The following is a 56863-nucleotide window of genomic DNA, read 5'->3' as shown; positions in this document are numbered from 1 at the left end:
TGCCCACCGGTCCCCCTCTCATCGTTTACTCGCATTCTGTGCGCGCGGAAGGGGCTCGTGCCGGGGCGGCCACTGGGTGGGAATCTCGGCCGCCGGGGGAATATTTTTCGGGCTTGCGGATTGCGAGGAGTTGGTGTCACGATCTTCCGCATGACGACTCGAAAGGGCGTGCGCGCCCTCGCGCTGTGAGCGCACCGAGCGGGCTTGAGACCCGCTCCCCCGATCGTTCCCCGCTCCGCGAAGACTGGCTCGCCCACGCGCTGAGCACCGCACCCGCTGATCGTCCGGCGGCCGAAGAGGCCGTGGGCCTGCTCTACGCGGCCACCGGCAGGCCACCACCGGAGTTCGTCTGGGTGCGTTCCCCCACCGAAGCGGCGACTGTGTTGCCCGCCAAGGACATCTTCCGCTATCGCGACGACTGGCAGACCGTCGAGGCGCAGATCGCCGCGCTGGTCTCGGACCTGCGGCACCGCGGCGACTGGCAGGGCGCCCCGAGCCGCCGGGGCGGAGAGCTGCGCCGAATCGTCCGCGACAGCCTCATCCCGGCGGTCAACTCCACGATGCCGGGCTCGCTCGGCATCGGCTGGGCCGGTCAGCACGAAGCCGACTGGCTGGCGGACCTCCGCCCGCGTGACCGGGCACTGCTCGGCGAGTGGGTGACCCTCACCCGGTCGACCGGGTGGTGGTGGCCGCGCGAGGAAGTCTGCGTGATGTCCGATCGCCCGACGGCGGTGCACGTGGACGCGAACTCGTTGCTGCACAACGAAAAGGGCCCTGCCATCGCGTTCGCCGACGGTACGCACGCCTACGCGTGGCACGGCACGACCGTGCCGAGGTGGGTGATCGAGGAGCCGGACGTCGTCCGGATCATGACCGAACGCCGCCTGGAGCTGCGTTTCGCCGCCGCCGAACGCCTCGGCTGGGAGACCTACGTCGACCAGGCCACGCCGCCGTTGATCGCCACCGCGCCCGACCCCGGCAACCCCGGCCACGACCTGCGCCTCTACGACCTGTGGGGCCAGGTCAACCTGCTGCTCGTCGTCAACGGCTCGGTCGAGCGCGACGGCACCCGGCGCCGTTACGGCCTGCGGACGCACCGCTGGCAGCGCGACCCGCTCGACGCCGCGGCCACGACCTACGGGTTGCGGGCCGACCAGTACGCCCAACTCCTACGACGCACCTAAAACACACATGAATCTCGCAGAACTCGTCGACCGCACCAGCGTCGACGCGCTCGACCACCTCGAGCGACAGTCCACCATCCCCGTCGTCGACGGCCTGCAGGCCCAGGGCGACCTGATCGTCATCCCGTTCTCGATGCTCGACGCGCTGCCGGACGACGTCGCCGACCGCGACGTGCCCCCGGAGGGCGTCCACCTCATCGCCGGCTTCCACGGCGCCAACCCGCACGTCCTGGTCGCGGATCCCGGCACCTGCCGCTGGTCCACCGGCCGGGACCTGGCCGTCGTCGAGAACACCGCTCCCGTCTACCTCCTGCACCCCGAACACGGCGGAACCGGCATCGCCGCGGGCCGGTGGCTGATCCGCCGGCAGTGGACGGCCGCCGGTCTGGTCGCCGACTGAGAAAGGGTTGCCTTGACGTGCGCGTCAAGGTTTAGCGTTCCGTTCATGAGGATCGGCGAACTGGCCAAGCGAGCCGGCACCACCACCCGTGCGCTGCGCTTCTACGAGTCCGAGGGGCTCCTCGAAGCGCAGCGCACGCCCAACGGCTACCGCGAGTACGGCGAGCACGACCTGCGGCTGGTTCGCGAGATCCAGTCGCTGCAGGCGGTCGGACTGTCCCTGGAGGACACCCGGCCGTTCGTCGCCTGCCTGCGCGCGGGGCACGAGTCGGGTGACTCGTGCCCGGACTCGCGGGAGGTCTACCGGCGCAAGCTCGCCGAGGTGGACGCCTGCCTGGACCGACTCAACACCGTCCGGGAGTTCCTGCTGGCCAGACTCGCCTTCCAGGACCCGTGTCTCGTACCCGAGGAGATCCAGTGCAGCTGACCGACGCCACGTTCGAGGAGAAGACCCGGACCGGCACCGTTCTCGTGGAGTTCTGGGCGCAGTGGTGCGGACCGTGCCACATGCTCTCCCCCGTGCTGGACGAGATCGACCGCGAGCGCGACGACCTGACCGTGCTCAAGATCAACGCCGACGAGAACACCGCCACCGCCCGCGACTACCAGGTCATGTCGCTGCCGACGATGCTGCTGTTCCGCGACGGCGTGCCGATCCGCCAGATCGTGGGAGCGCGCCCCAAGGGCCGTCTGCTGGCCGAATTGGATGACGCGCTCAGCGCCTGAGCCGCCTATCTTTTAGCGCATGCTCGGTCTCGAACTCGTAGTGGTGCTGGGCGTGTGCATCCTGGCGAGCAGTGTCGTGTCGGGACGGTTGCGCGTCGCCGCCCCCGTTCTACTGGTCGTCTGCGGTGCCGTGCTCGGCTTCGTGCCCGCGCTGGAGAAGGTCAGCCTGCCGCCCGAGGCGATGCTGCTGATCTTCCTGCCGGCGTTGCTGTACTGGGAGAGCCTCAACACGTCGTTGCGGGAGATCCGCAACAACCTGCGCGTGGTCGTGCTGCTCAGCACGCTGCTCGTTCTCGCCACCGCCGCCGCGGTGGCCGCCGTCGCCCACGCGCTCGGCCTCGACTGGGGTCCCGCGTGGGTGCTCGGCGCCGCCCTGGCCCCCACCGACGCGACCGCCGTCTCGGCCATCGCGCGGGGAATGCCCCGCCGCACCACGACGGTCCTGCGCGCGGAGTCGTTGATCAACGACGGCACCGCCCTCGTGATCTACGCGATCGCGGTCGCCATCACGACCGGCGAGCAGCAGTTCAGCACCGGGATGGTCGGGCTTCAGCTGGTGCTGTCGTACGCGGGCGGTGCGGCGGCCGGGTTGCTGGTGGCGTGGCTGGCGGTGCAGGTGCGCAAGCGGCTCGACAGTCCGTTGCACGAGAGCGTGGTCAGCATCCTGACGCCGTTCGCGGCGTTCCTGGCCGCCGAGACCGTACACGGCTCCGGTGTCATCGCCGTGGTGACGTGCGGCCTGACGTTGGCGCGGGTCGGTCCACGGATCGTGCGTGCCGACACCCGCCAGGTGAGCTACGCGTTCTGGGGCATCGCGACGTTCTTGCTGAACGGTGCCCTGTTCGTCCTGATCGGACTCCAGGCGCACAGCGCCATCCGCTCGCTGGACGGTTCGGAGACCCTCGCGACGTTCGGCGCCATCGGGCTGGTCTCGCTGACCGTGGCCGGGACGCGCCTGTTGTGGAGCTACACGACTCCGTACGTGATTCGCGCTTTGGATCGCCGGCCCCAGCAACGGTTGCGGCGCGTGGGAGCCCGGCAAAGGCTGGTGTCGTCGGCCGCGGGGTTCCGCGGCGCGGTGTCGCTGGCCGCCGCCCTGGCCGTGCCCGAGACGGTGGTGGGTGGCGGGCCGTTCCCGTTCCGGGACGAGATCATCCTCATCACGTCCGGCGTCGTCGTGCTGACCCTGATCGTGCAGGCGGTGATGTTGCCCTCGATCATCCGGTTCTCGCAGCTGCCCGAGGACACGGCGCTGGACGAGGAGCTGCGGCTCGCCCAGTCGACGGCGTCCGAGGAGGCCTACGAGGCGCTGCCGCGGCTGGCCGACGAGGTGGGCGTCTCCGACGTCGTCTACAAGCGGGTGCTGGCCGAGTACGAGCACCACTTGGAGGTCGTGCGGGCGAAGGAGGCCGGTGACGAGGAGGTGGCGCAGTCCGAGGTCGAGTACGCGGCGCTGCGGCTGGAGCTGATCGCGCACAAGCGGGCGACCGTGGTGCGGTTGCGCGACGAGGCCGCGATCGACGACATCGTGTTGCGCACGATCCAGCGGAAGCTCGACGTGGAGGAAGTGCGGTTGTCTCGGCGCGAGGTCGACGAGGACTGATTTTGTAGGGTTGAGCGCATGATCACTCTGCGGGAGCGCGTGCTGGGCCGGATCGCCGATCACCTGTGCGGCCGGCTTCCGGGGCATCCGTTGCGGGTGGCGGTGGACGGGATCACGGCGTCCGGCAAGACGACTCTCGCCCGTGAGCTGACGGCTGCTGTTGCGGCTCGCGGGCGTTCGGCGGCGCACCTGTCGATGGACGGGTTCCACAACCCGCGTGCGGTGAGGCATCGGCTGGGGCGGGACTCGGCTGACGGGTACTACCTGGACGCGTACGACTTCGGGAGCTTTTCCCGGCTGGTGCTGGAGCCGCTCGGGCCCGGCGGGGATCGGCGGTATCGCTCGCGGATCATCGACCTGCGCTCGGACACTCCTCTGGACGAGCCACCGGTGACCGCGCCTGAGGACCTGGTGCTCGTGGTGGACGGGAGCTTCCTGCAGCGGGAACTGGAGTGGGACGAGGTGGTCTTCGTCGACACTCCGTTCGCCGTCGCGCGGGAACGCGGGACTCGCCGGGACACCGAGTTGCTGGGTGGGCTGGAGCACGCCGAACGTGCCTTTGACCAGCGATATCACGCTGCCAGCCGCCGGTATCTGGACGAGGTCGGGCCGGCTGGGCGGGCTTCCGTCGTGGTGGGGAACTCCGACGTCGCGAACCCCGTGCTGCAGCGGATCGGTGGTCCGGCCGACGCCGTGGTGAACCTGTTCTCGTACGGGACGTTGCAGACGCCGCCGGTGCAGATCGAGCACTTCGGGCGGACGCTGGCCGGCAAGGAGGACGTGCTGCCCGGTTATCGGCAGGACTGGGTGACGATCACCGATCCGGCCGTGATCGAGACGAGCGGGAGCGATCGGCACCCGATCGTCTCCTACACCGGCTCGCCGGCGGACGTGACCGCCGGAACGATGCTCGAGGTGACGACCGCGGAGCTCGCGGCGGCCGACATCTACGAGGTCGACGACTACCGGCGAGCGCTCGTGCGGCTCGGATCGGGCGCGGACGCCTGGGTGTACCTGGCTAGCTGAACCTGTTGCGCGCGAAACCCGACCTGGTCTGGCCGAACTTGTTCAGCGCGTACTCGGTGAACGCCTGGTTCCCGCTGTCGCTCCACGCCTGGAACAGGCCGAGGTTCTTGGTGAGGCTGATCAGCTTCAGGAACGTGACCCGGTCGTCGCTGAACTGCGCGGACGGTGCCCGGGAGTGGGCGTGCAGCAACGTGTTCACGTGCCCCTCCAGCCGGCTGCTCGCCGTCTCCCGGTCGTTCTGGTAGAGGTCGTCGAGCGCGTAGAAGGTGATCTCGCTCGTCCACAGCCCGACCGCGTGCGCGAACACGGTCTCGGGGGCGATCGACGTGTCCGCGCCCAGTTCCAGGACGTGCCGGCGGTTGTCCCTTGCCAGCGCGTCGACGTACTGGACGGTCGCCGTGCCGAAACCCGTCCAGTTCGCGGGCGCCTGCACCTCCAGGACGACCCAGTACGTCTCGTCGTAGGCCAGGTCCGGGGCGAAGATGCGGATGCCGTCCTCATCGGTGACCAGGTCGGGCAACGACTCGACGCCGTACTCCTCGCGCGCCCGGTGCTTGGCGACGGCGACGTCCCGCTCGACACGGGCCCGCGTCGGCGCGTCGGTGATCAGGTCGTGGCCGTAGAGGTGCCAGGCGGTCACGGTGGCGTCGAGCTTGATCTGCAGCTGGATGTTGATCGCGGCCAGGTGCTCGCGCCTCGCCAGGTCCTCCGCGAGGTTGAGCCGGAGGTCCTCCGAATCGGTGACCAGGGCGCAGGACCCGCCGGTGATGCCCGCCAGCGCTTCGAGCTCACGCATGCGCGCGTCGGCGCCGAACCCGAAGCACGACAACGTCAGCTCGCCGCGCGTCTTCTCGGCGATGTTGCGGCGAATGGTGATCCAGTCGCGCACACCCGACGTCGGATCGCCGTCGGAGAACAGGTAGAGGCAGTTGACGATGTCCGTCTGGACGTGCGCGTACCTGGCGATCTCGTCGATGCCGTACTGCACGCCCATGTTGATGTCGGTGGCGCCGTGCGCCCAGAGTTCCGCCACGACGGCAGCGAGTTGCGTCTCCGAGAGGTCCTTCTTCGGCGTGGCCTTGAGCAGCGTTCTGACGTTCGTGTCGAACGACACGATGCCCAAGATGTCCGTATCCCGAAGTTGCGCGTAGAGCTCGCGAATCGCCGTCTTCACCGTGTTGAGCTTGGCGCCCTTCATCGACGAACTCGTGTCGACCACGAACACGAAGTTCACCGGCATCGCCTGCCTCGACGACGATTCATCGGCGGTTTTCGCGGATCGCAGTGCGACTTCCACGAAGTGCGTCGTGTTTTCGTTGGCGCGCAAGTTCGCCTCTGCGGGACATGCGCCGTAGCTCACCGCGATGGCGTTACCGGCGGAGGGCGTGGGAATGCCGGAGGAGTTCGAGGTGACGAAGTCGTCGAACCTGATCTGGGTCTGGTCGATCAGGACGCCCTGCTCGATCAGGTCCTTGATGCCCAGTGTCGCCTTGGTGCCGAAGGCGTTGTTGCGGCGCACGAACAGGCCGCTGCGGGGAAGCGGGTGCTGCCGGTCGGCGAGCGGGAGGTCTGCCGAGGGCCAGTTGCCGATCTTGCCGACGACCCCGGACACGCGGCTCCCTGGTCTGGCACTGACCGGCGTCGCGTCGGAAGCGAGCGGCTCCGCTCGCAGCCTGTTGGACAGCGGCAGGTGCAACTCGGACCGGTCTCTGTGAGGGATCGCCTCACGTGCCTCACGGTGTGCGCTGGCCGGGGCCTGTGCCTCGGTCTGAGGAGAAAAGGCGGTCGTGGGCGCGTCCGTCCTGTGCAGTCGCCTGGCCTTCTCCATTTCATAGCGGCGGTTCAGCGCCGGTCGCTCTGCGGACCGCCGCTCCTTCCAGAGCGGGTCGGCCGGCGGCGAGTCCGGGTCGGGCCGATCCAATGACCCTCGCTCCAGCGACGGCCTCTCCGGCTCGGGTTCCGGATCAGGATCCCTCGCGGGCTTGGCCTGACGCTCTGCGCAACGGGTGTCCTCAAGAACCTCCGGCGTCGGCGGCGCCTCCGCGCGCCTCAACTTGCGCCAGCGCGCACGCCGGATTCCCACACCTCCCACAACCAGAATTACCGCCACGACCAGAATCAAAAGCCAGACGAGATTCATGAGATTGTCCCCTGCACACGATCACGAGGAGGTGACAAAGTATCAGGCTCGTCCGTCTGGCGGTAGCGGGAAATTTTGCGCCGGGCACACCAATTCTAATCGACCAGGAATTGTCCACTAAATGGCATCGAACACCCTCTATGAAACGAGAGAAAGGCGCCTGGCCGGTTCGGGAGCCTTGACCTCGGCCGACGGGATCTCGACCTCCTCGCCGCCGATCTCGCGGGTGATCCACGCGCCCGACTCCACCATGACCTTCAACGTCCGGGTGTCGAGGGCGTTGACGCGGCCGTAGTACCACTCGTCGGTGGCGAGCGGGCCCATGCGGTCGCCCATGCGCTTCTTGATGTCGAGGACGCGCTCGAACAGCGTCTTCACCAGGGCGGCGCGGTCGTAGGGGCCCTGGAGGCCCTCGCGGATTCGGTCTTCGATGCCGCGCGGGGTGCCTTCGGAGTCCGGCATGAGCATGGTGGTCCAGGCGCGGGACTTCTCGCGGTACTGGAGCTGCTGCATGATGCCCTCGTGCTGGGCGAAGTCGGCGGCGCGGAAAGCCTTGCCGCGCCAGCGCTTCTGGAGGTTCACGGCCAACGACAGCGCGCTCTTCAGGCCCGTGTTGAGGCCTCGGCCCGGCCAGAAGTGCAGGGAGTTCGCGGCGTCGCCGAGCAGGAAGCCGAACGTGTCGGGTGCCAGTTGGGCGGTGAACTTCGACATCTGCTGCATGCCGAGCGTGAACGAGTTGATGCCGACGACGTCCGCGACGCCGACTCCGAAGAAGCGCAGGCCGTCGAGGATTCGGGGCCACAGGTAGGAAAGCTTGTCGACGGACGGCTTGAACACGGCGCGGTGGCGGTCGCAGACGAAGCGGCCGTTCGCGGAAGGGCGCATGGTGCAGCCGAACTTGCCGATGCACGAGACCGGGCCGCTCTCCCCCAAAGCGACGATCTCGGAGGCCTCCTCGGCGGTCAGGCGCATGTTGATGAAGCCGCCGCCGAGCGAGTTGAAGAGGAACCTGTTCTGCGCCACGGTGAGCGGGACGGTGTGCTCGTCGGGCGACTTCGCGGTGACGCGGATGCCCAGGACGCGCTCGTCGAGCGGCGAACCGTCCACAGAGAACAGTTCGCGGCTCGGGGTGCCGAACTGCGCCGAGAACGCGTCGCGGGTCGCGGAACGGGCGCCGTCCGCGATGGCCAGGACGTGCAGGCCGTCGAACTTGGTGGGCGCGGTGTAGGCGGCGGGGACGACCTCGATGCCGTAGACGTCCTGCGCCATGTCCAGCAGGCAGTCCTCGATCCAGCGGATCTTGATGTTGCGCGGACGGCCCTTGGACGCCGGCGAGTCCGGGCCGAGCGGCCACATCTCCGAGAACTTGCCCGGCGTGAAGAGGCGCTGCTGCACGGCGGACGGCAGGGCGGCCCAGACATTGCTCTGCAGCGTCACGACCTGCTCGCGCCGGTTGTTGCCCTCGGACGCACCCTTCCACACGACGCGATTGCCCTGGCGCATCCAGCGGCGGTCGTGGACGCGGACCGAGACCTGGTCGCCCAGCAACGACTTGACGGTGCACGCGAAGGCGAGACCGACAGGGCCGCCACCCGCCACGTCCACCCGCAGCGGGGTGGACCTGCGCAGCGGAACGATCTTGCTGCCCTGCTTGGGCAGCATCACCGTCGGGCCGCAGCGGCCGATCAACACCGTCTTCTCGTCAGCCATGGCCCATCCCCCTCGTTCCCGTTGTACGGCGGGAACACGTAGCGAGACGGGAGGCGGTTCAACGAGTTTCGAGGAAATTTTTCCCGGCTAGCCGAACCGGTTGCGCGCGAAGCCCGACCTGCTCTGACCGAACGCGTTCAGCGCGTGCACGGCGACGGCGTCACCGCTGTCGGAGAACGCCCGGACCGTGCCCAGGTTCGCCGTCAGGCTCATCAGCTTGCGAAATGTCACCTGGTCGTCGCGGAACTGCGGTGCCGGGGTGTGCGCGTGGGCCTGGCGCAACGTCTCGACGTGCTCGGAGAGCCGGGAGTTCGCCGTCTCCCGGTCGTTCTGGTAGAGGTCGTCGAGCGCGTAGAAGGTGATCTCGCTCGTCCACAGGCCCACGGCGTGCGCGAAGACGGTTTCCGGGGCGATCGTGCCGTCGGCGCCGAGTTGTAGCTCCTGCCGGCGGTTCTCACCGGCGACCACGTCCACGTACTGCACGGTGGCGGTGCCGAAGCCCGCGTCGGCCGGGGCCTGCACCTCCAGGACCACCCAGTAGGTCTCGCCGTGGGCGAGGTCCGGGGCGAAGATCCGGATGCCCTCGTCCTGGGTGACGAGATCCGGCAGCGACTCGACGCCGAACTCGTCCCGTGCGCGCTCGCGAGCCGCGGCGACGTCTCGCTCCACACGGGCACGCGTCGGGGCGTCGGTGATGAGGTCGTGGCCGTACAGGTGCCAGGCGGTGACGGTCGAGTCGAGGCTGATCTGGAGCTGGATGTTCAGCGCGGCGAGGTGTTCGCGCCGCGCGAGGTCCTCGGCGAGGGTGACCCGCACGTCCTCGGGATCGGTGACGAACGTGCAGAACCCACCGGTCGTGCCCGCCAGTGCCTCCAACTCCCGCATACGGGCGTCACGGCCGAACCCGAAGCACGACAGCGTCAGTTCGCCCCGCGCTTTGGCGGCGATGTTGCGCCGGATGGCGATCCAGTCGCGTTCACCCGAGTTCGGCTCCCCGTCCGAGAACAGGTAGACGCAGTTCACGACATTCGGCTGGGCGTGCCGGGAGAGCTCGTCGATGCCGTAGAGGACGCCCAGGTTGATGTCGGTGCCGCCGTCCGCGCGCAGTGCCGCGACGATGGCGTCCAGCCTCTCCTTCTTGAGCGACGCTTTCGGCGTGGCCTTGAGCAACGTCCTGGCCGTGGTGTCGAACGCGACGACGCCGAGGACGTCCGTGTCGCGCAGTTGGGCGTAGAGCTCGCGGATCGCCGTCCTGACCGTCTCGATCTTCCCGCCGGCCATGGAACCGCTGGTGTCCACGACGAACACGAAGTTCACCGGCACGGACTGCGCGGCGGACCTGCCCGCTTCCCCGGCCCGCAACGCGATCTCGACGAAGTGGGTGGTGTTCTCGTTGGCGCGCAGACCTGTCCGGGCGGGACAGGAGCCGCTGCTCACCGCGAGCGCGTGGCCGGGCGGCGGCAACGGGATGCCGGACGGGTCCGACGCGATGAAGTCGTCGAACCTGATCTGCGCCTGGTCGATCAGGACCCCCTCGTCGATCAGGTCCTTGATGCCGAGCACCGCCCTGGTGCCGAACGCGTTGTTGCGGCGCACGAACAGGCCGTCCCGAGGCAGTGAAGACTTCCTGCCGCCGAGCGGGACGTCCTCCGAGAGCCAGCGCCCGACCTCGCCGGCGATCGTGAAGTCGAACCTCGAGGCGGCCGACTCGACGTCGTCGTAGTCCGTGTCGTCGAGGTAGTCCGTGTCGTCGTTGTTGAGAACCCGACGCCGGCGGAAACGAGGTCCGGGATCAGATCCGCCGCCAACACCTCCGATCCGGCGTCCTCGAGAACTCGCGGAGCACCGCCACCGCATGAAGAACCCAGCCGCCACGGCGAGCAACACCAGCACGGCGACAGCTAGGGCCCACCAGAGGTTCATGTGATCGTCCTAGCAGGCAGTGCTGCCGGACGGAGCCGCTGTCAACTAACTGGCAACCTCTGGACGAAGTTCGCCCAGGCGGCGGAGCCGAACGTCAGAACTCCCCCGGCCGGATTCTTCGAGTCACGGACGAGCGCGTCGAAGGACAGCGACACCTCAACGCAGTCGCCGTCCTCAGCTCCGCCGCTGTAGCTGCTCTTACGCCAAACGCGTTCCTGCGTCATAGAGGTCCTCTCGCGGTCCGCCGACGTATTCCGCCAGCTTGCTCCGCGATTGTTCCTCATCCAAGGCGACCTCAGCCAAACGGTCGAACAGCAGTCGAGTGCGCACGATGGCGCCGGGGTCCTGTACGAACACGTTCGCAAGATCGGTCTCGAGGAACGCCACCGACATGGCTTTCTCGTACTCCCACAACGCGCAACTGGACGCGATCACCGGGGTGTCTGCGGGGATGATCCGGATCAGGTGTGCGCTGAACAGCAGCCGTGCGTACTGGTCCTCCATGATTCGGTCGTCGCCGATATGCGTCCGCAGCGCGTTCTCATGGATGTAGAACAGGCAGGCGGGCCGATCGTGCCGTCGCAGGATCGCCTGACGCTCCATCCGCCACTGGACGAGTGTGGGGATCCGGTCCTCGGTGACCAGTCCGGCCACCCGGTACACGCCGTCCGCGTACTCCGGCGTCTGCACGAGGCCGGTGATCGTCTGCGAGTCGTAGCGCATGATCTTCGTCGCGGTCGCCTCCGCCATCGCGAGCGTGCGGAGGTTGTCCGGCACCAGGACGATGTACTCCTCGAACGCGTTCTTGAACCGGCGCTTGAAGTCCTCGAAGAAGTCGATGTCCTTGCCACACATGGACAAGTACTGCACGAGGTCGATCTCACTCGGGCTGTACTTACCGCGTTCCAGAGTCGAGACCTTGCTCGGGTCCCAGCCCAACCGCAGGGCGAACGCGGCACCGGTGAAGTTGGTGGAGGATTCGCGCACTTTGCGGAGTTCTTCGCCGAGATCCCGGCTGTACGCGGTAGATGATGTGCTGGTGGCCATGGTTCGACCGTAGGGCTTGCTCTCAAAGCAACAAGGTGCTCATTCGGGTGAAAACGGTCGAACTGATCTTCAGCTCGTTGCCAGGAAACTCGCAGCCCTGACACAGCTTGCCGGACGACGATCCCGAGCCATGACTCGACGTCGCAGATCCTTGTTGATCAACGGACTGCTGGTGGTGGTGCTCCTCGGTGCCGGTGTGGCCGGCTACCTGGTGTTCTTCGGTTCCTCCGGCAATGCCCAGTCCACCACCACCGCTCGCACGGCCGCCGCCGCGAACCGGGACGTCAGCGAGGTGGTGACGGCTTCCGGGACGGTGCAGAGCTCGTTCAGCGCCGCCGCGTCGTTCGGGGCGAGCGGCACGGTCACCGAGATCAACGTCAAGGTCGGCGACGCGGTGACGAAGGGGCAGCAGCTCGCGAAGCTCGATCCCACGCAGGCGCAGCTGCAGGTGGACATCGCGCAGGGCAACCTGAACGCGGCACTGGAGAAGGGCACGGGCACGAACGCGCTGCTGACGGCGTACCGGCAGACGCAGCTCGCGCTCCAGCAGGCCAAGGACAACCTCGCCGCCACCGTGCTGACGGCTCCTGGCGACGGCACGATCACGTCGGTCACGGGTGCGATCGGGCAGAAGGTCGGCAGTGGCAGCACTTCCAGCAGCACGGGTTCCACCTCCAGCACGACGACCACCACGACGGCGTCCGGGTTCGTGGTCGTCACCGACCTGAAGAACCTCGTGGTGAAGGCGAACGTCTCCGAGTCCGACGTCAGCAAGCTCAAGGCCGACCAGGCGGCGACCGTGACGGTCAACGCGATGGCAGGAACCCCGGTGCAGGCCAAGGTCACCACAGTCGACCTCACGCCCACGACCGCGAACAACGTTGTGCAGTACGGCGTGAGCCTCGCGTTGACGCAGCCGCCCGCCGAGCTCAAGCCGGGTCAGTCGGCGAGCGTCGAGATCACCGTCGCGTCCGCGCAGGGTGTTCTCGCGGTGCCCGCGGCGGCCGTGCAGACCGTGAGCGGCACGAGTTCGGTGCAGGTAGTGGAGAACGGCGCCGAGACGCGCAAGACCGTCGAGGTCGGGGTGCGCGGCGATCAGTACGTGGAGATCAAGTCCGGGCTTACCGCCGGCGAGGAGGTCGTACTGCCGCAGGTGAGCACGTCCAACAGCACCAACCGCCAGCAGCAGCCGGGCACCGGGCAGTTCCCGGGCACGGGCACCGGTCAGCGCAACGGCGGCGGGTTCACCGGGACCGGTCGATGAGCCCGGTCATCGAGGTCCGTGATCTCCGCAAGACGTACGGCAGCGGTGACACGGCCGTGCATGCGTTGCGGGGACTCGACCTCACCGTCCAGAAGGGCGAGTACATCGCGATCATGGGTGCGTCGGGCTCCGGCAAGTCGACGCTGCTCAACATCCTCGGCTGCCTCGACATCGCGACGTCCGGCAAGTACCTGCTGGACGGGATCGACACGGGCGAGTTCGACGAGGAGCAGCTCTCGTTGCTGCGCAACAGGAAGATCGGGTTCGTCTTCCAGTCGTTCAACTTGGTGCCGCGGACCACGGCACTCGCGAACGTCGAGCTCCCGCTGGTGTACGCGGGAGTTCGGCGTGCCCAACGTCGGGAACGGGCGCTGGCCGCGCTCGATCTCGTTGGCCTGAAGGACCGCACGCACCACCGGCCGAACGAGCTTTCCGGTGGCCAGCAACAACGTGTCGCGATCGCGCGGGCGTTGGTGACGTCGCCCGCGATCGTGCTGGCCGACGAGCCGACCGGCAACCTCGACACCGAGTCGAGCCGGGAGGTGCTCGGCATCCTCGACCGGCTCAACGCGAGCGGACGCACCGTCGTGCTGATCACGCACGAGGACGAGGTCGCGTCGCACGCCATGCGCACCGTCCGCGTGGTCGACGGGAAGGTCGCGGGGGTGCTGGTGTGAGGATCTTCGAGATCGCCGCGTTCGCGGTGAGAGGCCTGACCGCGAACAAGATGAGATCCGGGCTCACGACGCTCGGCATCCTGATCGGTGTCGCGTCGGTGATCCTGCTGATCGCGGTCGGCAACGGCGCGTCGAGCGCGGTGCAGCAGAGCATCGCCGGGCTCGGCACGAACATCCTGACGATCAGCCCGCAGCGCGCCCAGCCCGGCAGCACGGCCAAGCCGCTGACCACGGCGGACGCGGCGGCGCTGGTGGGTCAGGACTCCCCCGACGTCAAGTACGCGTCGCCGGTGGTGAGTGCGCAGGCGACCGCCGGTTACGGGGACACGACGCACGACATCGGGCAGTTCATCGGCTCCGACCCGCACTACTTCGACACCACGAACAGTTCGATCGCGCAGGGGAACCTGTTCTCCGACAACGACGTTCAGCAGGCGCGCAAGGTCGTCGTGATCGGCGCGACGGTGGCCACTGAGCTGTTCCCCGGCACCGATCCGGTCGGGAAGTCCATGCTGGTCAACAACATCCCGTTCACCGTCGTGGGGGTGCTGGCGGCCAAGGGTTCCAGCGGGTTGCAGGACGCCGACGACATGGCCGTGGCGCCGTTGTCGACGACGCAGAACGCGTTGACCGGCTACGGCAGTCTCACCCAGATCGTGGTGCAGGCGCAGTCTGCCGACGCGTTGCCGAACGCGCAGGCCCAGGTGACGACGATTCTCAACGGCCGGCACAAGATCACCCAGACCGCCGACTACCGGATCCTGAGCCAGGACCAGCTGCTGACCGCGCGGACCGCGACGACGGAGACGTTCACCGTGCTGCTGGCATCGGTGGCCGCGATCTCGTTGCTGGTGGGCGGGATCGGCATCACGAACATCATGCTGGTCACCGTCACCGAGCGGATCCGCGAGATCGGCATCCGCAAAGCCGTGGGGGCGCCTCGGTCCTCGATCCTCGGACAGTTCCTGATCGAGGCGACGCTGCTGAGCCTGTTCGGCGGGGCGCTGGGCGTGGCGGCCGGGATGATCGGCAGCCAGTTCACCATCGCGGGCATCAAGCCCGTGCTCGTGCCGTCATCGGTGCTGCTCGCGTTCGCGGTGTCGGCGTTGATCGGCCTCTTCTTCGGCAGCTACCCGGCTTCCCGCGCGGCGAAGCTCCGCCCCATCGAAGCCCTCAGGCATGAATAAGGAGTTTTCGACGTGACCAACCCACTCGATCAGCCGCTCGAGAACGACATCTCGGCCGAGCTGAAGGAACGCAAGACCGGCTTCGGCAAGACGACGGTGATCCTCGGGGTCGCGGTGCTCGCCATCGTGGCGTTCGTCGGCGGGGTGTTCGTGCAGAAGTCCTTCGGTGCAAGCGAGACGCCGGCCCGGACGAACGCGGCCGGGCGGCAGTTCCCCGGCGGCAACGGTGGTACTCCCCCGTCCGGCACCAACCGGCAGGGCGGCGGCCAGTTCGGGCGAGGCACTGTCGGCACGATCGACCACGTCGAAGGCACGACCGTCTACGTGAAGACGCAGAACGGCCAGATCGTGAAGGTGTCCACTTCGGACGCCACGAAGGTCGAGGTCACGTCGGAGGGCAAGCTCGCCGACCTGAAGGCCGGTCAGCAGGTCGTCGTGCAGGGTCAGGCGGGTTCGGACGGCACCGTGACCGGGCAGACCATCACCCAGCGGCCGACCACCGGGTGATGCAGGATTCACGCGTGGAACGGGGCCGGTTGCTCGTCGTCGAGGACGAACCCAGCATCCGCGAACTGCTGTGCGCCAGCCTGCGGTTCGCCGGGTTCACCGTGTCCAGCGCGGCGACCGGCTCCGAGGCGTTGACGGCGGCTCATTCCGACGCGCCAGATCTGGTGTTGCTCGACGTGATGCTGCCCGACCGGGACGGCTTCGAGGTGGTGCGGCGACTGCGTTCCAGCGGGGTGCGGGTGCCGGTGCTGTACCTGACGGCGCGGGACAGCACGGACGACCGCATCACCGGGCTGACGATCGGCGGTGACGGGTACATCACCAAGCCGTTCAGTCTGGAGGAGGTCATCGCGCGGGTGACGGCCGTGCTGCGCCGCACCCGGCCCGGCGTGGAGAGCGAGCAGCTGATCTGCGGTGATCTGTCGCTGGACGTGGAGAGCCATGTCGTGCGGCGTGGTTCGCGGGTCGTGGAGCTGTCGCCGACCGAGTTCCGGCTGCTGCACTACCTGATGCGCAACAGCGGGCGGGTGTTGTCGAAGGCGCAGATCCTGGACCAGGTGTGGTCGCACGACTTCGACGGCGACATCGGCGTGGTCGAGTCGTACATCTCGTACCTGCGGCGCAAGGTGGACGCCGCCGAGCCCCGGCTGATCCACACGGTTCGCGGCCTGGGGTACATGATCCGCAGATGACGTTGCGCGTGCGGCTGGTGGTCGTGCTCGTCGCCCTGGTGGCCGCGGGCCTGTTCGGCACGTGGCTGATCGGGTCGCAGGTGATGGAGCGCTATCTGCTCGGCCAGCTCGACGCGCGGCTGGACCGGGTCGCGTCGGCGCCGCGGCCGTTCCCGATGCGCGACAACATGATCCTGCGCGACGCGGACGGGGTGCTGTCCGGGACGACCTTCGAAGGGTTGCCGGCGTACGGGACGTTGACGCCGGGCGAGCACGTCACGGTCGGCTCGCACCGGCTGGTGATGCGGCAGCTCGACGGTGCCGAACTGGTCGTGGTGACCGACCAGTCGGAGGTGGATCGGGCGGTCGACGATCTGCGGCTCGCGTTCCTGCTGATCAGCCTCGGGGCGTTGATCCTCGTCGGGATGGCCGGGTATGCGCTGGTCAGGGCTTCGACACGGGCGTTGGAGGAGGTCGAGCAGGTCGCCGGGGAGATCGCGGCCGGTGATCTGTCGCGGCGGGTTCCGGTGCAGCAGCCCGGTTCGGAGGTCGGGCGGCTGGCTTCCGCGCTGAACACGATGCTGGGGCAGATCGAGCAGGCGTTCGCGATGCGGGTGAGCTCGGAGAACCGGATGCGGCAGTTCGTCGCGGACGCGTCGCACGAGTTGCGGACGCCGTTGACGTCGATTCGGGGATATGCCGAGCTTTACCGGCAGGGTGCGGCTTCGGACGCCGCCGAGGTGTTGAAGCGGATCGAGGACCAGGCCGAGCGGATGGGGTTGCTGGTCGAGGACCTGCTGCAGCTGGCGCGGCTCGACTCGGAGCAGCCGCTGACGTTGTCCACTGTGGACCTGGTGGTACCCGTGAGCGATGCCGTGGTCGAGGCACGGATGCGGGACGCGGACCGGTCCGTCTCGTTGGTGCTGTCCGCGGGGCCGGTGCTCGTGGAGGCCGACGAGGCGCGGGTGCGGCAGGTGCTGACGAACCTGCTCGACAACGCGCTGATCCACACGCCGGCGGGGTCGCCGATCGAGGTCCGGCTGACCGCCGAGGCGATCGAAGTGGCTGATCACGGGCCTGGGATGACTCTTGAGCAGGCTTCGCGGGTGTTCGAACGCTTCTATCGCGCGGATTCGGCGCGTGGGCCCGGCGGAAGCGGTCTGGGACTCTCGATCGTGGCGGCGCTGGTCGCGGCGCACGGGTGGCGGATCGAACTGGACACCGCGCCCGGCGAGGGCGCGGTGTTCCGGGTGCTATTCGGGGCGTGAGCGGTTCGGCCAGGCGCGTTCGTAGTGCTCCTCGGGGAAGTCGCTCGGGCTGGAACCCGTCGCGTGGGCGTGCTCGATCTCCTTGGCGTAGCGCTCGTTGCGGGCGCACCAGGGCGCGGCCGGGATGTACATGACGTTGCCCCAGCCCTGTTGACCGGTGACGGGCGCGACGCTGTGGATCATGTCGCAGTGCCACCAGACCGAGTCGCCCGCCCGGACGTCCGGGATGCCGCTCAGGGCCTCGATCAGGAGTGAGTGGTACTTCGGGTTGACCGGGAAGACCTGGTTGACCGTGACGCCGCACATGTCGTCGTCCGGGACGTCGTCGAGCAGCGGGCGCAGCATCAGGTACGCCATGGCGCCGGGGATCGGGACGGTGTGCAGGACGCCCTGATCGTGGGCCATGTCCGAGAGCGCGGTCCAGCCCTGGAAGGTGCGGAACACCGAGCACATCGTCGTTCCGGGGTACTGCGGGCCGGTGGTGCGGTGGGCGGCGTCCCACGGGTCGTACTGCTCGGGCGTGCCGTTGAACAGGTGCCGGAACGCCTGCTGGTACTCGCGTGTCATCCACAGGTCGAGCGTGCCGGGGTCGAGGTGGGTGCCCAGGCCGTTCGAGTTCGCGCCGGGTGGGCGGCGGCGGATGCGGTCCGGGTAGCCGACGTCGGTCGCCGGGTCGAACCAGCCTTCGTGGTGCCACAGGCCGTTCAGGAACTGCTGGACCGCGGCCATGCGCTTGTGCCGCCTGGCCTGGGTCTGCGCTTCGGACCAGTAGATCGGGTAGATCTCGGGCTTCGAGCCGACGCTGCCGAAGAAGTCGTCGCCGGGGCCGCGGTAGTTCTCGAAGAAGTCGTTGCCCTCGACGTAGTCCACAATGGACTTGTCCCAGGCCAGGGCCTGCTCGCGGTCGAAGTGGTTCCGCACGACCAGGCAGCCTCGGCGTTTCACGAGGTCGGTGCTCGCGGTGCCGGCCTCGATGTCGGCGTAGTCGATCACCGGCCACGCCTGCCCGGCTTTGACGTCGTCGACCTCGCGCCGGATCTGCTGCTCGACGACCGCGAACACCTCCTCGACGCTGCGACCGGACGCCTCGATGTTCGCCCTGATCGCCTTCTTCACCTCCCGGACGGCTTTCGGCAGGTCAGCGGGGGTGGTGTCCCAGTTAGGCAGCACCTTCGACTCCTTCCAGTAAGGCCTCCTAACTTAGAACCATAGGCGTGTCGGACCGTTGTAGGCAAGACCCCTAACTAGAGTGCGGCGCGTGACCAAGCCGTCCCAGGAGTTGCTGCGCTCGATCTCGGACGAGCACGTGCTGCGGTCGTTGATGTCCGCGCGCAAGCTGACGCGGGCGGAACTGGCCGTGGAGACCGGTCTGTCGAAGCCGACGGTGAGCGAGAGCGTCCGCCGTCTCGTGGACCAGGGTCTGCTCGCGGACACCGGCGAACGCACGCCGGGCGGGCGCGGCAAGGGCAGGGTCGGCTCGTTCTACAGCCTGGCCGAGGACATCGGCGTCGCGCTGGTCATGACGATCGCGCCGGACGGCGTGACGGCCGAGTGCGTCGACGCCTACGGGGACGTCGTCGGCCGCACCCACCATCCCATCGACGATCCGGCCGAAGTCGCCGCCGTACTGCCGTCGGTCGCCGCGGAAACCGTTGCGGCGCACAACGTCCGGCTCTGCACGGTGAGCGCCGCGGATCCCGTGGACCGGCGCACCGGCAGGCTTGTCCAGCTGCCCGACTCGCCGTTCCTGGTGGGAGAACTGGATCCGGTCGCGGTGCTGGGCCCGTTGCTGCACGGGCCGGTGATCGTCGACAACGACGTGAACTGGGCGGCGCAGGCCGAACACGCCGCGCTGGGCGTCGCAGACTTCGCGTATCTCTTTTTGGGCGAGGGCCTGGGTTGTGCGGTCGTGTCCGACGGCGAGGTGCGGCGCGGACACTCGGGGCTGGCCGGTGAGATCTCGCACCTGATCACGGCCGGGCCGTCCGGCGCTACGCCGTTCATCGAGGTGTTCGGCGAACTCGGGTTGCGCCGGCCGGGGACGACCGCGATCGACGTGGCACGGTTGCGGGCGGCGGACCCCGTCGTGCTCGCGCGGGCCGTCGGCGGGGTCGTCATGGCGTTGGTGACGCTGGCCGATCCGGAGGTGGTCGTGGTCGGCGGGTCCTGGGGGCCGTCGTTGCTCGACGCGATCAGGAACGAGTGCTCGCGGTTGCCGCGTCAGGTCGACGTGGTCGCGGCGTCCGTGGCGTCTCCGTCGCTGACCGGAGCACGGGCGGCCGCGCTCGAATTGCTGCGAACGGCGCTCGTCACGGCGTCGCGCTAGGTCACTTCCGCGCCGCCCAGACGGTGCGTTCGGTGCGCAGCGAGAGGTCGTCGCGTCGCAGGGCTTCTTCTGCCGCCTCCGGGCCGCGCTGCCTGCGCAGAACGATGCGGGCGTAGCGTTCCACGGCCTCGGACCGTTCGATGTGGACGGTGATCGTGCGTTCGCCCTCGACGGTGAACCCGGCCTCGGCCAGCTTCGGGCCCCAGTCCGCGCCTCGGTGGGGCAGGCGTTCGTCGTGGGCGTCCGGGGCCTGCTCGGGGAAGAACTGCGGCATGCCGGCCATTTCGACGACGGCAAGCACGCCGTCCTTCGCGAGGGTGTCGTGGAGCCGGCGGAGGGTGCGGTCGGGGGCGGCCATGTGGTGCAGCGAGCCCGAGGCCCAGATCAGGTCCGGGGTGCCCAGGTCCGGCCAGTCCGCGTCGAGGTCGGCCAGGACGGTGTGGACGCGGTCGGCCAGGCCTCGTTCGCCGGCCTTCTGGCGCAGTCGCTGGAGGTGGTCCAGTGAGGAGTCGACCGCGGTGATGTGGGCCTCCGGGTAGCGGGCCAGCAGTGCGAACGTGCCCGCGCCCGTGCCGCTGCCCAGGTCGACGACGTGGCGGGGGTTCGAGGTGGGCAGCCAGTCGATGATGTCGGCGGTGTGGGTGGCGAGGAGTTCGGCGTCGAGGTCCAGGATCTCGGCCTGGTCGTCACTATCACCGTGCCCGTGCCCGTGCCCGTGCCCATGTCCGTGGCCGTGCTCGTGCTCGTGTCCGCCGCCGTGGCCATGTCGTTCGTCGCTCATGTGACCAACGTAGGTCCGCCATGCTCTAGATGCACGGTGGCTTGCGCAAGACGCAAGAAGGTCGGTCGAACCGGTGCCGTCCGCGCAAGATCACGCCTTCTTGTCGGCGTTGTGACCGCGGCGCGCCTCCCGGTCGAAGATGCCGAGGATCTCGCACGGGCCACCCGCCGTGCCGATGGCGTGCGGCAGCATCGTCGGGAACTCGGCGGCCTGGTTCTTCTCCACGCGGAACCTCCGGTTGCCCAGCAGCAACAAGGCCGTGCCCGACAGGACCACCAGCCATTCGCGGCCGGAGTGCGCCCGAAGCAAGGCCGGGTTGTCGGGTGGCGGGGTGGTCATCCGCTGACGCATGACGGTCATGCCCGGCTCGGCCTTGATCGGCCAGCGCATGTTGCCGTGCGCGCCGTCGAGCATCGGGCTGACGATCACGTCGTCGGTGTCGGTCTCGACCAGTTGGTCCAGCGAGGTGTCGAGGGCGCGGGCGAGGGTGACGAGCTGGTCGAGGGCGAGGCGGCGCTGGCCGTTCTCGATGCGGCTGAGCGACGACGGGCTGAGCCTGGCGCGGGTCGCGAGTTCGTCCAGCGACCAGCCCTGCGCCACCCGCAACGCACGGATCCGCTTGCGCACGAGGCCGTCCAGATCGCCATCTTCTTGCGTCATACGCACGATCGTATGCCTCTCCAGCAAACAGTGCTTAGCGTCGCGGCCATGAATCGAACGAAAACCCTGGTCGCGGTGTGCGTGGCGTTGATGGCCGTGATCTCGTCGGTGACCGGGCTCAACGTCGCCCAGCCTCACCTCTCCGCCGAGTTCGGCGCGTCGCAGGGCACGGTGTTGTGGATCATCAACGTCTACGTGCTGACGCTGTCCGCGTTGCTGTTGCCGCTCGGCGCGGTCGGTGACCGGTGGGGGCGCAAGCCGGTGCTGATCGCCGGGCTGGTGGTCTTCGGCGCGGCGAACGTGATCGGCGGGCTGGCCCCGTCCGTCGAGGTGCTGCTGGCGGCGCGGGTGCTCGCCGGCATCGGAGCGGCGACGATCATGCCCGTCACGCTCGCCGTGATCACCTCGACGTTCCCGGAGCAGGAACGCAGCCGGGCCATCGGTGTGTGGACGGGCGTCGCGGGTGGCGGCGGGCTGCTGGGCATGTTCCTGTCGGCGCTGCTGGTCGACGTGGCGGACTGGCGGTTCCTGTTCGTGCTGCCGGTCGTGCTCGTGGTCGTCGCGCTGGTCATGGCGCTCACAGCGGTGCCGGACTCACGGGAGGCGCGGCCGTTCGACGTCGTCGGCTCGCTCACCTCCGTGGTCGCGGTGGCCGGACTGATCCACTTCCTGCACGAACGCGACGTGCTCAGCCTGCTCGTCGGGGTGGCCGCTGCGATCGCGTTCGTGGCGTGGGAACTCCGGCATCCCGCGCCGTTGCTGGACGTCCGGCTGTTCCGCGAGCACCGGTTGGCCACCGGGTCCGTGGTGCTGCTGGTGGTGTTCGGGGTGCAGGCGGGTGTGTCGGTCGTGCTGTACCCGTTCTTCCAGACCGTTCTCGGCTGGTCCGGGCTGGTGTCGACGGTGGCGTTGCTGCCGATGGCCGGGATGATGATGGTCGCGTCCGGTCTCGCGCCGCGGCTGGCCGAACGGATCGGTGCCCGCGCCACGATGGCGACGGGGATCGCGTTGGGCGGCTTGGGTTTGGTGCTCATGGCGGTGTTCGTGGACGCCGCCTACCTCACCGTGCTGCCGGGCATGATCGCGATGGGCGCGGGCATGGGGTTGTCGATGCCACCCGCCACCGAGGCGATCACCAGCGCGTTGCCTCGCGAGCGGCAGGGCGTGGCGTCGGCGCTCAACGACGTCACGCGCGAGTTCGGCACCGCACTCGGTGTCGCGCTGCTCGGTGCGATGGTGGCGGGCGCCGTCGACGGCGGGGAGTCCTTCGTGGACGGGTGGCGGACCGCCATGTGGACCGGGGTGGCCATCACGGCGGTCCTGTTCGTCCTCGTCGTCAGGCGTCGATCAGCAGATCCAGCAGCTTCTGCGGGGGCTCGTCGCCGAACAGGCTCTTGAGCATCTCCTCGGAGTCCTCGGCTGTGTGGGCGGCGCGCGCGAACATCGCCTCCTCGTACTCGGCCAGCGCGGTCTCCACGTCCTTCGTGGCGAGCGCCCGGCCGAGTTCGGCGGCGTCCAGCATGGCGAGGTTGGCGCCCTCGCCGTTGGGCGGCATGAGGTGCGCGGCGTCGCCGACCAGGGTCACCCGCGGCACCCGTTCCCAGCGGTGCTCGGCAGGCAGGGTGTAGTGCGGGCGGAACACCGGCTCGGTGTCGGACTCGGTGATCAACGCGGTGAGCTCGGGTGCCCAGCCCTCGAACTCCGCGGCGATCTTGGCCGGGTCGTCGAACCACTCCAGCGGCCGGTTGAACTCCACGTAGGCGTGCAGCGTGTCGCCGGCCTCCCGGTGCGCGAAGATCCCCTTGCCCTGGCCGGGAGCGAACATCGAGCCGCCACCGACCGCCTTCGCCACCTCCGGGTGCCGCGTGTCGGCGTCGTAGAGGTAGGTCTCGACGAACGACATGCCGGTGTACTCCGGCTTGGCGTCCGTGACCAACGCGCGCACCCGCGACCACGCGCCGTCAGCGCCGACCAGCACGTCGGCGTCGACGGTGCTGCCGTCCTCGAACGTCACCGTCCTGTCGTGGACGCCGGTCACCTTGCTGCCCCACCGGACGGTGCCCTCGGGCAGCGAGTCGAGCAGCATCTGCCGCAGGTCGGCGCGCTGCACCTCGGGACGGCCGCCCGTGCCGTCGTCGCCCTGCTCGTGCAGCACCGTGCCGTCGGGCTCCAGCACGCGGATGGCCTGGCGGCCCGGCAGGACGAGGCCGCGGAACTCGTCCATCAGGCCCGCGTCCTCGACGGCGATCTGGCCGTTGTAGTCGTGGATGTCGAGCATGCCGCCCTGCGTCCGCGCCGTCGGCGACTCCTCCGCCTCGTAGACGGTGGACGGAATGCCGTTGACGTGCAGCACACGGGCGAGCGTGAGACCGCCGAGACCGGCACCGATGATCGTGACGTGCATGAATGGGCTCCCCTGGAGATCGTGCCGCCTCCCTGACGGCACGATCAGGTTCACCCGGCCCGCTGGCAGCGGACGCACACGTCACTGGCAGCGGCTGGCAGGCCCTGTCACCACTCCGCGAACGAGCCGTCGTCGTGCCGCCAGACCGGCGACCGCCACGCGTGCCCGGACTCGGCCGCCCTGCGCACCGCCGCCTCGTCGACCTCGACCCCCAGGCCGGGCCCGGTCGGCCGGGCGATCCAGCCGTCCACGACCCGCACCGGCGCCATGTCCACCAGGTACGACGGGTCGGAGCCGTTGTAGTGCATGCCCGCGCTCTGCTCCTGGATCAGGAAGTTCGGCGTGGTGAACGCGACCTGCAACGACGCCGCGAGCGAGATCGGCCCGAGTGGACAGTGCGGCGCGATCGACGCACCGTAGATCTCGGCCAGCGCCCCGATCCGGCGCAGTTCCGAGATGCCGCCCGCGTGCGACGGGTCCGGTTGCACGACCGCGACACCGGCGTCGAGGACGGGTTTGAACTCCCAGCGGGAGAACAGCCGCTCCCCCGTCGCGATCGGCACCGTCGACGCCTGCACCACCGACGCCAGCACCACGGCGGGCAGTTCGGGCAGCACCGGTTCCTCGACGAACATCGGCTGCACCTCTTCGAGCATGCGCACGAGCCTGCGCGCCATCGCGGGCGAGACGCGGCCGTGGAAGTCGATCGCGAGATCTCCTTGTGAGCCAAGGGCTTCGCGCGCCTCACGGGCCCTTTGGAGAACCGCGTCGGCTTCGGCGGGCGAGGCGATCGGGCGCATTTCCGCCGTGGCGTTCATCTTCACGGCGCTGAAGCCCGCCGCGACCTGCCGCGAGACCGCGTCGAAGATGCCGTCGGGCCGGTCGCCGCCCACCCACGAGTACGCGCGCACGCGGTCGCGCACCGGGCCGCCGAGCAGTTCGTGGACGGGCAACCCGCGGGCTTTGCCGGCGATGTCCCAGAACGCGTGGTCGTAGCCGGAGAGAGCCGACGACAGCACGGGGCCGCCGCGGTAGAAGCCGCCGCGGCGCAGCACCTGCCACAGGTCCTCGACGCGCAGCGGGTCCTGGCCGATGACCAGCTCGGACAGTTCGTGGACGGCGGCGCGGACCGTCTCCGCCCTGCCCTCCACGACCGGCTCACCCCAGCCGCTCACCCCCTCGTCGGTGCTCACCTTGAGGAACAGCCAGCGGGGCTCGACCAGGAACGTCTCGACCGCCGTCACCTTCATGAAGAGTCCTTCGCCGCGGACCAGCCGCCGTCGACCAGAAGCTCCGCGCCCGTCACGAACGACGCCGCAGGAGACAGGAGGAAACCGATCACCGAGGCCACCTCGGCCGGGTCGCCGAGGCGGCCGGCCGGGGTGGCTCGGGCACTGCGTTCCCGGTCCTCGGGCGAGACCCGGTCCCAGGCCGCCGTCAGCACCGGACCGGGTAGCACCGCGTTGAACCGGACGTCCGGCGCGTACTCGACGGCGAGCTGGCGGGTCAGTGCGACCAGCCCGCCCTTCGTGGCCGCGTACGCGCCGTGGCCGGGGATGCCGAAGTGCGCGTGCACCGACGAGACGAGCACGACCGAGCCCTTGCGTTCGCGCAACGACGGCAGGCAGGCCTGGACGCCGTGGAACGTGCCGCCGAGGTTGACCGCGAGCTGGCGTTCCCACTCGGCGGGCGTCGTCGCGTCCAACGGCTTGACCGTGACCGTAAAGGCGTTGCTCACCAACGCGTCCACGCTGCCGTCGCACAGTTCCAAAGCCCGCTGCCAGGTCTCCGGATCGCTGACGTCTCCCCGCACGGCCACATCACCGCGCAGGTCGATCCCGACGACCCGGTAACCGTTGTCCGTCAGGTGTTTTGCCGTCGCGGCACCGATTCCGGCACCCGCACCCGACACCACCGCGCACTTCATGCACGTTCTCCTAGAGCTTCTGCCGGTAGACCTTGTTGTCCGGACCGCGCACGACCGTCCACGCGGAGCCGTCCGGACCAGCAGTAGCACCGACGGCGCCGACGAGCGAGTTGCTCGGGAACTCCGGACGGTTGAACCAGCCGCCCCAGACGCCGGCGGAGGCGTTGACCTGCCAGAGCGTGTAGTCGCTGGCCCGCGCGAACAGGTAGATCCGGTCCTGGAACTCGACCAGGGTCGGGCTGCCGGAGATCACGCCTCCGAGTGACGTCCACTGGCCTCCGCTGACCGGGCGGACCCAGACGGCGTCGGCGGCGGTGCGGACGGCGACCTGGCCTCCGGCGACGCTGGGCCTGCCGTAGATCGGGGCGTCACCGGGAGCGCCCAGCGAGGTCCAGGTGCCTTCGTAGAGCCAGACCTCGCCGTCCTCGCCGCGGGCGACGATCGTGCCGTCCTGCGCGACGCTTGGTGCGTCGGTGAGCTTGCCGCCCAGCGACTTCCACGATCCCCAGCGTCCGTTGTGGAGGGTGCGCTGCCAGGCGCGGTTGTCGTTGCCGCGGACGGTCACCTCGACGTCGGTGCCGACGGTGCGGACGGCGGGCTGGCCCTGGATCGCCTTGCCCAGGCTCGACCACTTGCCGCCCCGCAGCATCTTGAGCTCGCCGCCCGTGCTCCGGCTGAACACCAGTGCCTCGTCGCCGACCCGTGCGATCGCGGGCGAGGCGGTGGCGTCGGAGCCGACTGCCTCACCGGGCACGAGGTCGGTGCCGCGCAGCTTGAGCATCGCGGTGCCGTGCGCGGGAACCGTCACGGTGTACTTGTCGGTGGCAGTGCCGCGATCGGCGCGGGCCCGCAGGTCGCGCACCGAAACGTTGCCCTTGAGTCCGGCCTGGGCGAAGTTCACGGTCATCTCGGCGGGGACGTCGCGGCGGTTGAGCAGCACGACCGAGCGCTCGCCCTTGCGGGACAACACCTTGCTGTAGACGTCGGTGTCACCGGTCGAGGCGACCCGCACGCCCTGGATGGCCAGCGGGTCCTGGTCGACCGCGAGGATCTCGGGGTTCTTGAGGGTGTTCACCATCGACGGCGGCAGCGTGCGCGGGTCGGAGCCGATGATCAACGGCGAGGACATCTGCGCCCACATCACGAACTGCGAGGTCGACTCCTCCTCGTTGAGCTCGTAGGTGCCCTGCTGCGTCCTGCGCATCGGGATCAGGTAGTCCGGGTCGTTGTAGCGGCCGGGGCCGTTCGACTCGGGGTGCGCGGCGTTGCGGTCCATGTTGCGCAGCACGTCGCGCCAGATGCCCTCGTACGGCGTGCCGAACGCGATGTCGGTGCTGGTGCGCCACGAGTCGCCGGCCAGCGGGCCGAACGTGTAGGAGATGTCGGCGGTCTGGTCCGGCTCGTGCGGGACGCCCCACTCGCCGGTGACCGGGTTGCAGATGTTGAGGATCATCGGCCGGCCCGCTTTGGCGAGGGCCTTGCTGAAGTCCGTGAACGCCTGCGCGGGCTTGAGGTTCGCGAAGATGCCGCAGAGGAAGTCGACCTTCACGGCGTCGAACTTCCAGTCGGCGAACCTGCGCGCGTCCTTCTCGTAGTAACCGCCGCCGCTGCCGACCGCACAGTTCTTGCCGTCGGACGGGCCCGCGTCGGTGTAGATGCCCGCCTTGAGCCCCTGGGCGTGCAGGTCCTTGACCAGCTTCGGGAGTCCGCCGGGGAACTTCGCCGGGTCCTCCTGGAGGTTGCCGCGCGCGTCACGCGGGGTCGGCGCGGTCCAGCCGCCGTCGATCCACACGATCTTGTACCCGGCGTCGCGCATCCCGCTGCTCACCAGGAAGTCGGCGACACCGCGCACGTCCTTCTCGGTGGGCGCGCCGAGGCCGTAGTACGTGTTCCAGCCCATGTACGGGGTCTTGGCGACACCACTGTCGTAGTAGGTGGGCGCTCCCTGGTCGTCACCCGCGTATGCGGGCGCCGCCACCAGGGACATCAAGGCGAAGGCCAACGCGACTCTGCGAACCGACATGCCCGTGAGCCTCCCCCGCGCCCGATACAGGTGTCAAGAATAATTCGTAATTTATGTGTAGTAGGCTGGCGGGCGTGAGCTACCGCTACGAGATCACCCAGGCAGTCGTGCGGCAGGGCATCATCGCGATCGTGCGCACCGCGTCCGCCGCCACCGCCGTCGAGGCCGCCGTTCCGTTGCTGGACGCGGGTCTCACGTCCCTCGAACTGCCGCTGACGAACCCCGGTGCGCTGGAGGCGATCCGGCAGTTGCGCGCGGACTACCCGTCGGCGGTCATCGGCGCGGGTTCCGTGTTGGACGAGACTTCCGCTGTGGCCGCGGTGCGCGCCGGGGCGCAGTTCCTGGTGGCGCCCAACCTGAACGTCGCCGTGATCCAGGCCGGGCACCGGTACGGCGCAGCGGTGCTGCCGGGTGCCGGGTCGGTTTCCGAGGTCGTGCAGGCGTTGGAGGCCGGGGCGGACGCGGTGAAGGTGTTCCCGGCGCCGACGCCTCAGTGGGTGCGTGACGTGCTCGCCGTGCTGCCCTACGCGCCGCTCGTGCCGACCGGCGGCGTCGCGCCGGCGGACGTTCCCGCGTGGCTTGAGGCCGGGGCTGTGGCGTGCGGGGTCGGATCGGCGCTGGCCCGCACGCCGATCGAGGAGATCAAGGCCCTACTGCGGCGCTGACCAGCGTTCGATGAGCCGGGTGGCTTCGGACGGGGAGATCCGGCGCACCGAGTAGTGGTGCCGTTCGCGCGACTTGCCGGACGGCTCCCAGATGAGCCACTGACGGTACTCCTCGTCGTGCGTGACTCCGGCCCGGTCGATCCATCGGCGACACAGGACGGGTCCGCGCCCGTCGTTCTTCTCCAGCACGGCGAAGTACCCCACCGAGGTCATGAACCGCTCGGCGGCCTGTTCGGTGATGGGCTCGAACCGGCCGTCGATCTTTCCCCGGTGCCAGTCGTCGCGCAGGTCGCTCCCCCACCACCCCGAGCCGGGCCTGCAGCTCTCCTCCCGCTCGTACCCCCTGGGGCCGATCCAGTTCCTGATCACGGCGGTCGGCTCGGTGACGGTGTACCCCTCGTCCACCCAGGCGAAGTACACGTACACGGGCCTGTGCTCCCGAGGGTGGAGCAGCTGGGCGCGGCACTGCTCCAGGAACCGTCCAGCGTCCTCCTCCGGGATCCGCCGCACGACGGCCGTTCCCTGCCCACGCAGCCCACCCGACGGTTGCCAGGAACTCCCGTGGACGTAGATCTCGTCCCGCGTCTCCCCGTTCTCGTCCACCCGGCGCCGACACAACTCTTTCCCCACGGCGAAGTACTCCACGTGAACCCCCCAGCTCAGGGGTTCAGACTATCGGCTTCAGCACCACCACGTCAGCATCGTTCGTGGCAGTCCAGTTGAACGGCAGCCCGACGTGCGTCAGGTGCGCCGCCGAGTAGACCTGACCGCTCTCGTCCACATAGGACTGCGCCGTCAGCCCCCGCAGCTTCACCCGGGACGACTGGCCGGGCACCACGGGCACGCCGGTCAGCGAGCCCGTGTTCCAGGCCAGCACGACGATCCGGTCCTCGGCCGAGTACTGGATCGCGTCGTTCAGCAGGTGTGCCTCGCCACCGTGCACGACATCGCGGACGTCCTTGTAGCGGGCGATCAACGAGGCCGCCTCGGAGCGTTCCCCGGCCGACCAGTGCCGCACGTCCGCGCCGATGCCGAGCACACCGGCCATGGCGAGCACGAACCGGAACTTCAGCGAACGCGGGCGCGCGTCGAAGAAGCCGGGAGCGTCCGTCACCCACGACGACATCAGGTGCGGGGCGTGCATGTGCAGGAAGCCGTGCTGGATCTTCAACCGGTCGAGCGGAGCGGTGTTGTCGCTGGGCCACACCACGTCCACGCGACCGGTGGTGGCCAGGTCCGTCCGGCCGCCGCCGCCCGCGCAGCCCTCGACCAGCACGTGCGGGTGCTTCTCGCGCAGGTGGTCGAGCACGCGCCAGTAGTTGCGGACGTGGGCGTTGTCCTGGTCGAGAGGGCGTTCGGTGGCGGGGCGGTTCATGTCCCACTTCAGGTAGCTGATCCGGTGGTCGGTCAGCAGTCTGTCCAAAGTGGAGACGACGAACTCGTGGACCTCCGGCAGGCCGAGGTTGAGCAGCATCTGGTTGCGGATCAGGGTCGGTTCACGGCCCTCCAACCGGTACACCCAGTCCGGGTGTTCGGCGTAGAGCTGCGACTTCGGGCTGACGCACTCCGGTTCGACCCAGAGGCCGAACTCCAGGCCCATCCCCCGGACGTCCTCGACGAACGCGCCGAAGTCCGGCGACTCCGGGTACCAGTCGCCGAGGCCGCCGGTGTCGTCGTGGCGGCCGACGAACCAGCCGTCGTCCACCACGAACAGCTCGACGCCCAGGTCGGCGGCGATGCGGGCCAGGTCCCGCTGCTTCGGCAGGTCGACCTCGAAGCCCGTGGCCTCCCAGGAGTTGTAGAGCACGGGTTTGCGGGCAGGCCTTGACCGCAGCCGGTCGTAGGCGTGCCAGACGCGGGCCAGGCCGTCCGTCGAGCACGCCAGCGCCAGTTCCGGGGTCGTGAAGGTCTCCCCCGGTCCGACCACGACCGGGCCGAGCATTCCGGCACGCACGCGCGTGAGTCCGGACGGCTCGACCTCGGCCGTGATCTCCCAGGAACCGGACCACGCCAGCGACACGCCCCACGTGTCGTCCACGGACAACCAGGGCGCGTAATTGTGCCCGGGAACGCCGTAGGAGCTGCCGATTCGGAACCCGCCCGCGGGCAGGGAGACGTGGTCCAGCTGGAACTCGCGAGCCCACTCACCGTGCAGAAAGGACAGCCGGGGCTCCCGGACGGGCAGGCACACCCCCGCCGAGCCGATCCTGGCGAGACGAACCGGTTCGTCTCGCAGGTTGGTCACCTCGACCCACCGAGCGAGCACGTCGACCGCGGTTTCGGGTCGATAGCAGAGCACGGTGCGCAGGCCGGCGACCTCGTCGACGAAGGCCAGCCGCAGCACGCCGTCCGACTCGTCCGCGCCCTCGAACGTGCACCACGAGTCGCCGTCCACCTCGAGGTCGGCGCCGGTGAACGGGCGCTCGCCGCGCGGCGCGTACTCGACCGGCGCCGCGTCCGCCTCGGTGATGAAGTGGATGTCGCCGAGGTTCTTGAGAGGCGACGGGCCGGTCTCGACGCCGTGCGGGCCCCAGGCCACGAGCTCGGCCCAGCGGCCGCCCGGTTCGACGGCCACCGTGTAGGAGGTGGTGGCCATCCGGAGGGTCCAGGTCATTTGACTGCTCCCACAGCGAGTCCGGAGATGAAGTGCCGCTGGAACCGAAGGAACACCGCCACGGTCGGGATCGCCGCGATCACCGACCCGGCCGCGATCACGTTCCAGTTGGAGACGTACTGGCCCTGCAACGCGAGCAGCGCCGGGGTCACCGGCATCACGGCCGAGGACCGCAGCACGGTGATCGCCCACAGCAGGTCGTTGAAGATCCAGGTGAACGCCAGCGCTGCCAACGCGGCCAGCGCGGGCCTGGTCATCGGCAGCACGATCCGCCAGAAGATCTGCACGGGACCGGCGCCGTCGATGGTGGCGGCCTCCTGCACCTCGTTCGGCATGGCGCGCATGAAGCCCTGCAGCACGAACGTGTAGAAGCCCAGTCCGAAGCCGACCTGCACCACGATCAGCGCGAAGAGCGTGTCGTAGATGCCGAGCAGTTCGGTCAGCTTCGACACCGGCACGAGCAGGATCTGCGGAGGCAGCAGGTTGCCCGCGAGCATCAGCAGGATGATCGAACGCCGGCCGGGGATCTCGAAGCGGCTCAACGCGTACGCGGCCGCCGCGCTCAGTGCGAGCGAGAGGAACACCGTCGGCACCGTGACGAGGACGCTGTTCCACATGGCGCCCGCGCCGCCGTTGGTCCACGCGTCGGCGAACCCGGCGAACGTGAACGACCGGGGCACCGACGCGAGGCCGTTCGCGGCGATGTCGTCGAAGCTTCGGACCGCCGTGACGAGCACGGCGACGATCGGCAGCAGCCAGAGCACGGAGATCGTGCCCGCCACGGCGTGGAAGACGCGATTGGACATCAGTTCTCCCGGAACGCGCGGACGAGGTAGGTCACGATCACGCCGAACGCCAGCACGAAGATGACGACGGCGAGTGCCGATGCGTAGCCGAGCTTGAGCGACTGGAACGCGGTCGAGTACATGTACGTGCTGAGCAGCTCAGACGAGTGGTAGGGGCCGCCGCGCGTCATCGACCACACCACGTCGAACGACCGCAGCGAGTCGATCACGATGACCGACAGCACCACCGAGTTCACCGAGCCGAGCTGCGGCCAGGTGATGTGCCGGAACTTCTGCCAGGCCGTGGCACCGTCCAAAGTGGCCGCTTCGTAGAGCCCGGGGTCGATTCCCTTGAGGCCGGCCAGGTACAGCACCATGACGTACCCGACCTGCCGCCACAACGCCGGCACCAGCACCGCGTAGAGCGCCGTGTCCGGGTCGGCCAGCGGGCTGCTGTCGAAGATCCCGCCGGGCTGGTAGAGCACCTGCCAGATCAGCGAGGTGGCGACCAGCGAGAACACCACCGGCACGAACAACGCGGCCCGGTAGACGCCGACACCGCGGCGTTCCTTCTGCAGCAGCACGGCCATGCCGAGGCCGCCGACCGCGGACAGCCCGCCGAACAGCACGAGCCAGATCGCGGTGTTGGTGACGGCGGTGTGGAAGACCGGGTCGTCGATCATCCTGGCGTAGTTGTCGAGCCCGACGAACCGGGGCGGCGAGACGCCGTCCCAGTTCGTCAGCGCGAGCCAGAACCCCTGCAGCGCGGGCCAGAAGACCCAGAACCCCTCCACGAGCAACGGGATGAGCACGAACAACAGCAGGATCGGAGGAACCCTGGTGAAGCTTCTGGTCATGCTGGTCATGTCAGGACGACCACACCTGCTCGGCGGCCTTCTGCCACGTCGTCAGGATCGTGTCCAGCTGGTCGGGCTGCTGGAGGAACTTGACCAGCGCGGCGTCCGCGGTGGGCTGCAGCGCGTCGCTGGAGTCGCGGTTGAAGAACTGGGTGATCTCCGCGGCCTCCTTGAGGTGCTGGCGGCCCTTCGTGACCAGGGGCGTGCCGGAGTCCTTGGCGTTCGGGTGCGTCGGCAGGACCGTGCCGGACGAGGCCTTGATGTAGGCCTCCTGACCCTCCGCCGTCGCCGCGTAGGTCAGGAACTCCTTCAGTTCCTTGACGTGCGGTGACTTGGCGCTCGCGAAGAAGCCGTCGGTCGGGCCCTCCTCCGCCAGCGGGACGTTCGGGTCGATGATCGGGAACCGGAAGAAGTCGATGTCGTCGATCGCGTCCTTCGGTGCCGCGTCGGCGAAGAACGCGCCGGTGAGCAGCATGCCCGTGCGGCCCTGCAGCATCGCGGTCGTGGCCTCCTGGAAGCCGATCGCGGTGCCGTTCGGGTCGGTGTAGGGCAGGACTTCGCGCCACGGCGTGAAGATGGCCTTCACCTTGGGGTCGTCGAACTTCTGCTTGCCCGCGAGGAGCTCGCGGTGGAACCCGGCCCCGTTGACGCGGATGTTGAAGTAGTCGAACCAGCTGGACGCGGTCCACGGCGAGTCCGATCCCGCGCCCATGCCGAGCGGGATCACACCCTTGCCCTGCAACGTCTTGCACAGATCGACGAACTCGGTCCAGGTCTTCGGCGGGGTGACACCCCACTTGGCGAAGTTGGACTTGCGGTAGAAGAAGCCCCACCAGTAGTACGTCGTCGGCACGAACACCTTGCCGCTCAACGTCTTGAACGACTGGGGGTAGTCGCCCATGGTCTGCCAGACGTCGCTGATGTCGAGCAGCAGCCCCTTCTCCTCGTACCCCTTGAGCAGTGCGCCGGGGTACCAGGTGAAGAGGTCGGGCGGGTTGGCCGAGGTGAGGTAGCTCGGCAGCTGGGTCCGGAAGGTCTCGGAGGCCACGGTGTTGACCGAGGCCTGCGCACCCTTCTTGTCGTTGAACGCCTTCACCAGTGCGTCGATCGCCGCTTTGGCAGCAGGCGCCGAGAGGTTCGACTGGATCGTGGCCGTGCCCGCGGCCTGGGTGACCGGGCCTGAGGACGCCGAGGTGGCGCAGGAAGCCGTGCCGCTGACCAGCAACCCGGCTCCCGCGGCAGCGGTGACGCGGAGGAAGTGACGCCTGTCCATGGCGGACAGATTGCGCGCAGGTCATGATCATGTCAAGAATAATTCATAATTTATGATGTGCCGTATGCTCTCGGTCATGAGCGAGAAGCGGCTTCGTGGCGTGCACGGCCAGACCGTCGAGGCGCTGGCGGGCCGGATCCTGGCCGGCGAGATCGGCGAGGGCGACACCCTCGACCTCCCGGCGCTGCGCGAGGAACTCGACGTGTCGCTGACCGCGCTGCGCGAGGCCCTGAAGGTCCTCTCCGCCAAGGGCATGATCGACGCCAGGCAGAAGCGCGGCACGTTCGTGCAGCCGCGCTCGTCGTGGAACCTCCTCGACACCGACGTGATGCGCTGGCAGACCCAGGCCAGCAACACCGACCACAGCCTGTTCGACGAACTCACCGAGATGCGCGTGATCGTCGAACCGGCCGCCGCCCGCCTGGCCGCCGAACGCGCCTCGGCCGCCGACATCGAGGCCCTCGGTGCCGCCTTGGAGCGGATGGCGTCGGCGCGCGACCTCGCCGCGACCGTTCGGGCAGACCTGGAGTTCCACCGGTTGCTGATGGGGTCCACGCACAACGCGTTCCTGACGCACGTCGAGCGGATCATCGCGATCGGGCTGGCCGAGCGGGACAAGCTCGTGCACGGGAGCGTGGACGACGATCCGGTGCCGTCGCACCGGGCCGTGCTGGACGCGATCTCGGCGCGGGACCCCGAGGCGGCCTACGAGGCGATGCGGGCGCTGGTCGACAAGTCGGGCGCGGACCTGAACCGCCTGCGCTGACGTCCATCCGTTCTTAATCGATACGACACCATCGGGTCTCGCTTCAGCGGTTGTGAAAGACATTCACGTCCGTCAGCATCGGGTTTCATGCGCCTGATCACGCTCGCCGCCGCCGTCGCGCTGACGATCTCGGTCGCCACCCCGGCGGTCGCGGCCCCTGCCGCCCCGAAGATCGCCACCTACAACGTGTTCATGCTGTCCAGGAACCTGTACCCGAACTGGGGACAGGTCGCCCGCGCCGACCTGATCGACAGCACCGGCGTGCTGAACGGCCAGGACGTCGTCGTGCTCAACGAGGCCTTCGACAACGCCGCTTCAGACCGATTGCTGGCGAACCTGCGCGACACCTACCCGAACCAGACGCCGGTGCTGGGCCGCAGCCGGGCCGGGTGGGACGTGACGAGCGGCAGGTACAGCGACTCGACGCCGGAGGACGGCGGCGTCGCCGTGCTGAGCCGGTGGCCGATCACCACACGGGTCCAGCACGTCTACCGGGACGGGTGCGGGGCTGACTGGTTCTCCAACAAGGGGTTCGCGTACGTGCGGATCGAGGCGCCGACCGGGCCGCTGCACGTCATCGGCACGCACATGCAGGCAGAGGACTCGACCTGCACCAGCGCGCCGGGCGGCTACCGGGCCAAGCAGCGGGCCGAGATCAAGGCGTTCCTGACGGCGCGCAACATTCCCGCCTCCGAGCCGGTGTACGTGGCCGGCGACATGAACGTCATCAAGGCGAGTGCCGAGTTCCCGCAGATGGTCGCCGAGCTGGGCGCTCAGACGCCTGAGGTGGGCGGGCATCCGTTCTCGTGGGACTGCGCGGACAACAGCGTCTGCCGCGACCAGTACGGGCCGGAGTACGCGTCCGAGCACCTCGACTACGTGCTGACGGTCCAGGGGCCGGTGCTGCGCAACGAGACCCGGCGGGTGAAGAGTCCTGAGTGGTCGATCTGGTCGTGGGGGCGCAAGTACACCTTCAACGACCTGTCCGACCACTACCCCGTGTTCGCTAGCTGAGCGGCGGCGCGACGGTCAGGCCGAGTTCGGGCATGCCCAGCCAGTCCAGGGTGGCGCCCGACTCGGCCAGCTTGATCCGCACGGCGTAGACGCTGAGCAGCAAGGCTTGCAGCGAGTCGACCCCGTAGGCGGCGGCGACCTCGTCGTCGCCGATCTGGTGTGGACACTCCCAGTCGCCGTTGTCGCTCAACGGGTCCGGGCGCGGGGCACCGAACCGGATCACCACCTCGAAGGATGATCCGTCCGGTGCCTTGCCCTCGATCTGCCGTTCCGCGACGACGACGCCCAAGTCCATGCGACTCAGCCTAGCGCGCTCACCAGCCGCTTCGCCTGGACGACGGACTTGCTGGAACCCTTGCGGGCCGCCACCTCCGCGAGGCCGTCGACGGTACCGCCCGGCTTGAGCTGCTGGGCCAGTTCGACCGCGAGCTCAACCAGGTCCGCGACCCTGTTGTGCGACCAGGCCTTCGGCAGCGCGGCCGTCAGCAGGTCCCAGATCTGGGACGCGGCGCCGGAGCGTGCGGCATCGCGCAGGCACGGGACCACTCGGTTCAGCGCGAGTTCGCCTCGTTCCAGCAGCAGGCCGACGACTTCGCCCAGTGCCTTGCCGTCGAACTGGTCGCGGGCGGCGAGGACGAGCAGCGCGTCGACCGCGTTGGCGCGGCCGACCGTCGCCTCGGCGCCCAGTCCGTACGCGAGCGCCAGGTGCGAGGCGACGCCCATCGGGCCGTGCGCCTCAGCGAGTGCGGGCAAGATCGGGCCGTCGTCGCCCTTCGACTCGCGGCGGTTCGCGAGGTGCGGCACGAGGTGTGCGGCGATCACCTCGCGTTGCACGGGCAGGACGGCGGGCCACCACTCGATCATGACGCCCCACTCGTTGTGGCCGTACCAGTGCTTCTCCGGGTCGGGCAGGCCTGGCGAGAGCGTCACGAGCAGGCGCTTCTCCGTGACCGCCGGGCTGATGTAGCCGTAGCGCGTCTCGCGGGTGCGTTCGACCAGTTCCACCACCGGGTCGGTGAGGTCGGCGAGCCAGTCGCGCAGCAGCCTGCCCGCGTTGCTCGTGAGCGACGCGAAGTCCTCTGGCCGGGTGTCGCGGGGCAGCCGGTGGTAGGCCTGTCTGAGGTCGCGCGGCCACGGTTCCCAGTCCTCGGCGTCGGCCTTGGCGAGGCGTTCGAGCAGGGTGGCGGGGTCGAGCAGGCCGGACGTCTCGGTCGGCGTCGACACCAGGGCCGGGCGTGGTGACTTGACCAGGCCCTTGGCGATCTCGTGCAGCCGCTTGGCGAGCTGCTCGCTCACCGAGCCCATCTCCGCGCGTTTGAGCTGCTTCATCCACGTCCTGGCGGCGTCCATCGCCGACTCGACCGGGCCGATCGGCGTCAGGGGCTCGGACACGGCGGCGATGATCGAGATGAACACCGACCAGCTGTCACGGCGGGCATGATCGGGGAAGGACTCGTAGGCGTTGCGGTTCATGATCCACGGGTGCTTGTCGTAGATCGGCTCGAGCGCCTTCGCGACCGCTTCCCTGTCCTGCCAGGCGAACCGGACGACGGCCTCGATGATCCGTTCCGCGGTGACCGGGTCGACGTGACTGGCGTTGCGACCGAACAGGCCGTGCACCTCGCCGGTCAGTTCGTCGAGGGTGGCGATCGGGTCCGGCCACGGACGCGCCGCGAACGCCGCGAGCGCGGCGACCTCCTCCGCGACGGTCTCGACGCCGAGTTGAGCGGCGAGGTCGGCCGGCAGTTGTTCGGCCAGCGCCAGGAGTTCGATCCGAGGCGCGTCGCTGATCTTCGCCTGGTGCTTGGCGATCAGCTTGACCGCCTGGCCGCGCAGGTCGTCCGACTCGTGCGCGAACAGCTCCGCCACGGCGAGCACGACTTCGTCCGGAGTGGACTTCGCGTGCTTGCCGAGCCAGGTGAGCTGGGCGCGGATGAGCTTCTTCTCGGTGCGGCCGAAGACCCACCGGCTCGCGTCGGTGAGCAGGTCGAAGTCGAGCCTTCCCGCCTCGTCCAGCGCCTTCAGCCGGTCCTGCGCGAGAGTGGCCACCACAGACCGCGAGTCGGGCAGCATCGCGACGTAGTCCCGTGCGTGCTCGGCGGTTTCGTCCAGCGTCACGTCGAGAATCTTGTGCAGCGCCAGGAAACCCTCCATCTCCTTCGCGCTGCCGCCCTGCTGGAGCCGGGCGAGGCAGCCGTCGAGGAGCACCTTCCGGTCTGCCCGCTCGTGCAGGAACTGGGGCCACTGCCAGATGTTCGCGAAGATCGCCCCGGCTCCGACCACCTCCAGCATGCGCGGGATCAGCGCGTCGAAGGCCGGACGCCAGCGCGTGTGGCCACCGAAGTCCATGAACGCCAGCAGGAAGCCGTCGGTGTCCGGTGGGTCCTCGCCGCAGAACTCCAGCACGATCCGCAGCAGGTCGTGACGGCCGGGTTCACGGGTCGGCATCCTGGTGGCGATCCGGGTGAGCAGGTCCGGCAGCCACGCGGGATCGCGGTGCCGCAGCACGTCCAGGGCTTCGAGGCTGCCGTTCTCCTGGCTCATGCGGTGCCACCAGATCTGGTAGCGCACCAGCCACGGTGCGAGCGTGGAAGCGTTGGGCAGCAAACCGATGCCCGCGATGTGCATCGCCGCGTGGTGGCGCCAGTTCTCCCCGGACGCGCGGCGCTTCTTCTCGTACGCGACGAGTTCGGCGGCGCGTTCCTTGCGTTCGTCCGGGGTGAGGCTCTTGAGCACCTCTCCCAGCGCGAGCAGTTGGTCCGACTCGATCAGCGCCTGGATCCTGTCGAAGCTCATGCCACCCCTCCGAGCGCGCTCACCAGGCGCTTCGCCTGCACTACCGCCTTGCTGGATCCCTTGCGGGCGGCGACCTCGGCGAGTCCGTCGACCGTGCCGCCCGGTCCGAGCAGCTGGGCCAGTTCGACCGCGAGTTCGATCACGTCCGCCACCCGGTTGTGGGCCCAGAGTCTTGGGAGGGCGGTGGTGAGCGCGTCCCAGATCTGCCGTGCCGCGCCGGAACGGGCCGCGTCGCGCAGGCCGGGCACGACCCGGTTCAGCGCGAGGTCACCGCTGTCGAGCACCCGGCCGAGAAGATCGCCGAGCACGCGGCCGTCGAGTTGGTCGCGTGCCGCGAGGATCAGGATCGCGTCGACCGCGTGGGCGCGGTTGATGGTCAGTTCTGCCCCGAGCCCGTAGGACAGGGCCAGGTGCAGAGCGAGGCCTGCCGGGCCGTGGGCTTCGGCGAGCATCGGCAGCAGCGGGCCGTCGTGGCCCTTCGAGGCCGTCCGCGAACGCAGGTGCGGAACGAGGTGGGCGGCGACGACCTCCCGCTGGACGGGCAGCAGCGACGGCCACCACTCGACCAGCGGGCCCCACTCGTCGTGCTCGCGCAGCGACTGCTCCGGCTCCTCCAGGCCCGGGGTGACGGTCGCGTACAGGCCGGTGTCGGCGGGCTCCTGCGAGTACCGCCACGAGTAGCGGTAGCTGCGTACCTCGATGGCGATCTCGGGATCGGTCCTGGTCGCCAGCCGGTCGCGCACCTCGGCACCCGCCTTGCTGGTCAGCGACGCGAACAGGGCGGGGTCCGTGTCACGCGGCAGGCGTTGGACGGCCTGCCGGAGGTCGCGCTGCCACGGCTCCCAGCCCTCGGCCTCGGCCCTGGCGAGACGGCTGACCAGCGTCGCCGGGTCGATCAGGCCGGACATCTCGGTGGGGGTGGAGACCAGAGCGGGCTTCGGCAGGCGGATCAGGCCTCGCGCGATCTCGTACAGCCGCTTGGAGAGCTCGTCGGCCACTCCCCCGATGCTCGTGGTGCCCGGCCGCTCCCACTCGTGGTCGAAGTCCACTTCGGACTGCGCTTCCAGCGGATGCGGCGTGCCGCGTCCGGCGAGAACGGCCTGGACGAACTCGGCACGGGGGTTGCGCCGCGAGCGGTCGTACCAGGGCGCCTTCTCGTAGAACGGCAGGATGGCCTGGGCGAGCGCTTCCCTGTCCTGCCAGGCGAACCGGACCAGTGCCTCGATGATCCGTTCCGCGGTCGACGGTTCGAGGTAGTCGGAGTTGCGGCTGAACGCGGCCAGCAGTTCCCCGGTGAACTCGTCGAGGGTGGCGATCGGCTCGGGGAACGGCCTGGTCACGAACGGGGCCAGTTCCACGGCCTGGTCCTGGGAGGTGGTGCCTCCCAGCTGCTGGGCCAGATCGCCCGGCAGTTGCTCGGCCAGGGCCCGGACCTCGGCCTGCGTCTCGTCGCCGGCGTTGCCGAGGTGCTTCACGATCAGTTTGACGGCCTGACCGCGCAGGTCGTCCGACTCGTGCGCGAACAGCTCCGCGACGGTCAGCACGACCTCGTCCGGGTTCGCCTTGGCGTGCTTGCCGAGCCAGGTGAGCTGGGTGCGGACGAGCTTCTTCTCGGTGCGGCCGAACACCCACCGGCTCGCGTCGACGAGCAGGTCGAAGTCGAGCCTTTCCGCTTCGTCCAGCCGCTTCAGCTGGTCCTGGGCGAGGCCGGCGACGGTCGACCGCGAGTCCGGCAGCATCGCGACGTAGTCCCGCGCGTGCGCCGCGATCTCGTCGAGGGTGACCTTGACGGCCTCGTGCAGGCTCAGGAAACCGTCGATCTCGCTGGGTGTTCCGTTCTGCTGCAGGCGGGCGAGGCAGCCGTCGAGTAGCACCTGCCGGTCCGCTCTCGCGCGCAGGAACTTGATCCACTCCCGTCGGGAGCCGCCGAGGATCGCGCCGGCGCCGACGACCTCCAGCATCCTCGGGATCAGCGCGTCGTAGGAGGGCTTCCACCTGGTCTGCGCGTCGGAGTCCATGAGGTGCAACAGGAATCCGTCGGTGTCCGGAGGGTCGTCGCCGCAGAACTCCACGATCACCCTCGTGAGGTCCTGCCGGAAGCGGTCCCGCGTCCGCATCCTGGCGGCGAGCCTCGTGACCAGGTCCGGCGTCCAGGCGAGGTCGCGGTGCCGCAGCACGTCGACGAGCACCTCGATGCCGTTGTCCACCTCGTCCCCGTAGTGCTGGAAGATCCGGTGGCGGACCAGCCACGGCGCGAGAGCCGATGCGCTGGGCAGCAGGCCCGCGCCCGCGACGGAGAGCGTCTCCTCGTCGTCCCAGCGGCGATCGCCCGTCCGGTGCGCCTTCTCGTACGCGATCAATTCCTTCGCGCACGCCTTGCGTTCGTCGGGCGTCAGGCTCTTCAGGAGTTCGCCGAGCGCACGGGTCTCGTCCGACTCGATCAGGGCCTGGACTTTGTCGAAGCTCACGCCTTGCCCCTGACCATGTCCGCGGCCAGCACGTGCTTGCATTTCCCGCGTCCGCCGCGGTACTCGGCCCACCACTGGCAGGTGCAGGCCTCGCCGTTGACGCGGTAGTCGCCGACCAGCGCGGTGTCGCCGTCCCAGCTGACGGCGTTCTGCTCGACGAGCGCCTTCGCGTTGCGCAGCCTGGGGTTCATGGCCTGGATGTCGACGCCGCCGTACGGGAGTTCGCGGTGGAAGTACGACGCTTCGGCGAGGTCGTAGCCCACGCGTCCGGACGTGCCGAGCTGCGCCAGCGCGTCCTTGACCCTCGCCGGGGTGAGTCCGGAACGGTCCGCGAGGTCCGCGATGTCCACGCGGGGTTCGAAGTCGAGGAGAGCGCCGACCAGTTCGGCGTCGGTGTCGGCGTCTCCGGCCGCGAGACCGTCCAGAACGGCACCCTCACCGGACAGACCGCGGGTCACCTCGGGCGAGAGGACCAGGGTCAGGCGCTGCGAACCGAGGTCGACCTCCCAGCCGCTCGCGACGGGTTTCCCGTCGGCGGGCGGGCCGTAGAGCCGGACGGCCTTCGCGAAGCGCAGCAACGGGATCAGGGTCTCCAGGCGGTTCGGGCCCGCCAGGCAGACGGCGTTGGCCGAGGCCGTTCCGCTGAGCCGCAACGACTTCCCGGACGGCACCGCCCACACCGCCGCGCGTCCCTTGGGCAGCGTCTTGAGGAACCTCTGCGCGTCCATCGGGGCGAGTTCGGCCTTCAGGTCGAACTTCGAGGTGAGGACCTGGGTCTCGGCGAAGCCGCGCAGCCAGCGCGGTGGCAGCGGGACCTTCTTCTCCACGACCGCGCCGTCGAGCGTGCCGACCTCGACCTGGTCGGGGCCGACCGTGAGGTGCAACGGGTCGCCCTTCGTCACGCGGGCGAGGGCTCGGCGCAGCGGCTCGTTGACGTCGACGTTCGTGGTGCCGCGGTCGTGGACCTCGCCGTCGAGGGCGTCGCCCAGCACGTCCAGGCGCGCGTAGACGCCGCAGCAACCCGAGAACGACTCGAAGCGCAGCCGGTCGCCGTTGCAGGTGACGACCGGGTCGCGGAGGCGTTCGGTGGTGGGCTGGAAGTAGCGGGTGCCCGCGATCTTGGCGATGGCGAGCAACGCCGTGGCGGCCTGCTGCGAGTCACCCAGGAAACCGGTGAAGAAACGCGGGTTCGGCGCCCTGCCGCCGGAGGTCTGCAGTCCCAGGGCGTGTCGCGTCTCGTCCAGCCGGGAGTCGGCGACGTAGGCGTACGAGTGCATCGCGCCACTCTAGGGAACAAACGTTCGACTCGGCGGCGGTTTGATCAAAGGTATCGGCGCAACAGGTCCTCCTCGGTCTCCCTGCGCACGATCGGCCTCGCGATCCCGTCCCTGACGGCGATGATCGGCGGCCGGCACACCTGGTTGTAGTTCGAGGCCAGCGCGTGGTGATAGGCACCCGTCGCGGGGACGGCGAGCAGATCACCGGCGTGGATGTCCTGCGGCAGCAACACGTCCTCGGCCAGCACGTCGCCGGCCTCGCAGTGCCTGCCGACGACTGTCACCGGCTTGGGCTGCCCTCCGCGACCGACCAGGCGGACCGCGTACTTGGCGCCGTACAGGGCCGGTCGGGGGTTGTCGCTCATGCCACCGTCGACGGCCACGAACGTCCGCGCTGATGTCTTGACCGCGCACACCCGGTAGAGGGTCACGCCCGCGTTGGCGACGATGGACCGTCCGGGCTCGATGAGCACGCGCGGCGGCGGCACGCGGTGCAGCGCGCACTCGTAGTTGAGGGCAGCGGTGATCCGGTGTGCGAACCCCGCGAGGTCGAAGTCGCTGTCCCCCTGCAGGTACGGCGCGCAGAAGCCGCCGCCGAGGTCGAGCTGCTCGATCCTGGTGCCGCAGGACGCGATCAGGCCGACCATCAGCCGCACCGCTTCCTCGTAGCTCGCGACGTGCCTGACCTGCGAGCCGATGTGGCAGTGCAGGCCCACGAGCTTCAGCGACGGCTGCTCGACCACGCGCAGGACCGCCTCCAGCGCGGCGCCGGACGCCAGGGAGAAGCCGAACTTCTGGTCCTCGACGCCGGTCGCGATCTTGGCGTGCGTGTGGGCGTCGACGCCGGGCGTCACCCGGATCATGACCTCCTGGCCGTGCGTCGCCAACGCGCCCAGCTGCGCGATCTCGTCGAGCGAGTCGACGACGATCCGGGAGACCCCGTACTCCAGCGCGGCTTTCAGGTCCTCGGCGGTCTTCACGTTGCCGTGCATGATGATCCGCCGCGCCGGGAAGCCTGCGGCCCTGGCCAGTGCGAGTTCCCCGGCCGAGGACACGTCCAGCGACAGGCCTTCCTGCGCCATCCACCGGTAGACCTCGGGGCAGGGCAACGACTTGCCCGCGAACACGACCTCCGCGGCCGGCAGGGCGGCGCGGAAGGCCTGTGCCCTGGCGCGGACCGTCCGTTCGTCCAGGATCTGGCACGGGGTGCCGAACCGGGCCGCGAGCTGCGTGGCCGGGAGTCCACCGATGACCAGGTCCTGGCCGGCGAGGTGCGTGCCGTCCGGCCAGAGACCGTCTTCCAGCACCGGTTCGGTGGCGCATCCGATGCTGGGCAACAACTCGGCGAGTGTCATGCGTCCAGCACACGCCTGGCGGCGGTCCGTGCCCAGATCCCGGACGAGACCCTGACACGGGTGGCCGCCACCTTGACGCGATCCTGACGATCACGGTGGCGGGGGCCACATCAGTGCAGGCAGCACCCCATCGGCGTCGCCGGCACCTCCACCGGTTCCTGTGCCGCGGCCTCGATCTCCCGGAGGATCCGCGCGCGGTCGGCCGGGCCGAGGTACCGGCCCCGGCTGACGACGGAGTGGACGCGGCTGACGTTCGTGATGTCCCGCAACGGGTCCGCGTCCAGCACGACCAGGTCCGCCTGCTTGCCGGGCGTGACCGTGCCCGTCTCGTGCTCCAGGCCGAGGCAGCGCGCGGCGTCACGGGTGGCCGCCTGCAGAACGGCCATGGGCGAGAGCCCGGCCTGCGCCAGGAGCGCGAGTTCGTCGTGCAGCGAGAAGCCGGGGAAGACGTAGGCGAACCCCGCGTCCGTGCCCGCGACCACGCCGACCCCTGCCTCGTGCATCGCTCGCAGCAGGCGCATGCGGGCGTCGCCGAACTTCCGCAGTTCGGCCACTTCCTCCGGCGTGCGCGGCTGGCGGCCGGCCATGATCGCCTGCCACTGCTCGCGCAGGCCCACCGGGATGTAGCGGATCCGTTCGAGGGCCGCCGGGTCGTTCGGAAGGGTCTCGGGTGAGAGGTTCATGTTCCGTTCGACGAACAGCGTCGGCGACTCCCAGGTGCCCTGCTCGACCATGGCCGCGAACAGCTCGCGGGCGCGGGCCGGTGAGTGGGTCGCGACCGCGGCTCGTTCCATCCGGCCCGCGTGCCGGCCCCACCAGTTCGGGTCGGCCATGTCGTCGGGCATGGCGCGGAGCTGGGCGTAGAGAGCGTCGGCGTTGTCCGAAGTGGACGTGAACAGGTTGTACATGTGTTCGTGGGTGTGCTGCGCGAGCGCGTCCTGCACGGGCACGCGGGCCGGAACGTGGCCGGCGAACGGGATCCGCAGCCTGCGGGCTTCCTCGGCGATGGCGGCGTGGCACTCCGGGGACAGGAACGAGTAGACCTTGACGAAGTCCGCTCCCCCGTCCTTGGCCCTGCGCACGGCGGCGCGAGCTTCCTCCGGGGTGCGGACGATGTCCGAGCCCGGCCAGATGGCGGCGGGACCGTCGACGATGGCGCTGGCGATCACCATGCGCGGGCCGAGGATCTCGCCGGATTCGATGCGCCGGCGCGTGGCGTGGACTTCGGGCAGACCCATCATCTCGCGGATGCCCGTGACGCCTTGGACGACGTGCAGTGGTGCGACGGTGTCCTCGTAGTACGTCGCGTGGGTGTGCATGTCCCACAGGCCCGGGATCACGTACTTCCCGGTCACGTCGATCACCCGCACGCTGCGCGGGATCTCCCGGTGGCGGCCGGCGGCCAGGATCCGGTCACCGGCCAGGACGATCGTCGCGTCACGAACGGGCGCACGGCCGGTGCCGTCGATGAGCGTCGCCCCGCGCAACACCGTCACGCCGCTCGCCGCCATCGCGGGTTGCCCCACGACACCCAGCGCGACTGCTCCGAGCGCGCCTTTCCCCAGCCAGGACAACACGTCCCGGCGCGCCAGATCCCCCACTGCTCCACCTTCCCCCGAAGTCCCCTGCTGCCAAGCTAGCGGCCTCGGGGTGGTGGAGCAGTAGGGCTGACCCCCATTCTACGGCCGGGTCCACACCGCCACGTAGTCGACCAGCATCGGCCTGCCCGGCGTGGTCTGCGCGGTCGGCGTCGCCCGTCCCGCCACGCCGTTCGGGAACGCGCCACCCACCGCCACGTTCAGCAGGATGAAGTAGCCCTGGTGCGAGGTCATGTTGTTCCACGAGGTGGCGTCCATCTGGTTCTGCCGCACGCTGTGGAACTGCTGGCCGTCGACGTACCACCGCAGCTGGTTCGGGCTGACCGAGCGGTCCCACTCGAAGCGGTAGGTGTGGAACGCCGACTGGCAGGTGCTGCCGGGGCAGGCCCGGGACGCGCCGAGGCCGTTCGTCTCGTTGCACGGGCCGCCGGGATTGACGCCGCAGTGCAGCACGCCCCAGACGGAGTTGATGCCGTTGACGTTCTCCATGACGTCGAACTCACCGATGCTCGGCCAGTTCCAGTAGTTGCCGCGGTACGGCGAGCCCAGCGCCCAGAACGCAGGCCAGTAGCCCAACGCGGCCGCGCCGGTCACGTTCGGCATCTGGATGCGACCCTCGATGCGCAGGATGCCGCCCGCCGGTGCCTTGAAGTTCGAGCGACGGGTCTCGATGCGCGCCGAGGTCCACTCGCCCGAGCCGGACCGCAACGGGGTGATGCGCAGGTTGCCGGAGCCGTCGAGGGCGAGGTTGGCGCGGTCGTTGGTGTAGCGCTGGATCTCACCGGTGCCCCAGTTGCCGGGGCCACCGGGGTAGCCGTGACCGGTGTCGACGATCCAGTTGTTCCCGTTCGGCGCGGTGTTGTTCGCGCCGGTGAAGTCGTCCGACCAGGCCAGAGACCAGCCTGTCGGGGTGGGCGGGACCGCTGCCTGCGCGATGCCGGAGAGCGGGAGGACCAGGGCCAGTCCCAGCAGGGCGCGCGTGAGTTTTCGAGCCACGATGATGACCTCTCTGTCACGATCGCACGGCAGCGGAACTCCATGGAAGCGCTCTCACGGTCTCGCGTCAACCTCACATCTCGAAGCGGTACCCCATTCCGGGCTCGGTGATGAGGTGCCGCGGGTGGGCCGGATCGTCCTCCAGCTTGCGCCGCAACTGGGCGAAGTAGACGCGCAGGTACTGGGACTCGTTGACGTGCATCGGCCCCCACACCTCCTGCAGCAGCTGCTTCTGCGACACGAGCCGGCCGGGGTTGCGGGCCAGGATCTCGACCAGGCCCCACTCGGTCGGCGTCAGGTGCACCTCGTGGCCGTCGCGGCGCACCTTCTTCACCGCCAGGTCCACGACGAACGACGACGTCTCGACCACCGGATCGCCCGCCTCCCGGGCGAGGTTGCGGCGCACGGCCGCACGCAACCGGGCCAGCAGCTCGTCCATCCCGAACGGCTTGGTCACGTAGTCGTCGGCACCCGCGTCCAGGGCCTCGACCTTGGCCGACGAGTCGGTGCGCGCGGACAGCACGATGATCGGGATCGTGGACCAGCCGCGCAGCCCGGCGATCACGTCCACGCCGTCGATGTCGGGCAGGCCGAGGTCGAGCACGACCACGTCCGGCTTGCCCTCGACCGCCACGCCGAGCGCGGATTTGCCGTCGTAGGCCGTCATCACGTCGTATCCGCGCGCGCTGAGGTTGATCCGCAACGCGCGCACGATCTGCGGTTCGTCGTCCACTACCAGCACTGACGTCATCCGGAAGTCTCCTCGTAGGCGGGCAGCGAAATGACCACGGTCAGGCCGCCGCCCGGGGTGTCCTCGGCACTGATCTCCCCGCCCATGGCCGCGGTGAAGCCCTTCGCGACGCTCAGGCCGAGCCCGACGCCCGGTGTGGCGGAGCGGTCGCCGAGGCGTTGGAACGGCGCGAACACCTTGTGCCCCGCCTTCTTCGGCAGTCCTGGGCCGTGGTCCACGATCCTCAGCTCGACGTGGGAGCCGTGCGCGCTGGCCCGGACCGCCACTTCGGACCCGCCGTGCCGCACAGCGTTGTCCACGACGTTCGCGACGACCCGTTCCAGCAGTCCCAGGTCAGCCAGCACCGGCGGCAGGTGCTCGTCCACCACGACGGAGACGGTGTGCCGGTCGTCGACACCGGCCAGCGCCCGAGCGACCGCCTCGTAGTAGCTGACGGGCCGCAGCACCGGTTCCACGGACCCGGTGGCGAGCCGCGACGAGTCCAGCAGGTTGTCGACCAGTCCGGTCAACCGGTCCGCCGACTCCTCCACGGTCGCCATCAGCTCCGACACGTCCTCAGTGGACAGTGGCAGCGACTCGTCGCGCAGGCTGCCGATCGCCGCTTTGATCGACGTCAGCGGCGTGCGCAGGTCGTGCCCGACCGCCGACAGCAACGCCGTGCGCAGTTCCGTCGTCTCGACCTTGCGGTGCGCGTCACGCGTCTCGTCGGCCATTCGCTGCTGCCGCAACGCCATCAGCGCCTGCCCGGCCGCCGCTTCCAGCACGCGCTGGTCGCTCGCGGGCAGCACCCGGCCGCGGAGTGCCAGGTGGATGTCGGACGTCACCATGACGTCCGCGTCGGCCTCGTCCGGTTCGTCGCACGGCCGCGGCCCCACGCACGCGACGCGTTCCCAACCGCCTGCGCGGCGTTCGAGCAGCGCCACCGACTCCAGGCCGAAGTTCACCCGGATCTTGTCCAGCAGCCGCGCCAGCGGGTACGGACTGGTGAGCACGGTGCGCGAGTAGGAGGCCAGCAACGCGGCCTCGGTCCGTGCCCGCGCGCCCTGCTCCCCCAGCCGTGCCGCCCGGTCGACCGTCAGCGCCACGACCGTCGCGACGATCACCATGGCGGCCAGCGTGATCACGTTCTCCGGCGACCGCACGGCCAGGCTGTAGTAGGGCTCGGTGAAGAAGAAGTTCAGCAGCCCGGCGCCGAGGACCGCGCAGAACAACGCGGGCCCCAGCCCGCCCGCGATCGCCACCACGCACGTGACCAGCAGGAACGCCACCAGGTCGGTGGAGAAGTCCAGCTCGTCGCGCCACAGCATGCCGAGCCCGGTGACGGCGGCCGGCAGCACGAGCGACAGTCCCCAGCCGGTCAGGCGTCGTTTCAACGACAACGGGTCGGTCGCGACCTTCCAGCGGAGACCGCGCCGCGCCTCGTCGTGCGTGACCATGTGCACGTCGATCGCGCCGGACTCCTGCACCACGGCGGCGCCGATGCCCTCGTCGAACGCCCGCGCGACCCGTGACCTGCGCGAAGTCCCCAGCACGAGCTGGGTCGCGTTGACGCCGCGGGCGAACTCCAGCAACGCCGTCGGCACGTCGTCGCCGACCACCGAGTGGAAGGTCGCGCCGACGTCCTCGGTGATCTTGCGGGAGCGGGCGATGTGCTCGGGCGTCACGCCGGACAGCCCGTCGCCGCGCATCACGTGCACGACGAGGAGTTCCGCACCCGCTCGCACCGCGATCCTGCGCGCCCGGCGGATCAGCGTCTCGCTCTCCGGCCCGCCGGTGATCGACGCGACGACCCGTTCCCTGGTCTCCCAGGTGTCGGTGATCTCCTTCTCGCTGCGGTAGCGCTGCAACGCGACGTCGACCTGGTCCGCCACCCACAGCAACGCCAGTTCGCGCAACGCCGTCAGGTTGCCGAGCCGGAAGTAGTTGCCCAGCGCGGCGTCGATCCGGTGGGCCGGATAGACATTGCCGTGCGCCAGCCTCCTGCGCAACGCCTCCGGCGTGAGGTCGATCAGCTCGACCTGCTCGGCGCGGCGAACCACCTCGTCCGGCACCGTTTCCCGTTGCCGCACACCGGTGATCCGTTCCACGACGTCGTTGAGCGACTCCAGGTGCTGGACGTTGACCGTGGACAGGACGTCGATGCCCGCTTCGAGCAGTTCCTCGACGTCCTGCCACCGCTTCTCGTTGCGCGATCCCGGCGCGTTGGTGTGCGCGAGCTCGTCGATCACCGCGACCTCCGGCCCGCGGGCCAGGATCGCGTCGACGTCCATCTCCTCGACCTCGAGGTCGCGGTGCCGGATCACCTTGCGCGGAAGCACCTCCAGGTCCTTGAGCAGGGAGGCGGTCTTGTCGCGGCCGTGGGTCTCCACGAGTCCGACGACCACCTCCGTGCCGCGCTCCCGGCGCCGGTGGGCCTCGCCGAGCATGGCGAAGGTCTTGCCGACGCCGGGAGCGGCGCCGAGGTAGATCCTCAGCTCACCCCGGCGACCGTCAACGGGCGCTGTCGATGGCACGGTTCAGCGCAGTCACGTTGACGGTGGTGGTGAAGGTGCCGTGAGTGTTGGCAGCGACCAGCTCGCGGACCTTCTCCACCGGCAGCCCGGACGCGCGCGCCACACGAGGCACCTGCAACGCCGCGTACTCCGGGCTGATGTGCGGGTCGAGGCCGGATGCCGACGCCGTCACGGCGTCCTGCGGAACCTGGCTCTCGGGCACGCCTTCGCGTTGCGCGATCTCGGTCGTGCGCTCGGCGATGACCTTGGTGTAGTCCTCGTTCAGCTCGCCCTTGTTCGAGCCACCGGACGCGGGCAGCGTCGCGGCGGACGGCCTCGGCACGAAGTACTGGTCGCCTTCGCGGGTGACGGCGACCAGCGTCGTGTCGGTGGCCTCGGCGTTGGCGTGCAGGCCGGGAAGCCGCGACACGCCCCACACCGACAGCGGGTAGAGCACCCCGAGGAGCACCGTGAGTGCGAGCAGGATCCGCAGACCCGCCCACGACTGCTTCAGAAAGTTGTCCATGGTTCAGCCGATCCCGGGGATGAGTCGCACGAGCAGGTCGATCAGCCAGATCCCGGCGAACGGCGTCACGACGCCGCCCAGGCCGTAGATCAGCAGGTTGCGCCGCAGCAGCGCCGACGCGCTGGACGGCCGGTACCGGACACCCTTGAGCGCCAGCGGGATCAGCGCCACGATGATCAGCGCGTTGAAGATCACCGCCGACAGGATCGCGGACTGAGGCGTGGCCAGGTGCGTGATGTTGAGCTTGTCCAGCGCCGGGTAGATCGCCGCGAACATGGCGGGCAGGATCGCGAAGTACTTCGCCAGGTCGTTCGCCACGGAGAACGTCGTCAGCGCACCGCGCGTGATCAGCAACTGCTTGCCGATCTCCACGATCTCGATGAGCTTGGTCGGGTCCGAGTCGAGGTCGACCATGTTGCCGGCCTCCTTCGCGGCCGACGTGCCGGTGTTCATCGCGACGCCGACGTCCGCCTGGGCCAGCGCGGGCGCGTCGTTCGTGCCGTCACCGGTCATCGCGACCAGACGGCCGCCCTCCTGTTCCTTGCGGATCAGGGCCATCTTGTCCTCGGGCTTGGCCTCGGCGAGGAAGTCGTCCACCCCGGCCTCGGACGCGATGGCCTTGGCGGTCAACGGGTTGTCGCCGGTGACCATGACCGTCCGGATGCCCATCGCGCGCAGCTCGGCGAAGCGTTCCTTCATGCCGGGCTTCACGACGTCGGACAGCCTGATGACGCCGAGGACCTGGCCGTTCTCCGCCACCACGAGCGGAGTACCGCCCTGTGAGCTGATCTCGTCCACGATCTCGCGGGCCGTGTCGGTCAGCTCGAACGCCGACGCGGCACCCTTGCGGATGATCCGGTCGCCCAGGTCGATGCCGGACATGCGGGTCTGCGCGGTGAACGGCACGAACTCGCCGGTCTTCTCGTGCTCACTGGCGGGTTGCCCGCCCGCGAGTTCGAGGATGCTGCGGCCTTCCGGGGTGTCGTCGGCCAGGCTCGCCAGTCGCGCGGCCGCCACGAGCGTCTCCTGGGAGGTGGGGCCGACCGGGATGAACTCGGTGGCGCGCCGGTTTCCCCAGGTGATCGTGCCGGTCTTGTCGAGCAGCAACGTGTCGACGTCGCCGGCGGCCTCGACCGCCTTGCCGGACGTGGCGAGCACGTTGCGCTGCACCAGCCGGTCCATGCCCGCGATGCCGATCGCGGACAGCAACGCGCCGATCGTCGTCGGGATCAGGCAGACCAGCAGCGCGGTCAGCACGACCACCGACTGCTCGCCGCCGGAGTAGATCGCGAACGGCTGCAGCGCCACCACCGCGAGGACGAAGATGATCGTCAGCGTGGACAGCAGGATCGTCAGCGCGATCTCGTTCGGCGTCTTCTGCCGTTCCGCGCCTTCCACGAGAGCGATCATGCGGTCCACAAAGGACTCGCCCGGCTTCGTCGTGATCCTCACGACGATCCGGTCCGACAGCACGGTCGTGCCACCCGTGACCGCGCACCGGTCGCCGCCGGACTCGCGGATGACGGGCGCGGACTCGCCGGTGATCGCCGACTCGTCCACGGTCGCGATGCCCTCGACCACGTCACCGTCGCCGGGGATGACCTCGCCGGCCTCCACGACCACCAGGTCGCCGATCTTGAGCTCGGTGCCGGCCACGACGTCGCCGTTGAGCATCCTGGCGACGGCGTCCTTCTTCGTCTTGCGCAACGAGTCGGCCTGCGCCTTGCCGCGCCCTTCCGCGACGGCTTCGGCGAGGTTCGCGAACAGCACGGTGAACCACAGCCACAGCGCCACCGCGACGGTGAACACGCTCGGGTCGGTCGCCGCGAACACGGTGACCAGCAGCGAGCCCACCCAGACCACGAACATGACGGGACTGCGCAGCTGGTGCCGCGGGTGGAGCTTGCGCAACGCCTCCGGGATCGCCGCGGCGATGCTGGGCTTGGCAGGTGTCTTCTCCTGTGCCACAGCCGGTTTCTGAAGTGTGGTGGTCACAGCAGTGCCTCCGCGATGGGACCGAGGGCGAGAGCGGGAACGAACGTCAGCGCGGCGACCAGGACGATCGAGCCGGTCAGCAGCGTCGCGAACAACGGTCCGGTGGTGGGCAGCGTGCCCGCCGTCACCGGCACCTTCTTCTGCGCGGCAAGGGATCCGGCGAGCGCCAGCACCGCGACGATCGGGATGAACCGGCCGAACAGCATGCACAGGCCGAGCGACGACTGGAACCAGTCGTTGGTCACCGTGATGCCGGCGAACGCCGACCCGTTGTTGTTCGACGCCGACGCGTAGGCGTAGAGGATCTCCGACAGGCCGTGCTCTCCCGGGTTGTTCAGCGCACCCTGCGTGCTCGGCAGGATCGCGGCGATCCCGGCGCCGATCAGCAGCACGGTCGGCATCGCGAGGATCGACACCGCGGCGGCAGTGACCTCCTTGCGCCCCAGCTTCTTGCCGAGGTACTCGGGCGTGCGGCCGACCATCAGACCTGCCAGGAACATCGCGATGATCGCCATCACGAGAATGCTGTAGAGCCCGGTGCCGACACCGCCCGGCGTCATCTCGCCGAACAGCATGTTCAGCAGCGTGCCGCCACCGCCGAGGCCGGTGTAGCTGTCGTGCAGCGAGTTGATCGCGCCCGTCGACGTGCCTGTCGTGGAGTTGGCGAACAGCGCGCTGGCCGGGATGCCGAACCGGAGTTCCTTGCCCTCCAGGGGCCGCAGACCGTTCGCCTCTGCCACCCAGATCACGGTCAGCATCGCCGCCCAGATCACGCCCATCACGCCGATCAGGACGTAACCCTGCTTCCTGTTGCCGACCAGTTGCCCGAACGTGCGGGTCAGCGCCACCGGGATCACCAGCAGCAGGAAGATCTCGATCAGGTTCGACCACTCGTTGGGGTTCTCGAACGGGTGCGCCGAGTTCGCGTTGAGCACGCCGCCGCCGTTGGTGCCGAGTTCCTTGATGGCTTCCTGGCCGGCAACGGGCGCGTTCGCGATCGTCTGGCCGTCAACGTCCACACCGGACTTGAGGCTCATCGTGACGCCCGTGATCACCAGCACGATCGCCGCGATGAACGCGATCGGCAGCAGGATGCGGACGGTGCCGCGGACGAGGTCGACCCAGAAGTTGCCGAGCCGGTCGGTCTGGCTGCGCACGAAACCGCGGATCAGGGCGATGGCGACGGCCAGGCCGACTGCGGCCGACACGAAGTTCTGCACGGTCAGGCCGATCATCTGGACCGTGTGGCCCATGACGGCTTCCGGCACGTACGACTGCCAGTTCGTGTTCGTCACGAAGCTGATCGCCGTGTTGAACGCCATGCCCTCAGGCACGTTGCCGCGGTCGAAGTTGAACGGCAGCACGGACTGGATCCGCTGGATCACGTACAGGAACACGATGCCGACGAACGAGAAGCCCAGCACGCCGTACGCGTAGGTGCTCCACTTCTGTTCGGCGTCGGGGTTGATCCGCGCGAACCGGTAAATGGCCTTCTCGGCTTTCAAGTGGCCCTTCGCGGTGAAGACGCGGGCCATGTAGTCGCCGAGGGGCCGGTACACGACCGCGAGGGCCGCGACGAGGATGCCGACTTGCAGGAGGCCGGCCACGAGAGGTGACATCAGAACTTCTCCGGCCTGACGAGTGCGATGAACAGGTAGACGATCAGCGCGAGCGCGATCACACCGGCGACGGCGTTCGCGACAAGTCCCGTGCTCACAACTTCTCCAGTCCACGCACCGTCAGGCCCAGCACGACGAAACTCCCGATCAGCAGCAACGCGTAGGCCAGGTCGGCCATGACGCCGCTCCCTTCAACGACAAGGATTCTTGATGACGCACGGAAGCGTGCATCACGAAATGCCTGATCAGGGGGTGCCTGACAGCGTCCTTACGGGGTCGGGCCCGGCTTTTACGCGTTCTTGAGGCCGGGGAGACCTGGGCCTCATCCGATAGGGCCTGTGGCGGTCACGATGTGTGAGAACGTCGGTGCCATGACGCGTGCGGAGATGCTCGACGAGGTCGCCGATCTGCTGCCTTCCCGAGGCCTGGTCGGGGTCGACGGCGTCGACGGCGCGGGCAAGACGACGTTCTGCGACGACCTGGCTCAGGTGCTGCGTTCCAGGGGCCGCGAAGTGGTGCGCGCCTCCGTGGACGACTTCCACCACCCGCGCGCGATCCGCTGGCAGCGCGGGCGGGTGTCGCCGGAGGGCTTCTTCCTGGACAGCTACGACTACGAGCGCTTCACCGGGCTCCTGCTCACGCCGTTCGCGGCCGGGCTGCCGTTCCGGCGGGCGAGCCACGACCTGGAGACCGACGAGTACGTGGACGCGCCGGCCGAGGTCGCGTCACCGTCCGCACTGCTGCTGGTGGACGGCATCTTCCTGCACCGCGACGAGCTCGTGGGGCACTGGGACTTCTCGGTGTTCCTGGACGTCGGCTTCGCGATCTCGGTGGCGCGGATGGCCGTGCGCGACGGCAGCCCGCCCGATCCGGACGACCCCTGCAACCGCCGTTACGTCGAGGGACAGCGCCTGTACTTGGCGCAGTGCGATCCGGCGGCGCGGGCAAGGCTGCTGATCGACCACCGGGACGTGATATCCACTCGCGCGTGATCAACCCGGTGAGCCGCGGCGAGACGTGGCACCGCCCTGCCAGAGGCGGCCATCCCGACCCCTTGAAGATGCTGGGGTACGTCTGGCCGGTCGTCGAAGACCTGCGGGCCAAGCCTCCTGAGGACTGGCCGAGCCCGGACGCGTTGACGGATGCACTGGTGGAGCTGGCGGAGTGGTTCGAAGAGGCGGGCTGGGACGACTTCGCGTTGCGGACGCACGAAGAGGTGCTGGAGTTCCGCCGCGAGGCCGGTGACGCCGAGAAGCTGCGACGCGTCCTGACGTTGATGCGCGACAACCTCATGCGGCAGGAACGCCACGAGGAAGCGCTCGCGATCGTCCAGGAGGAACTGCCGCTCGCGCAGCAGCTGGCCGTGCCGGGCGAGTACAGCACCGAGATCGCCAACGTGGCCAGGTACTGGATCACCAACCTACTCGGCAAGCTGGGCAGGCACGCCGAGGCCGCCGACAACGCCCGCGAGGCGGTCGCCGAACTGCACGGGCAGGTGCCGTCCCAGCACGGACCACCACCCGGCTACGGCCTCACGAACGCCCGGTTGGAGTACGCCCACCGCCTCACGACGATCGGCGACTACGAGCAGGCGGCCGACTTCACCGCGCAGAGCGCCGAGTTCTGGCGGCAGAACGGTTCATGGCGGGGCATCAACGGTTACAACGCGTACGACGAGCTCGGTCTCCTGCAGCTGCGTCTGGGCCGGTTCGAGGAAGCCCGCGCCTCCGCCATCGCGGCCGTGGCAATTCTGCGGCAGCACGCGGAGAGCGAGGGCGACTCGGACACCCTGCGCAACCACGCCGACGCGCTGCACAACCACGGCAACCGGCTCGCCGACCTGGGACTCGACCAGGAGGCGCTGGAGGCGGCCCAGGAGTCCACTCACCGCTATCGCGAGCTTCTCGCGAACACGGAGGGCCGGGCCATGATCATGAAGATGGAGCTGCGGGTCGCTCTCTCACTCGTCAGTCTCGGCACCCGGCTGCGCGCTGTCGGCAGGCTCGACGAGTCGCTCGCGGCCAGCGACGAGGCCATCGAGCTCGCGACCAAGCACGAGGACCGCGAGCTGGGCCGCAAGGAACTCGCACGGGCGTGGACGAACCGCGCCAGCCTCCTGATCTCGCGGCAGGCCTACCCAGAGGCAGCGAACGCCGCCGCGAAGAGCATCGAGTTGTCCCAGACAGCGGACGGCAAAGCCATGGCGCGCAACACCTTCGCCCTGGCCTCCGCGCACGCGGGAGAGCTCGGCATCGCGGTGGAGACGTCACTGGCCGCGGTCGCCCACTACCGGGAACAACACGCTGCCGACCCGTACGAGTACAGCTACTACCTGGCCGACGCGCTCGCCGACCACGCGCTGATCCGCGTCCTGCGCGCCGAACGCGCCGAGGCCGAGGCGGCGATCAGCGAATCCCTGGCGATGTACGCGGAACTCGCCGCGCACAACCCCGGCCGCTACCAACGCGAACTGGACCACGCCCGTGGCGTCGCCGCACGGATCTAGAGGTTCTTCGCGAAGAACTCGGTCACCCGCTCGACGACCTGGGGCACGTACCTGTCGTACAGGTCGACGTGCGTGGCGCCGTCGACCCAGTGGAACTCCTTGGGGCCGCCCGCTTTCTGGTACGCCTCGACGCTCATCCAGGACGTGACCGCCTCGCGCCCGGCCACCAGCAGCAACGGCCGCGGCGCGATCAGGTCGACCGCGCGGAACGCGTCGAACGCGGCGATCCGGCCGACACTGCTCCACGTCACCGTCTTCGCCGAACGCGGGTGCTCACCACGCGGCGTGCAGTAGTACTCCCAGCCCTCGTAGGAGTGCGGGCCGCCGGCACGGGCCTGCTCACCGGTCTCCGGGAACAGCGTGAAGCCGCCGTCCCGCACCTGGTCCAGCATGCCCTGCAGGACAGCGGGTTCTTGGGTGCCGTCGGCGCCGAACCGGAACTGGCGGGCGATGTCGGCCAGGCTGACGGTGGCGATCGCCCTGATCCGGTGGTCGGTCCCGGCGGCCGCCACCCCGTACCCGCCGGACGCGCAGATGCCGAGCACGCCGACCCGTTCGTCCTGCTCGCTCAGGAACGCCGCGGCCGCGCGGATGTCCTCGACCCGTTGGAACGGGTCCTCCAGGCCGCGCGGTTCCCCCGCGCTCTCGCCCTGGTAGGCGGCGTCGAACGCCAACGCGAGAAAGCCCTGTTCAGCGAGCTGCCGTGCGTACAGTCCCGCCGTCTGCTCCTTGACGCCGGTGCCGGGATGCCCGACGACGATCGCTCCACGCGGAGCGCCTTCCGGCCGGTACAGGTGGCCGGCGATCTCGAGTCCGTTGCTGGGGAAGGTCACGTTGTCCATGTCCACCACGTTCGTCCCGTGAGATCGGCGCAACCAGGGACGACTCAGCCTATGCACACCAGTACCAGGCACACGTCGGCAGAAACACGGACACTGGAGGCATGACCGACCTGGGCGAGTTCCTCCGCACCCGTCGCGCCGCGGCCGCCCCGCAGCGCGCGGGATTCCCCGACGACGGCAGGACCCGTCGCGTGCCGGGGCTGCGCCGCGAGGAA

General features: G+C 69.3%; 52 protein-coding genes (2 of these 52 running past the window's edge). 20 read left to right on the top strand and 32 right to left on the bottom strand.

Annotated features, from left to right (window positions below):
* On the bottom strand, window positions 1-7 hold the 5' end (the start) of the coding sequence (locus tag ACH413_RS01595; RefSeq protein WP_360029672.1) for an LLM class flavin-dependent oxidoreductase. It extends 845 nt beyond the left edge of the window; the window shows 7 of its 852 coding nt (coding positions 1-7); the start codon lies at window positions 5-7; its stop codon lies beyond the left edge, outside the window.
* Window positions 8-185: 178 nt separating this feature from the next.
* Here ACH413_RS01595 and ACH413_RS01590 point away from each other — a divergent pair, with 178 nt between their 5' ends.
* Genes ACH413_RS01590 through ACH413_RS01565 form a run of 6 tightly spaced genes read left to right on the top strand, consistent with a single transcriptional unit; the run spans window position 186 to window position 4938 of the window.
* The gene (locus ACH413_RS01590; protein ID WP_360029671.1) at window positions 186-1184 is read left to right on the top strand and encodes a DUF6745 domain-containing protein; all 999 of its coding nucleotides are present in this window, start codon (window positions 186-188) and stop codon (window positions 1182-1184) included.
* A 7-nt stretch (window positions 1185-1191) separates the two neighbouring features.
* Window positions 1192-1584 (top strand): hypothetical protein, encoded by a 393-nt coding sequence (locus tag ACH413_RS01585; RefSeq protein WP_360029669.1) that lies wholly within the window; start codon window positions 1192-1194, stop codon window positions 1582-1584.
* A gap of 45 nt (window positions 1585-1629) precedes the next feature.
* Complete coding sequence (locus tag ACH413_RS01580) at window positions 1630-2010, top strand: MerR family transcriptional regulator (RefSeq protein ID WP_360029667.1); 381 nt, start codon at window positions 1630-1632, stop codon at window positions 2008-2010.
* Window positions 2001-2309, top strand: coding sequence for a thioredoxin (gene trxA, locus ACH413_RS01575; protein WP_360029666.1), 309 nt, complete (start codon window positions 2001-2003; stop codon window positions 2307-2309). Before ACH413_RS01580 ends, trxA begins: the two co-directional genes overlap by 10 nt.
* Before the next feature lie 19 nt (window positions 2310-2328).
* Window positions 2329-3912 (top strand): Na+/H+ antiporter, encoded by a 1584-nt coding sequence (locus ACH413_RS01570; RefSeq protein WP_360029665.1) that lies wholly within the window; start codon window positions 2329-2331, stop codon window positions 3910-3912.
* A gap of 18 nt (window positions 3913-3930) precedes the next feature.
* Entirely contained in the window at window positions 3931-4938 is a 1008-nt protein-coding gene (locus ACH413_RS01565) for a gamma-glutamylcyclotransferase (protein ID WP_360029664.1), read from the top strand.
* Here the strand turns inward: ACH413_RS01565 and ACH413_RS01560 are convergent.
* From ACH413_RS01560 to ACH413_RS01540, 5 genes are all read right to left on the bottom strand, one after another.
* Window positions 4931-6550, bottom strand: a complete 1620-nt coding sequence (locus tag ACH413_RS01560; protein ID WP_360029663.1) for a VWA domain-containing protein — start codon at window positions 6548-6550, stop codon at window positions 4931-4933. The genes ACH413_RS01565 and ACH413_RS01560 overlap by 8 nt on opposite strands.
* A gap of 666 nt (window positions 6551-7216) precedes the next feature.
* Window positions 7217-8788 carry a hypothetical protein gene (locus ACH413_RS01555; protein WP_360029662.1) on the bottom strand — a complete coding sequence of 524 codons (1572 nt, stop codon included), beginning with the start codon at window positions 8786-8788 and terminating at the stop codon, window positions 7217-7219.
* Between the two features lie 87 nt (window positions 8789-8875).
* Window positions 8876-10711, bottom strand: a complete 1836-nt coding sequence (locus tag ACH413_RS01550; protein ID WP_360029661.1) for a VWA domain-containing protein — start codon at window positions 10709-10711, stop codon at window positions 8876-8878.
* Between the two features lie 41 nt (window positions 10712-10752).
* Window positions 10753-10935, bottom strand: coding sequence for a DUF397 domain-containing protein (locus tag ACH413_RS01545; RefSeq protein ID WP_360029660.1), 183 nt, complete (start codon window positions 10933-10935; stop codon window positions 10753-10755).
* Complete coding sequence (locus tag ACH413_RS01540) at window positions 10910-11758, bottom strand: helix-turn-helix transcriptional regulator (protein ID WP_360029659.1); 849 nt, start codon at window positions 11756-11758, stop codon at window positions 10910-10912. Before ACH413_RS01540 ends, ACH413_RS01545 begins: the two co-directional genes overlap by 26 nt.
* Window positions 11759-11888: 130 nt before the next feature.
* Between ACH413_RS01540 and ACH413_RS01535 the strand changes: the two genes are divergently transcribed.
* From ACH413_RS01535 to ACH413_RS01510, 6 genes are read left to right on the top strand one after another with little or no spacing between them, the layout of a single operon-like run.
* Window positions 11889-13022: an HlyD family efflux transporter periplasmic adaptor subunit gene (locus tag ACH413_RS01535; protein WP_360029658.1), complete on the top strand. Its 1134-nt coding sequence runs from the start codon at window positions 11889-11891 to the stop codon at window positions 13020-13022.
* A complete protein-coding gene (locus ACH413_RS01530) occupies window positions 13019-13699 on the top strand; it encodes an ABC transporter ATP-binding protein (protein WP_360029657.1) in 681 nt (226 codons plus the stop codon). The genes ACH413_RS01535 and ACH413_RS01530 overlap by 4 nt, the downstream gene beginning before the upstream one ends.
* Entirely contained in the window at window positions 13696-14886 is a 1191-nt protein-coding gene (locus tag ACH413_RS01525) for an ABC transporter permease (protein WP_360029656.1), read from the top strand. The genes ACH413_RS01530 and ACH413_RS01525 overlap by 4 nt, the downstream gene beginning before the upstream one ends.
* A gap of 12 nt (window positions 14887-14898) precedes the next feature.
* On the top strand, window positions 14899-15393 hold the full coding sequence (locus ACH413_RS01520; protein WP_360029655.1) for a hypothetical protein: 495 nt from the start codon (window positions 14899-14901) through the stop codon (window positions 15391-15393).
* Entirely contained in the window at window positions 15393-16085 is a 693-nt protein-coding gene (locus tag ACH413_RS01515; RefSeq protein WP_360029654.1) for a response regulator transcription factor, read from the top strand. Before ACH413_RS01520 ends, ACH413_RS01515 begins: the two co-directional genes overlap by 1 nt.
* Entirely contained in the window at window positions 16082-17332 is a 1251-nt protein-coding gene (locus ACH413_RS01510) for a HAMP domain-containing sensor histidine kinase (protein ID WP_360029653.1), read from the top strand. The genes ACH413_RS01515 and ACH413_RS01510 overlap by 4 nt, the downstream gene beginning before the upstream one ends.
* On the opposite strand, the gene ACH413_RS01505 is transcribed toward ACH413_RS01510, so the two are convergent.
* Entirely contained in the window at window positions 17318-18502 is a 1185-nt protein-coding gene (locus ACH413_RS01505; RefSeq protein ID WP_360029652.1) for a YbiU family protein, read from the bottom strand. The two genes, ACH413_RS01510 and ACH413_RS01505, sit on opposite strands and share 15 nt — an antisense overlap.
* An 88-nt stretch (window positions 18503-18590) precedes the next feature.
* Here ACH413_RS01505 and ACH413_RS01500 point away from each other — a divergent pair, with 88 nt between their 5' ends.
* On the top strand, window positions 18591-19658 hold the full coding sequence (locus ACH413_RS01500; protein WP_360029651.1) for an ROK family transcriptional regulator: 1068 nt from the start codon (window positions 18591-18593) through the stop codon (window positions 19656-19658).
* Window position 19659: 1 nt separating this feature from the next.
* Here the strand turns inward: ACH413_RS01500 and ACH413_RS01495 are convergent, their stop codons facing one another.
* Both ACH413_RS01495 and ACH413_RS01490 read right to left on the bottom strand, forming a co-directional pair.
* Complete coding sequence (locus tag ACH413_RS01495; RefSeq protein WP_360029650.1) at window positions 19660-20439, bottom strand: class I SAM-dependent methyltransferase; 780 nt, start codon at window positions 20437-20439, stop codon at window positions 19660-19662.
* A gap of 90 nt (window positions 20440-20529) precedes the next feature.
* Entirely contained in the window at window positions 20530-21099 is a 570-nt protein-coding gene (locus ACH413_RS01490; RefSeq protein WP_360029649.1) for an XRE family transcriptional regulator, read from the bottom strand.
* Between the two features lie 48 nt (window positions 21100-21147).
* Between ACH413_RS01490 and ACH413_RS01485 the strand changes: the two genes are divergently transcribed.
* On the top strand, window positions 21148-22497 hold the full coding sequence (locus ACH413_RS01485) for an MFS transporter (protein WP_360029648.1): 1350 nt from the start codon (window positions 21148-21150) through the stop codon (window positions 22495-22497).
* On the opposite strand, the gene ACH413_RS01480 is transcribed toward ACH413_RS01485, so the two are convergent.
* The 4 genes from ACH413_RS01480 to ACH413_RS01465 all read right to left on the bottom strand — a co-directional run bounded on the left by ACH413_RS01480 (window position 22436) and on the right by ACH413_RS01465 (window position 27453).
* Complete coding sequence (locus tag ACH413_RS01480; protein ID WP_360029647.1) at window positions 22436-23503, bottom strand: NAD(P)/FAD-dependent oxidoreductase; 1068 nt, start codon at window positions 23501-23503, stop codon at window positions 22436-22438. The two genes, ACH413_RS01485 and ACH413_RS01480, sit on opposite strands and share 62 nt — an antisense overlap.
* 107 nt (window positions 23504-23610) lie before the next feature.
* On the bottom strand, window positions 23611-24753 hold the full coding sequence (gene dgoD, locus ACH413_RS01475) for a galactonate dehydratase (protein WP_360029646.1): 1143 nt from the start codon (window positions 24751-24753) through the stop codon (window positions 23611-23613).
* Window positions 24750-25430, bottom strand: coding sequence for an SDR family oxidoreductase (locus tag ACH413_RS01470; RefSeq protein WP_360029645.1), 681 nt, complete (start codon window positions 25428-25430; stop codon window positions 24750-24752). The genes dgoD and ACH413_RS01470 overlap by 4 nt, the downstream gene beginning before the upstream one ends.
* Window positions 25431-25440: 10 nt before the next feature.
* Window positions 25441-27453, bottom strand: coding sequence for a hypothetical protein (locus ACH413_RS01465; RefSeq protein ID WP_360029644.1), 2013 nt, complete (start codon window positions 27451-27453; stop codon window positions 25441-25443).
* Between the two features lie 74 nt (window positions 27454-27527).
* Between ACH413_RS01465 and ACH413_RS01460 the strand changes: the two genes are divergently transcribed.
* Window positions 27528-28118 (top strand): bifunctional 4-hydroxy-2-oxoglutarate aldolase/2-dehydro-3-deoxy-phosphogluconate aldolase, encoded by a 591-nt coding sequence (locus ACH413_RS01460; RefSeq protein ID WP_360029643.1) that lies wholly within the window; start codon window positions 27528-27530, stop codon window positions 28116-28118.
* On the opposite strand, the gene ACH413_RS01455 is transcribed toward ACH413_RS01460, so the two are convergent.
* Genes ACH413_RS01455 through ACH413_RS01435 form a run of 5 tightly spaced genes read right to left on the bottom strand, consistent with a single transcriptional unit; the run spans window position 28104 to window position 33647 of the window.
* Window positions 28104-28748 (bottom strand): hypothetical protein, encoded by a 645-nt coding sequence (locus ACH413_RS01455; RefSeq protein WP_360029642.1) that lies wholly within the window; start codon window positions 28746-28748, stop codon window positions 28104-28106. The two genes, ACH413_RS01460 and ACH413_RS01455, sit on opposite strands and share 15 nt — an antisense overlap.
* Before the next feature lie 37 nt (window positions 28749-28785).
* Window positions 28786-30732 (bottom strand): alpha-galactosidase, encoded by a 1947-nt coding sequence (locus ACH413_RS01450; RefSeq protein WP_360029641.1) that lies wholly within the window; start codon window positions 30730-30732, stop codon window positions 28786-28788.
* Entirely contained in the window at window positions 30729-31538 is an 810-nt protein-coding gene (locus ACH413_RS01445) for a carbohydrate ABC transporter permease (RefSeq protein WP_360029640.1), read from the bottom strand. Before ACH413_RS01445 ends, ACH413_RS01450 begins: the two co-directional genes overlap by 4 nt.
* Complete coding sequence (locus ACH413_RS01440) at window positions 31538-32374, bottom strand: sugar ABC transporter permease (RefSeq protein WP_360029639.1); 837 nt, start codon at window positions 32372-32374, stop codon at window positions 31538-31540. The genes ACH413_RS01445 and ACH413_RS01440 overlap by 1 nt, the downstream gene beginning before the upstream one ends.
* Before the next feature lie 10 nt (window positions 32375-32384).
* Window positions 32385-33647 carry an ABC transporter substrate-binding protein gene (locus ACH413_RS01435; RefSeq protein ID WP_360029637.1) on the bottom strand — a complete coding sequence of 421 codons (1263 nt, stop codon included), beginning with the start codon at window positions 33645-33647 and terminating at the stop codon, window positions 32385-32387.
* A 76-nt stretch (window positions 33648-33723) separates the two neighbouring features.
* Between ACH413_RS01435 and ACH413_RS01430 the strand changes: the two genes are divergently transcribed.
* Together ACH413_RS01430 and sph are read left to right on the top strand one after the other, a co-directional pair.
* Window positions 33724-34413 carry an FCD domain-containing protein gene (locus ACH413_RS01430; protein WP_360029636.1) on the top strand — a complete coding sequence of 230 codons (690 nt, stop codon included), beginning with the start codon at window positions 33724-33726 and terminating at the stop codon, window positions 34411-34413.
* Window positions 34414-34500: 87 nt separating this feature from the next.
* A complete protein-coding gene (gene sph, locus ACH413_RS01425) occupies window positions 34501-35427 on the top strand; it encodes a sphingomyelin phosphodiesterase (protein ID WP_360029635.1) in 927 nt (308 codons plus the stop codon).
* On the opposite strand, the gene ACH413_RS01420 is transcribed toward sph, so the two are convergent.
* From ACH413_RS01420 to kdpF, 13 genes are all read right to left on the bottom strand, one after another.
* Window positions 35420-35722, bottom strand: a complete 303-nt coding sequence (locus ACH413_RS01420) for a DUF6968 family protein (RefSeq protein ID WP_360029634.1) — start codon at window positions 35720-35722, stop codon at window positions 35420-35422. The genes sph and ACH413_RS01420 overlap by 8 nt on opposite strands.
* Before the next feature lie 5 nt (window positions 35723-35727).
* Window positions 35728-38223, bottom strand: a complete 2496-nt coding sequence (locus tag ACH413_RS01415) for a DUF6493 family protein (RefSeq protein ID WP_360029633.1) — start codon at window positions 38221-38223, stop codon at window positions 35728-35730.
* Window positions 38220-40691: a DUF6493 family protein gene (locus tag ACH413_RS01410; protein WP_360029632.1), complete on the bottom strand. Its 2472-nt coding sequence runs from the start codon at window positions 40689-40691 to the stop codon at window positions 38220-38222. Before ACH413_RS01410 ends, ACH413_RS01415 begins: the two co-directional genes overlap by 4 nt.
* The gene (locus ACH413_RS01405; RefSeq protein WP_360029631.1) at window positions 40688-41968 is read right to left on the bottom strand and encodes an SWIM zinc finger family protein; all 1281 of its coding nucleotides are present in this window, start codon (window positions 41966-41968) and stop codon (window positions 40688-40690) included. The genes ACH413_RS01410 and ACH413_RS01405 overlap by 4 nt, the downstream gene beginning before the upstream one ends.
* Before the next feature lie 44 nt (window positions 41969-42012).
* Window positions 42013-43323, bottom strand: a complete 1311-nt coding sequence (gene lysA, locus ACH413_RS01400; protein WP_360029630.1) for a diaminopimelate decarboxylase — start codon at window positions 43321-43323, stop codon at window positions 42013-42015.
* 110 nt (window positions 43324-43433) lie between these two features.
* Window positions 43434-44924: an amidohydrolase family protein gene (locus ACH413_RS01395; RefSeq protein ID WP_360029629.1), complete on the bottom strand. Its 1491-nt coding sequence runs from the start codon at window positions 44922-44924 to the stop codon at window positions 43434-43436.
* A gap of 78 nt (window positions 44925-45002) precedes the next feature.
* Complete coding sequence (locus tag ACH413_RS01390) at window positions 45003-45917, bottom strand: glycoside hydrolase family 16 protein (RefSeq protein ID WP_360029628.1); 915 nt, start codon at window positions 45915-45917, stop codon at window positions 45003-45005.
* A gap of 73 nt (window positions 45918-45990) precedes the next feature.
* Window positions 45991-46668 (bottom strand): response regulator, encoded by a 678-nt coding sequence (locus ACH413_RS01385; protein WP_360029627.1) that lies wholly within the window; start codon window positions 46666-46668, stop codon window positions 45991-45993.
* Entirely contained in the window at window positions 46665-49181 is a 2517-nt protein-coding gene (locus tag ACH413_RS01380) for a sensor histidine kinase KdpD (protein ID WP_360029626.1), read from the bottom strand. Before ACH413_RS01380 ends, ACH413_RS01385 begins: the two co-directional genes overlap by 4 nt.
* Window positions 49159-49686, bottom strand: coding sequence for a potassium-transporting ATPase subunit C (locus ACH413_RS01375; RefSeq protein WP_360029625.1), 528 nt, complete (start codon window positions 49684-49686; stop codon window positions 49159-49161). The genes ACH413_RS01380 and ACH413_RS01375 overlap by 23 nt, the downstream gene beginning before the upstream one ends.
* Window positions 49687-49689: 3 nt before the next feature.
* The gene (gene kdpB, locus ACH413_RS01370; RefSeq protein WP_360030358.1) at window positions 49690-51654 is read right to left on the bottom strand and encodes a potassium-transporting ATPase subunit KdpB; all 1965 of its coding nucleotides are present in this window, start codon (window positions 51652-51654) and stop codon (window positions 49690-49692) included.
* Between the two features lie 23 nt (window positions 51655-51677).
* Window positions 51678-53300 (bottom strand): potassium-transporting ATPase subunit KdpA, encoded by a 1623-nt coding sequence (kdpA, locus tag ACH413_RS01365; protein ID WP_360029624.1) that lies wholly within the window; start codon window positions 53298-53300, stop codon window positions 51678-51680.
* A complete protein-coding gene (gene kdpF / locus ACH413_RS01360; protein ID WP_319979798.1) occupies window positions 53300-53398 on the bottom strand; it encodes a K(+)-transporting ATPase subunit F in 99 nt (32 codons plus the stop codon). Before kdpF ends, kdpA begins: the two co-directional genes overlap by 1 nt.
* A 273-nt stretch (window positions 53399-53671) precedes the next feature.
* Between kdpF and ACH413_RS01355 the strand changes: the two genes are divergently transcribed.
* A complete protein-coding gene (locus tag ACH413_RS01355) occupies window positions 53672-54292 on the top strand; it encodes a uridine kinase (RefSeq protein WP_360029623.1) in 621 nt (206 codons plus the stop codon).
* Window positions 54289-55806 carry a hypothetical protein gene (locus ACH413_RS01350; RefSeq protein WP_360029622.1) on the top strand — a complete coding sequence of 506 codons (1518 nt, stop codon included), beginning with the start codon at window positions 54289-54291 and terminating at the stop codon, window positions 55804-55806. Before ACH413_RS01355 ends, ACH413_RS01350 begins: the two co-directional genes overlap by 4 nt.
* Here the strand turns inward: ACH413_RS01350 and ACH413_RS01345 are convergent.
* Window positions 55803-56648, bottom strand: coding sequence for an alpha/beta hydrolase (locus tag ACH413_RS01345; protein ID WP_360029621.1), 846 nt, complete (start codon window positions 56646-56648; stop codon window positions 55803-55805). The two genes, ACH413_RS01350 and ACH413_RS01345, sit on opposite strands and share 4 nt — an antisense overlap.
* A 101-nt stretch (window positions 56649-56749) precedes the next feature.
* On the opposite strand from ACH413_RS01345, the gene ACH413_RS01340 reads away from it, so the two are divergent.
* A protein-coding gene (locus tag ACH413_RS01340; protein WP_360029620.1) for a helix-turn-helix transcriptional regulator crosses the window boundary here: on the top strand, window positions 56750-56863 show its start. It continues 729 nt past the right edge of the window; the window shows 114 of its 843 coding nt (coding positions 1-114); the start codon lies at window positions 56750-56752; the stop codon falls past the right edge of the window.

This window comes from Lentzea sp. NPDC020367 (assembly GCF_044387305.1).
Lineage (GTDB): Bacteria > Actinomycetota > Actinomycetes > Mycobacteriales > Pseudonocardiaceae > Lentzea.
Note: the sequence above shows the minus strand (reverse complement) of the source record. Positions and strands in the feature narration are given on the sequence as shown.

Excerpts from the sequence above, each read along its gene's own strand:
- ACH413_RS01355 (WP_360029623.1), top strand. The coding sequence starts at position 53,672 with ATGACGCGTGCGGAGATGCTCGACGAGGTCGCCGATCTGCTGCCTTCC.
- ACH413_RS01495 (WP_360029650.1), bottom strand. The coding sequence starts at position 20,439 with ATGAGCGACGAACGACATGGCCACGGCGGCGGACACGAGCACGAGCAC.
- ACH413_RS01490 (WP_360029649.1), bottom strand. The coding sequence starts at position 21,099 with ATGACGCAAGAAGATGGCGATCTGGACGGCCTCGTGCGCAAGCGGATC.
- ACH413_RS01545 (WP_360029660.1), bottom strand. The coding sequence starts at position 10,935 with ATGACGCAGGAACGCGTTTGGCGTAAGAGCAGCTACAGCGGCGGAGCT.
- ACH413_RS01465 (WP_360029644.1), bottom strand. The coding sequence starts at position 27,453 with ATGTCGGTTCGCAGAGTCGCGTTGGCCTTCGCCTTGATGTCCCTGGTG.
- ACH413_RS01515 (WP_360029654.1), top strand. The coding sequence starts at position 15,393 with ATGCAGGATTCACGCGTGGAACGGGGCCGGTTGCTCGTCGTCGAGGAC.
- ACH413_RS01510 (WP_360029653.1), top strand. The coding sequence starts at position 16,082 with ATGACGTTGCGCGTGCGGCTGGTGGTCGTGCTCGTCGCCCTGGTGGCC.
- ACH413_RS01555 (WP_360029662.1), bottom strand. The coding sequence starts at position 8,788 with ATGGCTGACGAGAAGACGGTGTTGATCGGCCGCTGCGGCCCGACGGTG.
- ACH413_RS01470 (WP_360029645.1), bottom strand. The coding sequence starts at position 25,430 with ATGAAGTGCGCGGTGGTGTCGGGTGCGGGTGCCGGAATCGGTGCCGCG.
- ACH413_RS01540 (WP_360029659.1), bottom strand. The coding sequence starts at position 11,758 with ATGGCCACCAGCACATCATCTACCGCGTACAGCCGGGATCTCGGCGAA.
- ACH413_RS01530 (WP_360029657.1), top strand. The coding sequence starts at position 13,019 with ATGAGCCCGGTCATCGAGGTCCGTGATCTCCGCAAGACGTACGGCAGC.
- ACH413_RS01375 (WP_360029625.1), bottom strand. The coding sequence starts at position 49,686 with ATGGACAACTTTCTGAAGCAGTCGTGGGCGGGTCTGCGGATCCTGCTC.
- ACH413_RS01445 (WP_360029640.1), bottom strand. The coding sequence starts at position 31,538 with ATGTCCAATCGCGTCTTCCACGCCGTGGCGGGCACGATCTCCGTGCTC.
- ACH413_RS01585 (WP_360029669.1), top strand. The coding sequence starts at position 1,192 with ATGAATCTCGCAGAACTCGTCGACCGCACCAGCGTCGACGCGCTCGAC.
- ACH413_RS01565 (WP_360029664.1), top strand. The coding sequence starts at position 3,931 with ATGATCACTCTGCGGGAGCGCGTGCTGGGCCGGATCGCCGATCACCTG.
- dgoD (WP_360029646.1), bottom strand. The coding sequence starts at position 24,753 with ATGAAGGTGACGGCGGTCGAGACGTTCCTGGTCGAGCCCCGCTGGCTG.
- sph (WP_360029635.1), top strand. The coding sequence starts at position 34,501 with ATGCGCCTGATCACGCTCGCCGCCGCCGTCGCGCTGACGATCTCGGTC.
- ACH413_RS01420 (WP_360029634.1), bottom strand. The coding sequence starts at position 35,722 with ATGGACTTGGGCGTCGTCGTCGCGGAACGGCAGATCGAGGGCAAGGCA.
- ACH413_RS01580 (WP_360029667.1), top strand. The coding sequence starts at position 1,630 with ATGAGGATCGGCGAACTGGCCAAGCGAGCCGGCACCACCACCCGTGCG.
- ACH413_RS01405 (WP_360029631.1), bottom strand. The coding sequence starts at position 41,968 with ATGCACTCGTACGCCTACGTCGCCGACTCCCGGCTGGACGAGACGCGA.
- ACH413_RS01570 (WP_360029665.1), top strand. The coding sequence starts at position 2,329 with ATGCTCGGTCTCGAACTCGTAGTGGTGCTGGGCGTGTGCATCCTGGCG.
- ACH413_RS01345 (WP_360029621.1), bottom strand. The coding sequence starts at position 56,648 with ATGGACAACGTGACCTTCCCCAGCAACGGACTCGAGATCGCCGGCCAC.
- ACH413_RS01440 (WP_360029639.1), bottom strand. The coding sequence starts at position 32,374 with ATGACCAGAAGCTTCACCAGGGTTCCTCCGATCCTGCTGTTGTTCGTG.
- ACH413_RS01535 (WP_360029658.1), top strand. The coding sequence starts at position 11,889 with ATGACTCGACGTCGCAGATCCTTGTTGATCAACGGACTGCTGGTGGTG.
- ACH413_RS01485 (WP_360029648.1), top strand. The coding sequence starts at position 21,148 with ATGAATCGAACGAAAACCCTGGTCGCGGTGTGCGTGGCGTTGATGGCC.
- ACH413_RS01480 (WP_360029647.1), bottom strand. The coding sequence starts at position 23,503 with ATGCACGTCACGATCATCGGTGCCGGTCTCGGCGGTCTCACGCTCGCC.
- lysA (WP_360029630.1), bottom strand. The coding sequence starts at position 43,323 with ATGACACTCGCCGAGTTGTTGCCCAGCATCGGATGCGCCACCGAACCG.
- ACH413_RS01435 (WP_360029637.1), bottom strand. The coding sequence starts at position 33,647 with ATGGACAGGCGTCACTTCCTCCGCGTCACCGCTGCCGCGGGAGCCGGG.
- ACH413_RS01430 (WP_360029636.1), top strand. The coding sequence starts at position 33,724 with ATGAGCGAGAAGCGGCTTCGTGGCGTGCACGGCCAGACCGTCGAGGCG.
- kdpA (WP_360029624.1), bottom strand. The coding sequence starts at position 53,300 with ATGTCACCTCTCGTGGCCGGCCTCCTGCAAGTCGGCATCCTCGTCGCG.
- ACH413_RS01450 (WP_360029641.1), bottom strand. The coding sequence starts at position 30,732 with ATGACCTGGACCCTCCGGATGGCCACCACCTCCTACACGGTGGCCGTC.
- ACH413_RS01415 (WP_360029633.1), bottom strand. The coding sequence starts at position 38,223 with ATGAGCTTCGACAGGATCCAGGCGCTGATCGAGTCGGACCAACTGCTC.
- ACH413_RS01550 (WP_360029661.1), bottom strand. The coding sequence starts at position 10,711 with ATGAACCTCTGGTGGGCCCTAGCTGTCGCCGTGCTGGTGTTGCTCGCC.
- ACH413_RS01385 (WP_360029627.1), bottom strand. The coding sequence starts at position 46,668 with ATGACGTCAGTGCTGGTAGTGGACGACGAACCGCAGATCGTGCGCGCG.